The following is a 57,085-nucleotide window of genomic DNA, read 5'->3' as shown; positions in this document are numbered from 1 at the left end:
CGTCGTCGCCCATCCGGGCCATGAAGGCGTACAGGTGGTAGGTGGGCTTCTTGATCTGCCGGTGGGTGAGCAGCCCGAAACCGCCGTGGAAGAGGGCGGTGGGGATGCCGACCTCCTCGAACATGTCGCTGAAGGTCCAGTAGGAGAAGGAGTCCACCAGCTCGCCGCCGCCCGCCAGCACCGGCGCGAGGTACGCGGCGTGCAGCGCGGTGTCGTGCACCGGGTTGTCGGGGCGGTAGGAGGAGTTGAACTCCGTGATGTGCACGGGGAGTTCCGCGAGCCTGCTGCCCACGAGCTGCTCGCGCGGCGCCGCGAACTGCTCCAGCAGCATCGAGGCGGGGCCGAGTGTCTGGTGCACCCCGAAGGGGACGTGCTGCGCGGGGCCGGTGGAGTAGGCGTGCCGGCTGACGAAGTCGCAGGGCAGGTCGCGGGATTCGATGAATTCGGCGAAGTCGGTCATCCAGTGCGGCTGGTAGCCGGGCGCCAGCGAGGGCCCGCCGACCTGGAGTCCGGCGTCGACCTCCTTGACGGCGGCGGCGCTGACCTCGTAGAGGCGGTGGTAGGCGGCCTGGTCGGCACCTTCCCAGAAGTCGGGCAGGTTGGGCTCGTTCCACACCTCGATGGGCCAGGTGCGCACCTCGTCGAGGCCGTAGCGGTCGACGAGGTGCGCGACCGTGCCGCGTACCAGGTCCGCCCACTCGCGCCAGTCGCGCGGCGGGGTGACGTTGCCCTTCCACCAGAAGACCGTCTGCTCGCCGGACGCCAACCCCTGCGGCATGAAGCCGAGTTCGACGAAGGGCCTGATGCCCAGGTCCAGGTAGGCGTCGACGACCTGGTCGACGTAGGTGAAGGAGTGCCGTACGTGCCGCGCCCCGGCGTGCTCGTACGGGCGGTGGACGCCGGTCTGGTCGCTCAGCAGGCCGTGGCCCCTGATGTGCCGGAAGCCGATGTCCTGCTGGACGAGGGCGAGCGAGTCCTGGTAGTCGCGCCGCAGGGCGAGGTCGAACCGGCCGGTCCCGACGCAGAAGCGCCACGCGTCCGTCAGGTGTCCTGAAGGCTGGTCGGGTACTGAGATCCGCACAGTGGTGGTCCTTTACGAGGGTGCGATCGTGCGTCGGTGCCGGCCGGTCCGGTGGGAGAATCCCCGCCTGACGGCAAATCAGGGATGCGTCAGCTCTTGTCGGAGCCGTTCTTCTTGCTCTTGTAGCGGTCGTAGGCGCCGTTCACGAGGCTCAGGTACTGGTCGCCGTTCTTGCCCTTGAGCTCGGTCTTGAACTTGTCCCACTCGCTGAGCGGGCGCTCGCCGAGGATGAACTTGAGGGTCTGCTGCGTGACGTAGTCCTTCAGCGGCGCCTCGTAGAGCGAGAACTGCTCCTGCTCCTCGGAGTTGAGCGGGTGCGGCGGCGGCACGGGCAGCGTCTTGCGGGCGGTCATGATCTTCTGGAATTCCTTCTCCTCGTCGGAGAAGACGGACTCCAGCAGCTGGGTGCTGCCGCCGTAGGCGAAGTTGCCGTTGGCGAAGCCGAAGTCGACGTTCAGCTTCTTGGTCGCCGTCGGGTTCAGGCCGATGTAGTCGACGTCCTTGGTGAGCTTGAAGTTGCCGGCCGCGTCCCTGGTGTACGTGACGCCCTCGACGCCCCACTTGGAGAAGACCTGGCCCTCGTCGGAGTAGAACAGCCAGTCCACGAACTGCATGATCGCGACGAAGTCCTTGGAGTCGCGCGCCTTCTTGGAGATCATCAGGCCGTTCTCCAGGCGCAGGCCCACCTTCACGTCGCCCGCGGGGCCGGTCGGCACCGGCATCTTGGTGACCTTGGCGGCCGGTACCGCCTTGGCCAGGCCCGGACGGTAGGTGTTGACGAGCTCCTGCGCGTTGGTGGAGATCACGAACGACTTGCCGGAGGTGAACTTCGCGTTGGCCTGGTCGTCGGTCTGCGTGAAGCTCTCCGGGTCGAGCAGCTTCTCCTTCACCAGCTTCGCGGTGAACTCCAGCATCGCCTTGTACTGGTCCATCGCGCCGGTCAGCACGAACTTGTCCGAGGCGGTGTCGTACGTGACGTTCTGGTAGCCCCAGCCGCCGCCGTAACCGGCGCCGAAGGCCTGGCCGAAGGTCTGCAGCATGGCGCCGCCCGGGGTGGGCTGGCTCCAGCGGTCCGACATCGGGTAGCCGTCGGGGTGCGCGGCCTTCATGGCCTTCAGGACGTTGTAGAGGTCGTCGAGCGTCTTGGGCATCTGCAGGCCCAGCTCGTCCAGGATGTCGGTGCGGATAGCGAAGGTGTAGTCGATCCAGACGTCCTCGTGCAGGCCCGGCAGCACGTAGTACTTGCCGTCGTCCTGGACGACGGTGTCGACGTCGCCCTGGAGGTTCCACTTCTTGATCTTGTCCTGGTAGTTGGGCATCAGGTCGACGTAGTCGCTGACCGGCAGGATGGCGCCGGAGGAGACGAAGGTCGCCTCCTGGCCCGGGTAGGTCTTGGGGATCAGGAAGGGGGCGTCACCGGCGCCGATGATGACGCTGCGCTTGTTCTCGTAGTCGCTCAGCGGGACGACGGTCGGCTTGAGCGTGACGTTGGTGCGCTTGGCAAGTTCCGTCCAGAAGAGCCAGTTGCTCTTCTCGGGGTAGCCGGGGTTGTCGTTGAGCAGGGTGGTGAGGGTGAAGGGCTTGGTCGCCTTGAACTGGTCGCCGACGCCGAACTTGTCCATGGCGTCGGCTCTGTTCTTCGACAGGTCCGCGCCCTTCTTGTCGTCGCCGCCGTCGCTGCTGCAGGCGCTCAGGCCGAGCGTCGCCGCGCCGAGCGTGGCGCCCAGCGAGATGAGCATCGACCGCCGGGAGATGTTGTTCATGGGGGACTCCATTCCCGCGTGGCGCGGGAGTTCGGGGTAGGGGGTGGTACGGGACGGGTGGGGCACGGGATTTCCGGACGGGCCGCGGTCGCGGCCCGCGGCGGCGCTCCTCGGGGGTCAGCCCTTGACGGCGCCGAGCGTGACTCCGGAGACGAAGTAGCGCTGGACGAAGGGGTAGACGGCCAGGATCGGGAGGGTGGTCAGGACGATCGTCACGGCCTGGATGTTGGCGCCGATCGCGGTCGCGTCCGCCTCCGAGAAGCCCACGGAGGTGCCGCCCGTCGCACCGGCGATCATGTTGCGCAGGTAGACGGTGACCGGCATGAGGTCGGAGTGGTCCATGTAGAGGAAGGCCGTGAACCACGAGTTCCAGAAGGACACCGCGTAGAAGAGCACCATCGTGGCCAGTACCGCCTTGGACAGCGGGAGCACGACGCGCCACAGGATGCCGTACGTGTTCAGGCCGTCGATCGCGGCGGCCTCCTCCAACTCCACCGGCAGGCCCTCGAAGAAGGCCTTCATCACCAGCAGGTTGAACACGCTGATCGCGTTGGGCAGCGCGATCGCCCACACGCTGTTCTTCAGCCCGAGCGTGGTGACCAGGACGTAGTTCGGGATCAGGCCGCCGGTGAAGAACATCGTGAAGACCGCGATGCCGACCAGCACCCCGCGGCCGCGCAGGTCCTTCTTCGACAGCACGTACGCGTAGCAGGTGGTGAGCACCATCGCGACGACCGTTGCGGCGACGGTGTAGACGACCGTGTTGCGGTAGTCCGTCCAGAACAGCGAGTTGGTCATCACGGCCTTGTAGGTCGTGACGTTGAAGCCGCGCGGCCACAGGTTGACCTTGCCCGACCGGATGTAGCCGTCGTCGCTGAAGGAGCGGGCCACGATGTTGACCACCGGGTAGAGCGTCACCACGACGACCCCGAGCAGGATCAGCGTGTTGACCACCTGGAAGACCCGGTAGCCGCGGCTGGTGCGGATCCCGGCCGGCCGCATCGTCGGCCGGTCGTCGGTGGCGGTTGTGTCCAGGGCTACCACAGGCTCGTCCCCACTGTGCGACGCGAAATCCGGTTGGCCGTGACGATCAGCACCAGCCCGATCACGGACTCGAACAGCCCGATCGCGGCGGCGTAGCTGAAGTTGTTGGAGACGACGCCCATCCGGTACAGGTACGTGGAGATGACATCCGCCGTCGGGTACGTCAGCGGGTTGTAGAGGAGCAGGATCTTCTCGAAGCCGACCGCCATGAACGTGCCGATGTTGAGGATCAGCAGCGTGACCATCGTGGGCCGGATGCCCGGCAGCGTGACGTGCCAGGTCTGCTTCCAGCGGTTGGCGCCGTCGATCCGCGCGGCCTCGTAGAGGTTGTCGTCGATCGAGGTGAGCGCGGCCAGGTAGAGGATCGTGCCCCAGCCGACCGTCTGCCACAGCTCGGACGACACGTAGATCGAGCGGAACCAGCCGGGCTCCTGGATGAACAGGATCTGCTTGTGCCCGAAGTGCTTGATCGCCTGGTTGACCGGGCCGTCCGCGGCCAGGAACTGCATGACCACACCGGCCACGATGACCGTGGACAGGAAGTGCGGCAGGTAGGAGATCGACTGCACGAGCCTCTTGAACCTGCGGCTGCGCACCTCGTTCAGCAGCAGCGCCAGGATGATCGGCATCGGGAAGGCGAAGACCAGCGTCAGCACGCCCATGTACAGGGTGTTCCAGAAGACGTCCCAGAACTGCGGGTCGTGCCAGAAGAGCTTGAAGTAGCGCCAGCCGACCCACTCGTCGCCGAACATGCTGCCGCCGGGGTGATACCGCCGGAAGGCGATGACATTCCCGAGCATCGGCAGATACCGGAAGATCGCGAAGAACAGCAGCGGCAGTACCGCGAGTGAATACAGCTGCCAGTCGCGGCGCAGCGACTGCCGCCAGGACCGTTTTGCCCCCTTGGCAGGCTTACCGCCTTTGGGGCGGGTCCGGGCGGATTTCCGCCCGCCCGCGCCAGAGGCTTCGGACGGCAGGTCCACCGTCCCCATCGTGCTCATCGTCGGGCCTCCGTGCGGTGGATGGGCGACGCACGCCCACGTCGGCTGGCGCTGGTTCGGCCATGCGCAGGACCGGGCCGACCTCCAGGAGGCGGCAGGAAAAGAGCGGGCGGAGTCGAAACTTTCGAAATTCTTGCTTAATGTGTCGGGCAGCCTAAGGACGTGGCAGAACGGGTGTCAATAGGTGGGACAGCAGCTTTTGAGCCTGGTCTGACCCCACCCAGTGCCGTATATTCGCCATCTGCCCACCCCATGGGCACAGCTTGTTTCAGTAGATGTGTCGAAACTTTCGACACCCCGCAGCTAGGGCACCTCCGTGACCAGTACCGATCCAGCAGGCGGGCAGCGGGCCGCGACGATCGCCACCATCGCCGACGAGGTGGGCGTCTCGGTGGCGACCGTCTCCAAGGTCCTCAACGGACGCGCCGACGTCGCCAACGAGACCCGGGCGCGGGTGGAGGCCAGCCTCGAACGCCACCGCTACCGGCGCAGAACGCGCAGGACGAGCGACCCGACCAGCCAAGTCCACCTGGTCTTCCACGAGTTCGACTCGGCGTGGGCGATGGAGATCATCCGCGGCGTGGAGGAGGCGGTCGCCGCCGCCGGGGTCGAACTGGTGCTCACCCAGCTCGGCGGGGTGCACCGCCCGCAGGACACCTGGCTGGACCTGATCGTCGGCCGCCGGCCGCTCGGCGTCCTCCTCGTGCAGTGCGGGCTCAGCGAGGCCCAGCAGGAGAAGCTGCGCCGCCAGCGCGTCCCCTTCGTCGCCGTCGACACCGACAGCGCGACCCCCGCCGCCGTCCCCACCGTCGGCTCCAACAACTGGAACGGCGGCCTCATCGCCGCCCGCCACCTGCTCGAACTCGGCCACCGCCGGATCGCCGTCATCGCGGGTCCCGAGGACCTGCTGTGCAGCCGCGCCCGCGTCGCCGGCTTCGGCAGCGCCCACGACGAGGCAGGCCTCGCCATGGACCCCGGCCTCGTCCGGCACGGCAACTTCTACCTCGACGCCGGATACGAGCACGGCATGGAGCTGCTCCAGCTCCCCGACCCGCCCACCGCGATCTTCGCCGGATCCGACGCCCAGGCCATGGGAGTCCTGCGCGCCGCACGGCAGTTGGGGCTTCGGCTGCCCGGCGACCTGTCCGTCGTCGGCTACGACAACCTGCCGGTCGCCGCCTGGATGGAGCCCGCGCTCACCACCGTCCACCAGCCGCTGCACGACATGGCGGGCACGGCCACCCGCATGCTGCTGGACCTCGCGGCGGGCGTGGACGTCGCCACCAAGCGCATCGACCTGGGCACGGAGCTGGTCGTCCGGGAGAGCACGGCGCCGCCGAGACCCGCGCCCTGAGCGCCCCCTGCCCGCGCGGCGCCGCGCCGCCACCCCGACCCGTACCCCCGACCCCGCACGCTGGAGGACCCCGTGGCCCTGTTCGACCTACCGATCGCCGAGCTGCGGACGTACGCGCCCGACGTGCGCGAGCCCGACGACTTCGACGCGTTCTGGGCCGCCACCCTCAAGCAGTCCGACACCGCGCCCGTCCTCCTCGACGTCCGCCGCGAGGACACGAGCCTCAGCCTCGTCGAGACCTTCGACGTCACCTTCGCGGGCTTCGGCGGCCACCCCGTACGCGGCTGGTTCACCCGCCCCGCGGGCGTCTCCACGCCGCTGCCCGCGGTCGTCGAATACCTCGGGTACGGGCGCGGCCGCGGCCTCCCGCACGAGCGCCTGACCTGGGCGAACGCCGGATACGCGCATCTGCTCATGGACAGTCGCGGCCAGGGCGACCTCTACGGCAACGGCGGCGACACCCCCGACCCCGGCGCCGGCCCCCTCGGCGGCCCCGGCGTCGTCGTCCGCGGCATCCTCGACCCGCACGACTACTACTACCGCCGCCTCGTCACCGACGCGGTACGCGCGGTCGCGGCGGTACGGGCGCTGCCCGGCGTCGACCCGGCGCGCGTCGCCGCGGTCGGCAACAGCCAGGGCGGCGGCCTCGCCCTCGCGGTCGCCGGCCTCGTCCCCGACCTCGCGGCCGTCATGGTCGCCGCGCCCTTCCTCTGCCACGTCCAGCGCGCGATCGACATCACCGACGCGGAGCCGTACGGCGAGGTCGTCCGCTACCTCGCCGTCCACCGCGAGGCGGAGGAGCGCGTCCGGACGACGCTGTCCTACCTCGACGGCGTCAACTTCGCCCGCCGCGCGTCCGCGCCGCTGCACGTCGGCGTGGGCCTGCGGGACACGGTGTGCCCGCCGAGCACGGTGTTCGCGGCGTACAACCACTACGGCGCGGGTGCCGCCGCCGCGGGGGCCGCGGGGGTGGAACGGGAGGTCCACGTCTACCCGTTCAACCACCACGAAGGCGGTGAGGCGTTGCACGCCGCCCGCCAACTGGCGTGGCTCCGCGCCCGGATGGCGCCCTGACCTCGCTGCTGCGCAGGGCGCTGAGCGTTTTTAGGGGCGCGGGGAACTGCGCGAGCAACCACCCGCCGGCCGGTGGTCCGGATCGGACCGTACTGCCCCTTCGGATCGGTGACTACCCGCGCCCCGGTGGGGGCTGGCCGCGCAGTTCCCCGCGCCCCTGAAGAGGCGCCCCGCGCGGCAGCGCAAACGCCCACCCCCCGGGTGAAAATGGCCTCATGACGATGATCCACGGGGAAGCCGCCGCCCAATTCGGCGGCGTCAAGGCCGCGTTCGAGGAGAACTTCACCCAGCGCGGCGACACCGGCGCCGCCTTGTGCGTGTACGTGGACGGGAAGCCCGTCGTCGACGTGTGGGGCGGCCTCGCCGACCCCGCGGCGAACCGCCCGTGGGAGCGCGACACGCTCCAGCTCGTGTACTCCGCGACGAAGGGCGCGGTCGCGACCGCCGCCCATATGCTCGCCGAGCGGGGCGAGTTGGACCTCGACGCGCCCGTCGCCCGCTACTGGCCGGAGTTCGCCGCGCAGGGCAAGGGCGGGATCCCGGTGCGCTGGCTGCTCTCGCACCGCGCCGGGCTGGTCGCCCTGGACGAGCCCGTACCGCTCGCCGACGCGCTCGCCTGGACGCCGATGGTCGACGCGCTCGCCGCGCAGCGGCCGCAGTGGACGCCGGGGACGGCGCACGGCTACCACGGGCGGACGTTCGGATGGCTGGTCGGCGAGGTGATACGCCGGGTGTCGGGGCGTACCCCGGGGCGGTTCCTCGCCGAGGAGATCGCGGCCCCGCTCGGCGGCCTGGACCTCTTCATCGGCCTGCCGCCCGCCGAGCGCGCGCGGGTGAGCGTCATGTCGTACCCCGAACCGGAGGTCGACCTCGCGTCGCTGCCGCCCGAGTCGCTGCCCGCGGAGATCCGCGCCGCGGTGGCGCTGTGGTCGGATCCGCGGTCGCTGGCGAACCGGGCGTTCGCGGTGACGGACCCGGCGGACGTGGACTTCGGGTCGCCGCAGGTGCAGGCCGCCGAGGTCCCGTCGTCCAACGGCATCTGCACCGCCCGCGCGCTGGCGCGGATGTACGCGGCGCTGGTCGGCGAGGTCGACGGGGTACGGCTGCTGTCGCGGGAGACGGTGGCGGCGGCGACCGCGGAGCAGTCGGCGGGCCCCGACCTGGTCATGGGCCTCCCGAGCCGCTTCGGTTCCGGCTTCATGCTGCCGACCCTGCTCATGCCGCTGACCGGCCCCGCCGCCTTCGGCCACCAGGGGCGGGGCGGTTCGCTGGCCTTCGCCGACCCCGAGCGGGGGCTGGCGTTCTGCTACGTCGTGAACACCATCGTGGAGCGCGCCGACGACCGGCGCGCCGCGACACTCGTCAACGCGGTGCGGGCGGCGCTCACTTAGGCCCCGAGGCGCTCAGGATCCGAGGCGCTACGTCCTGCGTGCGGCCGTGGCCCACAGATCGGCGTTGCCGGCGATCAGGACACGGCCGCCCGCGAGGGTGACGGCGGTGGTCGGCGGGTTCTCGGAGCAGCCGAGGCCGCCGCGCCGCCACTTCGCGGTGTCGGGGGTGCCGTCGCCGATCCACACCGAACCGCAGTACACCGAGCGGGTGTCGGGGTCCGTCTTGCGCTGGGCCGCGGTGCCGACGAGCACCAGGCGGCCGTTGCCGTCGACGGTCGCGGTGACGATCTCGCCGTCGCCCATCGCCGCGCTGTCGACCCGCGTCCAGTGCAGGCCGTCGACGCTGGTGAGGACGAACGGGAGCGAGTCGTAGACCTCCCCCTTCGCCGCGCGGCCGCCCACCGCGTACCAACGGCCCTGCGAGCGCAGGACGTTGCGGATCACCGTGCCCGGCGGGGTGCCGGTGACCTGGCCGGCCGTCCAGTGCGTACCGGAGTCGGAGCTGTACCAGAACGGCAGCGTGCCGTCGGGCGTGTGGTAGTCGTACGCGTTGCTCGCCGTCAGGCCGACGGCGACGACCTGGGTGCCGTCCACGGCGAACCCGCCTACGGGCGTGGGCGGTTGCAGACCGTTCACCGTCGGCAGGTGGACCCGGTGGACGGTGCGGCCCGCGTCGTCGGACGCGAGGACGTACGGCGTCTCGACCTGGTCGACGTACTCCCCGCCGCCGATCAGCAGCCGGTCGCCCACCTTGGCGGCGGTGTTGACCGAGGCGTCGTCGGAGGTCTCCTCCTCGGGACGCAGGCGGAAGGTCAACGGCAGCTCGGCCAGCGACGTCTGCTCGCCGTCGGGCGTCTGGAGGGTGAGGCGGGCGCCGACGCCGAGGAGCGCGCCGCCGGTCCACGGCACGACGACGTCCGCGGCGAGTCCGCCGCCGATCCAGCCGGTGCGCATCGAGTACGGCTTGTCGTTCTCCTCGTCCTCGGCGGGCCGCGGGGTGATCGCGAAGGACGTACAGCCCTTGGAGCCTGCCCAGTTGACGTTCACATAGTGGTAGCCGTTGGCGTACGTGCCGATGCCGAGCGCGCAGTCGCCCAGCGGGACGAGCTGCCGCAGCCCCTCGCCGGGCGCGACGTACGCCTTGGTGGTGCCGTAGCCCTGCGCCGCGTACTCGACGGCGTTCGCGTACCGGGTGAAGCCGAGCTTCGTCGCGCTCGTGTCCCCGCCGCCCGCTCCGTGCTCGCTGCCGCAGCCCGCCAGCACCAGCACCGCGCACGCCGCGAGACCCGCGACGACCGCGAGCCGCCCCCCTCGTGGTGTCATACCGCCCACGCTAGCCGAGAGCTCCCGGGACGGCCCCCGGGTTAGCCTTCCTGTCATGATCAGCTCCTACACACCGGCCGCGGACGCCGAGATCGCGGCAGCCGCCGCCAAGGCCGGCGCGGACGTCGTACGCGCGATGTACGGGACACGGCTGGACCGGGTCGACAAGGGCGGCGGCGACTTCGCGACCTCCGCGGACATCGAGGCCGAGAAGACGATCCTGGGCGTCATCCGCGCCGCCCGCCCCGACGACGCGTTCCTCGGCGAGGAGGGCGGGCGGCAGGGCGGCGCGGCCGGCACGGGGCGCGAGTGGCTGGTCGACCCGCTGTGCGGCACCCTCAACTACGCGGCCGGCACGATGCTGGTGGGCGTCAACGTCGCGCTGCGCGGCGGCCCCGCGGCCGTCGCCGACCCCTTCTCCGGCGAGGTCCTGTGCACGGACGGCGCCACGGCCTGGCTCCGTGAGGAAGGCGCCGCGACCTCCCCCCTCTCCCCGTCCGCCGCGAACCGCCTGGTCGACGTCAACCTCGACCCGCTGGCCCGCGGCCCGTACGGCTTCCGCGCCCTCGACATGCTGGCCGCCCCCGCCTTCGACGAGCACTTCCGCACCCGGGTCGGCTCCACGTCCCTCGCCCTCGCCTGGGTCGCCGCGGGCCGCCGCGCCGCGTACGTCACGGACGGCGGCGACGTCGCGTCCAGCGTCCACTTCGCCGCGGGCATCGCCCTCTGCCGCGCCGCCGGCTGCACCGTCACCGCTCTCGACGGCTCGCCCCTCACCTCCACCACCCGCGGCCTCCTCGCGGCGGCGGACGCCTCCACGCACGCGCGGCTCCTGTCGATCATCGCCGCCACCCGCTGAACCCCGCGGCCGCGCGGGCCCGTCCGCCGGACGCCCCGCGCGGCCGCCACCTGCGACGACCGGCCGCGGACCGGCTGGCTAGGGTCGACGGTATGACGACACCCCTCGCCGGCAGCGCCTTCGACTCGCTCCGTCTCGACGCCGTGCCCGACCAGGAGGCGCTGCGCCGGGCGTACGCGCTCCCGAGCGACGCGGCCGTGCGCAAGCAGATGACCGAACTCACCGCGCAGACGCGGCGGTTGATCGGCTGCGCCTCCCTCGTCCTGGTCGCCAGCGCGGACGCCGACGGCAACTGCGACGTCTCGCCGCGCGGCGGCCCTCCCGGCTTCGTCTCCGTCCTGGACGACCGGACGCTGGCGATACCCGACGCGACGGGCAACAAGCGCCTGGACTCCCTCCAGAACGTCGTCGCCACCGGCCGCGCCGGCCTCCTCTTCGTCATCCCCGGCCGCACCACCACCCTGCGGGTGAACGGCCGCGCCGTCGTCTCCACCCGCCCCGACCTCCTCTCCCAACTCACCCCCGTGGGCAAGCCCCCGGCCAGCGCCCTCGTCCTCGGAATCGAGGAGGTCTACCCCCACTGCCCCAAGTCCCTCCTCCGCAGCGGCGCCTGGAAGCCCGACCAGTGGCTCCCCGCCGACGCCCAGCCCACCTCCGCCGAAGTGACCCTGGCCCAACTGCGCATGCCGGAGCTGACGATCGCCGACATCGAGCGCTCCGAGGCGGAGTCGCTCAAGTACCGCTACGAGTAGGGCACTCCACCCGGCCCGGCATCGTCCACGCCCCACCCGTGGACGGAGAAGGGCTCGCCCTTGAGCCAGTGCCCGATCCCGAGCGCGTTGTACGGGACGGTGTTCCCCGGCAGGTCATCGGCTTGGTGCCAGGACAGGCCCGCACACTTGTGCGGCTCCATGTTCCGTGGCTCGCCCCGCCATCCCCGGGCGGTGAAGAACCAGCCGACCCGGGGCTCCTCTTCGGGATTGCGGAAGTGCATGACGTGCACGACCCGCAACGCGTCCCGCCCGACGACGATGCCGATCTCCTCCCACGCCTCCCGGATTACGGCGGCGTACACGTCCTCCCCGTCGTCCACCTTCCCCGACGGAAGGTTGAGCATCCCGTCGGCGTAGCCGGTGCCCTGCCGTTCGGCAAGGCACACGGCACCGTCGCGCTCGCGCTGCAGGATGAGCATCACGTCGTTCACGGGGCGTTGCGGGGCCACTTCGTCCTCCGACCGATGAGGCGTTGCCGGCAGGGGACTCTAGCCGGATCAGGTGGCGAGCAGCCCCATGTCCCCAACGCGCTCCCCGGCCCACCGGACACGCTCGGCCAGCATCGGGCCGGCGCCCGAAAGCAGCGGGGCCTCACCCGTCCGAGCGAAACTGGGCCGGGTTTGCCGTGGTCAGTGGCGGGGGCGGGGCGGAGGGCGTGGTGGGGGCGGGGGTTGAGCGGCGATACTGAGAGTCGCAGGAGTATGACGGTCGGTGACGGACATGAGGGGGAGCGGTGGTCGAGGTGGGGGTGGTGGTCGCGGCGGTCGTCGCGGGGGTGGCGGCTGGGTTTTCGGAGGTGGTCCAGCGGGGGGTGCGGGTCGTGGGGCGCAGGGTGTTCGCCTGGGTGGGGCGGGGCACCGCAGCCGGCGCGGAGGAGTCGGCCACCGGTCCGGGGGTGGAGGGGGCCGGGCGCGGGGGGCAGCACACCGTTGTCGCGCACGAGATCAAGGGCGTCGTGCTGGGCGACAACGCCCGTCAGAGCAACCACTTCCACTGACCGGTGACGGACAAGGGCTCCGGCGGGGACGGCCCCCGCTACACGGTTCATGCCAGGACGATCAAGAACCCCGTGTTCGGGGACGACGCCGACCAGCGCAATCAGCTCCCGGCCAAGGCGAAGGGCAGCGCCGTCCTGGTGGCCGCGGCCGCGCTCGCCGTGCTCGCCGCCGCGGTGGTGGCGGCCGTCGTCCTCCTCGGCGGCAGCCACGCCTCCGTGGGCTCCGCTCCACCCGCCCCGTCCGGGCTCCCGGGGCCGCCGCCCGCGGTGTCGTCGAGCGCGCCGGCTCCCACGCCGAGCCACCCGGCGGGCCGTTCGCCGGACGCCGTGACGTCCGCGCCCCGGCCCACGGTGCGCGCGACAAGGCCCCCCGCCTCGTCCGTGCCGGGCACGGCCCCCGCGGCTCCCGCGCCCGAGCCGTCACCGCCCTGCCCGCCGCGGAAGGAGTACCGCGTGACGAACAAGGCCCAGCTCAAGAACGCCGCGGGGGAGCACATCGGCGACGTCGCCTCGGGCACCCTCTTCTTCCGGGAGGAGAGCGCGACGTACCCCACTCCCGTCTACGACCGCTACTACGGCACCGTCGATCAGGCCCTCTCCGGGAGCGCGACCGGCTACGTCCTGCGCAAGAAGCTCGACTACGTCGGCACCGTCGCGTACTGCGGCGGTGCCGACGGCTGACCGGCGCGGGCCCGAACCGCGGTGCCTCAAGGGGCCGTTGACACGTGCGGCGCCCGCGCCTGCGGGGAGGCGGCGGCGCGGATCGCCGGGTGGGCCGTGGTCAGGGCTGCCAGGGCGGCGAGCCACAGCGTGGAGACCCAGACGAGGGTGTGGGCGCCCAGCGCGGAGAGGAGGAAGCCGCCCGCCAGGGTGCCGGCGGAGAGGGCGCCGGTCGTCAGCGTCGAGACCGCGGCGGACGCGCGGCCGCGCAACGCGTCCGGGGTGACGGACAGTTGGTGGGTGGTCATGGCCACCAGGTAGACGGGGGCCGCCACGGACTCCGCCGCGGCGACGGCCGCGAGGGCGAGGGGGCCGGGCGCGAGGGCGTACAGGGGGAACATCAGCGCCTCGGACCACAGCATCACCGCCGCGATCCGGCCGAGCGGGAAGCGGCGGACGGCGTACCGGGAGACGAGCGCGCCGGCCATCGTGCCCGCCGCGGCGCCGCTGAAGATGACGCCGATCCACAGCGGTGAGGCGCCCGCCTGCCGGGCGAGGGTCACGATGAGCAGGTACCCGGCGCCGTAGCGGATCTTGTCCGCGGCGTTGACGAGGGTGAGGAAGCGGATGACGGGGCGGCCCCACAACCACCCGAGCCCCTCGTGGATTTCGCGGGCGAGCTGGCCAACCCCCGGGCGGGACACCTTGGTTGCGGGGCGGAAGTCCGCGCGCAGGAAGCGCAGGGAGAGCGCGGACGCGGCGAAGGAGAGCGCGTTGACGGCGAACGGCACGGTCCGGCCCGCCGCGTAGAGCGCGCCCGCGAGCGGCGCGCCGAGGACGCCGACCGCACCCGACGCGGACTGCGACCAGCCGAGCGCGTCGGCCAGCCGCTGCTGGCCGACGACACCGGGCAGCGCCGCCGTGCTCGCGGCCTGGAAGAGGGTGGTGAGGACGCCGGACAGCACGGCCGTGGCGTACAGCTGCGGCATGCCGAGCGCGTCCTGCCACAGCGCGACCGCGGCGCCCGCGGTGAGCAGCGCGCGGCCGGCGTCGCACCACACCATCAGCGCGCGCCGGTCGAAGCGGTCGGCCAGCGCTCCCGCGACGAGCCCGAAGACGAGGAAGGACAGGGTGCCGAGGCCCAGGACGAGCCCGGCGCGGGTGGCCGAACCGGTGAGGGCGAGCACGACGAGCGGCAGGGCCATGCCCTGCGCCTGGTCGCCGACGGACGAGACGACCTGGCCGCTCAGCAGCAGCGAGAAATTCCGGTCCCGCAACAGGCCGGACCGACGAGGGGTGTTCACGTGGATACGCTCCGTAGTAGCTCATGGGCACAAGGGCGGTGTCGCGCTTGGTGCCGGGCTACGAAACCCGGGGCGTGGTGAACACGCGCGGATCCTCCCGTGCCGAACCGGCCTCCCGCAACCGAATTCGCGCCGGAGGCGGAACCGCACGGAACCTCCCGGCGCGGCCGATGCGTCGCGGAATATGGCGCCCGCACCGGGGGATGCGGTTGACTCCGCTACGCAAACGGCGGGGAGGCCGGTTGGGGTGGGCGTGTCGGGGGTGATCCTGAATGCTGGACGAGATGGTCTTCCGCAGCGAGGACGTGGCGGTCGCCGACAGGTTCGACCTCTGGCACGACCTGATGAGCAGCACCCACGCCCCCATGGACCTCACGAGTGACTCCGCCGCCGACTTCCGCGGGACGCTGCGGCTGATGGACCTCGGCGGGATCACGCTGTGGCCGGCGTCCTTCCCCCAACTCACCTTCCACCGCACGCCGTCCCGCATCCGGCAGTCCGACCCGGAGACGGTGAACCTCTCGCTGGTCGTGCACGGCGACGCGCTGACCCACTGGCCGGACCGTCCCCAACGAGCCATCCGGGTAGGGGACTTTCACATGAACGTCTCGTCGGTCCCGATGGACGTCTGCGGCTTCGGGCCGTGGATCGAGATGATCGGTGTCGAGGTGCCCCGCTCCTCGCTGAGCCTGCCGTGGGACCGGGTACGGGACGTCCTCGGACGGGACCTGCAAGGACGTACGGGCATCGGCGCGCTGGTCGCGCAGTTCCTCACCCAGGTGACCTCGCACACCGGCGACTACCGGCAGGCCGACGCGCCCCGCCTCGGCCGGGTCCTCGCCGACCTGGTGAGCGCGCAGTTCGCACAGGTCCTGGACGCCGAGGACGGCCTCCCGCCGGAGACCCGCACCCGCTCCCTCACGCTGGAGCTGATGGCGTTCATCCGCCGCCACCTCGCCGACACCGACCTGACCCCGAGCAGCGTCGCCGCCGCCCGGCACATCTCCCGCAGCCACCTGCACCGGCTCTTCCAGGCGCAGGGCACGACCGTCGCCGCGTACATCCGCGAGCAGCGCCTCGAAGGCGCCCGCCGCGAACTCGCCGACGGCGCCGGGGAGATACCCGTCCACGCGATCGCCGCGCGCTGGGGCTTCAAGGACCACGCGACCTTCACCCGCAGCTTCCGCGCCGCGTACGGCGTCGCCCCGCGCGACTTCCGGCACGCCGCGCACCTCCTCCCGGACCCGGCCGGGAGGTAAGTCGGCGCGGCGGGCGCCCCACCCCGTGCGCAGCCCCCGTCAGCGCTCAGCTCTTGAGGGCGCGGTCCACCAGCGGCCCGGCCGCCCCCGTGTAGTTCGCCGGGTCCAGCAGGGCCGCCAACTCCCCCGCGTCCAGCAGGCCTTGCAAGCGGGGCTCGTCCGCCAGGATCTCGGCGAGGGGGCGGGCCTCCGCGGCGGCTCGCAGGGAGGCCGCGGCCAGCAGTTCCTTCGCCGCGGCCTTTCCGAGTGCCGGGGCGAGCACCGCCGAGACGCGTTCGGAGGCGATCTGGCCGCCGGTCGCGGCGAGGTTGGCGCGCATCCGCTCCGGGTGGACGGTGAGCCCGCGCACCAGCTCGACCGCGGTGTACGCGGCGCCGCCCGTCAGCCGCAGGCACTCGCGCAGCGGCTGCCACTCGGCGTGCCACACGCCCGCCGAGCGCTCGTCCTCGGTGACCAGGCAGGACGCCAGCACCCCTGCCAGCGCGGGTACTTGGATCGCGGCCGAGCGGATGAGCGTGGCCAGCACCGGATTGCGCTTGTGCGGCATCGCGGAGGACGCTCCGCGGCCCGCCCCGCCCGGCTCGGCGGCCTCGCCGACCTCCGTGCGGGCCAGCACCAGCACATCGGCGGCGATCTTGCCGAGCGCCCCCGCGGTGTGCGCGAGTGCGGCGCCGAGGTCCGCGAGCGGTGTGCGCAGCGCGTGCCAGGGCAGTACGGGTACGGCGAGGCCCGTCTCGGATGCGAAGGCGGCCACCAGGTCGAGTACGGCGGCGGGTTCGGCGTCCTCGCCCGCGTACTGGTGGTAGCCGGCCAGCGTGCCCGCGGCGCCGCCCAGCGACACCGGGAGTCCGCGGTCGGCGACGGCGCCGATCCGCTCGGCCGCTTCCAGTACCAACTGCCGCCAGCCCGCGACCTTCAGGCCGAAGGTGGTGGGCACGGCGTGCAGCGCGAGGGTGCGCCCGGCCATGACGGTGTCGCGGTGCTCGGCGGCTGCACCCGCGAGGGCGTCGGCGACGGTGTGCAGGTCGGCGCGGATGAGCCGCAGCGCCCGCGCGGCGACCAGCATCGCGCCGGTGTCCAGGATGTCCTGGCTGGTGGAGCCGCGGTGCACGAACTCGGCGGCCTCCGGGGCTCGTTCGGCGACGACGCGGGTGAGCGCCGCGACGAGTCCGACGACCGGGTTGGCGGTCTCCCGTGCGGCGAGCGCGAGGCCCCGTACGTCCAGGTGCTCGGCCCGCGCCGCCGCCGTGATCGCCTCGGCGGCGGCCGCGGGCACGGTGCCGCAGCGCACCTGCGCCCGTACCAGCGCGGCTTCGGCGTCCAGCATCGCCTGGAGCCAGGCGGCGTCGCCGACCGCGGCCTCGGCGGGGGTGCCGGCCCGCACCGGCGAGAGCAACCCCAGGTCGGCCCAGGCGGGTTGGTGCTCCCCGTAGCTCATGTGCGCTCTCCTCGCTCCGTCATCCGGGTGTCCCGGCGATCCTCACCGTACGGTCGCGCCCGGCGCTCGGCTCCGGCAACCGACCCTGCGGGAGGGCGGGTTCGGGCAGCGCGAGGACGGCCGCGGCGATGTCGTCGGACTCCTCCAGGGTGACCGAGCCGACGCCGGGGCGGATGCCCGCCGCCGTCACCCAGTGCACGGACTCCGTGGGGACGCCGTACGCGAAGCGCCGCGGGTGCGCGGTGCCGTGGGCGTCGAGCAGGCGGCAGGGGCGGCGCGAGACGGCGAGGCCGCCGGTCTCGTAGTCCGTGCCGTCCGTGCCGGGGACGCGGTAGGTGCGGCACTGGCCGGTCTCCAGCAGGTGCGTCATCAGCGGGTCGGCGGTGCGGCGCAGGTCGATGTCCGGCAGCCGGGCCTCGATCAGCGCGGTGGCCCGCACCCGCACGTCGGGGATCTCGGTGGAGGTCGCCACGAAGCACGGCCCGCCGTCCGCCGGGTCCGCGGCGATGCCGACCCGCATGCCGGGCCCGGTGACGTCCAGGATCCCGGCGTCGATCAGCGCGGCCATCTCCTCGATACGGGACGCGGGCGGGCCGATCGACAGGTAGGCGTTGAGCGGGGTGTACCAGCCGTCCAGCTCGTCGCGGTGCGAGGCGCCGTCGAGCCCGCCGTGGTCGACCGCGAGCCGCACCTCGTTGCGCAGGTCGCGCAGGATGTCCAGGGCGGCCTTGAACGGCCCGTCGACGTTGCCCTCGTGGGCCTTGCGCACGTCGTCGTCGAGGTAGCCGCGCAGCCAGCCGCGGAAGGCGGCCACGTCCCGCAACTGCGGTGCGCCGTAGGGGCGTTCGAGGCGCTTCCAGTCCCAGCGGTCGGCAGGTGCGATACCTGCCTCGTCCAGCAGCCGCTGCTGGTCCTCACCGGAGGCCGCGTTCAGGTAGCGGGCCGCGAAGTCCGCCGCCCTCGCAGGGGTTTCGCGGTGTGCGAGCAGCGTCTCGTAGTAGACGCACTGCACTTCCATCGCGATCAGCGCCCACAGCCCGGTGCCGAAGCGCACCGGCTCGCTCGCGGTGGCCGGGGTGCGCAGCGCCGCGACGTACTCGGCGGTGAGCAGCCGCGGGGTGTAACGCCCGTACGCACCCTTCTGGTTGTCGCCGCGCGCCTGGTACGGCACGCCGCGCCGCGACCCGGCCACCAGGTGCGGCTCCTTGCCCGAGGGCCGGTAGACCAGCCGCCCGCCGGTGCGCTCGAAGACCCCGCCGCGGGCGTGCGTGAAGAGCGCCATGTAGTCGAAGAAGCCGAGGCCCAGGCCGCGCAGCAGCACCGTCTCACCGGGCGCGACGGCCGACACGTCGGTGTCCGCCGGGTTCGCCGGCGGGATGTACGTGAGCTGGTGCCGGTCGGCGAAGGCCGTCAACTCCCGCTCGGTGCTGGTCGGGTGGACGGGCACATGGCCCTGCGCGAGCAGCACCGCGCCGAGGCCGGTCAGCCGGGTGCCGTCCTCCAGCGTGACGGTCTGCGGCCCCTGCGGGCCGAGCGTGCCGTCCCCGTCGTCCAGCGCGACGGCCCGCGACGCGTGCACCCTGACGCGTACGTGCGCGGGGGCGTCCGCGGCGACGTGGCGGAAGGCCCACGTCAGGTACTGCCCGTAGAGCGCGCGGGTCGGATACGTGTCGGGCCCGATCGCGCGGGCCTCGCGCAGCGCCGCGTCGTCCGGTCCCGGCGCGCCCGAGGCGTCCGCGATGTCGGCGAGCGCCTTCGCCCACTCGTACAGGCTCGGCCCGCGCTCCAGCGGGCCCTCGATGCTGACGCTCTCGTCCGTGAAGACGGTGACCTGGCTCGCGACGGTGTTCATGAGCAGGTGCCGCGACTGGTCCAGCCGCCACACCCGCCCCGCGCCGGGCGGGTCGGGGTCCACGACGTGCAGCGTGAGCCGCTGCCACCGCGGGTGCCGCCGCTCGCGGGCGACGAGCCGCTCCAGCAGCGAGAGCCCGCGCGGGCCCGCCCCCACGACGCACACCTCCAGCCCGCGCCCGGCCGCCTTGCCGAACGGCAGTTCGCCCCCGTTGTACGTCATCCGGCCCAGCCCTCTCCCAGGTGAGTACCCAACTCCACGACCTGCGCCCACCTTTGGCCCGCCGCCTTGCCGCCCACTATCCGCGCCCTTGGCGCGCTGGTGGGAGCCCGGGGGGGTCCCTCCCCCGCGCCGCGTGCGGAAGGGTCCCGCCACGCAGGACAGCGCCCCGAACCGAGCGTTCGTTTCGAGCCGTTGTCAAGCCGTCCCGAGGCCGCGGATTCGCGGCCCTGTCCGCGGAGCGACCTCCGTGTCATCTCACAACCTGCGCCTTGAGCCCCTTCGGGAATCCACCCGAGGCGGCATGCACTCTCTGTCACAAATCCAAAACGGTGAGTTCCGGACAGCGCCAGCAGGAACACGCTTGCTCCCCCAGCGGTGCCCATGGCAAGGTGCGGCGCCGCGGCACACATCGATTGCGTGTTCGCATCGTTCATCAGAATCCACACAGGGGAGGGTTCATGTCTGTTCGCGGAACCGTGGGCAAGGTGATCTTGGGGGGTGTAGCCGTGCTGGCCCTTTCGGGAGCTGGTCAGGCGTTCGCCTCGGGGGCCGGGGAGGAGCTGGATTCGAAGACCGATGGCGCCTATGCCTTCAGCCACGGCACCAACGGGCAGGTCCAGATCGACGACACCGCCCCGGACAGCCACTCCGTTTACACACTGTACGATCGCCGGCTCAACACGGGGCTCCGTTTGGACAATTCCGATGGGTACGGGAGCTACAGGCGCTCCGGCCTCGACGAGAACAACTACATCCGCAAGGTGACGGGCTGCGTCAACATCCAGCTGCGGCCCGACCGTTGCGGTCGGGACGACCGGCCGAACGACGTTTGGTAGGACGGGACACCTCACGGGGTGTCGCCGACGGCGGGGCGGTTTGCTGCCGCCCCGCCGTGCGCGCCTTCGGATACGAGCGGCAATGGGGGGATGGGCGATGGATTCAGCAGTGAATGTCGGGGCGGGCACCCCGCCGGTGCTGGAGGTCGCGGGGTTGCGGCTTGCCGTCGGCGGACGGGCTCTGTTCGACGGGCTGGACTTGTCGCTGCGGGCCGGCGAGTCGGTGGCCGTGACCGGGCCCAGCGGCTCCGGCAAGAGCACGCTGCTGTCCTGCGTCCTGGGGCTGGTCAAGCCCGATGCCGGGGCGATCCGCGTGGTGGGCACGGAGATCACCGGCTTGCGCGCGGCGCGGTTGGCCACGTTGCGCGCACGAAGCATGGGCATGGTTTTCCAGTTCGGCGAACTCCTGCCGGAGCTGAGCCCGTTGGACAACGTCGTGCTCGCCGCGCTGCTGGCTCGCAACCGGGGCGACGCGCGCAGGCGGGCCCAGCAGCTGCTCGACGACCTCGGCGTGCCGAAGGCCGAGTCGAGCCAGGAGCTCTCGGGGGGCGAGCGGCAGCGTACGGCGGTCGCCCGCGCCCTGATCAACGAGCCGGCCCTGCTCCTGGCGGACGAGCCGACCGGTGCGCTGGACGCGGCGGCCCGGGATCGCGCCGCCGACTTGCTGTTCGACCTGCCGCAGCGCTATTCCTGCGGGCTGCTCCTGGTCACGCACGACCCGGGCATCGCCGAACGCGCGGACCGGACTTTGCGGCTGTCCGCCGGTGTCCTCGGGATGGCGGGGCGATGACCGTCACCCGGCGCGGCCTCACCCGCCGGCTGCTGGCCGTCGGCCACACCGCCGGACGGCGGTCCGAGGCCGGTGGCGTGCGGTTCGCCGCGCTGCTCCTCGCCACTCTGTTCCTCGTCGTCGGGGTGGGCGGCACCGTGGCCGTCCACGCCGTGTACGCGGGGAAGGCGGATCGCCGTATCGCCAGGACCCCCGACATCACGGACGACCCCGCGCTGCGCGCCGGCAACTCCACCACGTGGCTGGTGGGATCCGACTCCCTCGCGGGCAAAAGGCGGTTCAGCGTCGTGTACCTGGCTCCCCACCACGGTGACGCCCCCCTGCCGCCCGGGGTGAAGGCCTGGCCGGCACCCGGCGAGGCCGTGCTGTCGCCTGCCTTGCGGAAGGCGGGCGCGGCCGAGGACATCGACCACCGCTACGGCCGGCTGTCGGGCACCGTGGAGATGGCCGGCCTCGACGATCCGACCGAGTGGCTGGCCTACGTTCGCCCCCGCAACGGCCTCGTCGCCAAACGGCCCGTGGACGTCGTCACCGGATTCGGCCCCTCGGCAGCGGTGGGCCGGTTCGCCCCTGGGCTCGAGCCCGGTTCCGGGCGGCAGGACGACAAGCCCGAGTGGATGTTCCAAGCAGCGGTGCTCGGCATGCTCGTCGCCCCCGGTCTCGCGCTGCTGTCCGTCGCCGCACGCACCGGTGCGCACGCCCGCGACCGCAGGACCGCGCTGGTTGCCGCGCTCGGGGGCCGGCGCCGGGACCGCGCACTGGTCGCGGTGGGCGAGGCGGCACGCCCGGCGCTGCTCGGCGCGCTGCTCGGCGGGGCAGCTGTCGCAGCGGCGCTACGGTACGACGTCCACGTCCCCAGCACCGGCTACGTCGTTCCCTCCGCCTATCTGCGCCGGTACGGCTGGGAGACCGGCTTCGTGCCGCTGACGGTGCTGCTCTGCGTTCTTGCGGCGGTGATCCTTTCCGACCTGGTCCAGCGTCAGGCCACCACCGGGACCCGGCCCCGCACCGCGGCCCGTACCGTTTGGATGACACGTCTGGCGGCCCTGTGCCCGGTCATGCTTCTGGTCGGAGTGCGCGGACCGGGGCTGGTGGGGCAGGAGTCCGCCATGGGCACCGTGGTCAGCTGGGCGGGGGTCGCGGGGACAGTCCTCACCCTCCCCGCGGCCCTGGCGTCCGTCACCGCCGCGGGAGGCCGGCTGCTCACCCGCTGGGGGCAACGCCATGCCCTGCCGGGAACGCTCGTCGCCGGCCGGCGTACCAGTGCGCACCCGGGTGCCACCGCCCGGCTGGTGACGGGCATCACCGTCGCTCTGATCATTTTCATGCAGGCGGTGGCCTGGCAGGGGCTGTTCGGCTCGCAGAGCACCGACGCGCGGCGAACGCTCGACCGCATAGGCCGCAGCGCGGTCGCCGTCGAGGCGCAGGGAAGGGTGACCCCTCAGGACACGACGGCTTTCCTCAACCGCCTGCCCGGGACCGAAGCCGTACTCCTCGTCCCGCCTGCCGACCCTTTCGGCACCGACGCCCCGATGACGCTGTACGGCAGCTGCGCCGCCCTTGCCACCCTCCGGCTTCCGTGCCCCGCCAACGAAGAGCGCGTCAGCGAAGCGCCGCAGGACCCCCGGCTGCAGGAGCTGATCCGGTGGACACCGCACGGTGCCCTGCTCCTGGACGTCCGCAAGGCCGACACCGCCGAGCTGGCGCTGCACATGGCCTCGCCGGACGAAGCAGGCATCCTGACCGTCGTGAGCCGGGACGGCGGGGATCTTCCCGTCCCCGCTCTCAAGCGCCTGGCGTACCAGGTGTTCCCCCTGGGCGCGGAGGTGGGCGCCCCGGGAGAGGACCAGTTGACCGCCGGGGTCCCCAATCGCGACCAGGGCCGCTGGAGCACTCTGCTCGGGGTGGCGGGCATTGCTGTGCTCGCGGTGGCGGCCGGGCTCAGCGGCATGGCCGAGTTCCTGCGCCACGGGCGGGCACTCGCGCCGCTCACCGTTCTCACCGGGGGCCTGCGCGTCTTCCGTACCCACTCCGCGTGGTCCGTGCTCGCTCCGATGGTGCTGGCCGGTGTGGTGGGAGAGGTGGTCGCCGTGGGCCTGGCGGCACCGGTCACCGCGGACGGCGAGTCCTCCCTCACGGCGGAGCTGCTGTGGTCGACGGTGGGGATCGTACTGCTCGTCAGCATCCTCATGTGGGCGTGGGCCAGTGCCGTCGCCGCACGGCAGGCCCGGCGCTGGCGTCCTCGCGGCGACTGACCGCACCCGGGACCCGCACCGCCGCTGCGCGAAGGAGGCGGCGGCGGTGCGGGCCCGCGCGGGGTCAGTCCGCGGCGACGCGGTCCAGTGCGGCGAGGCGCCGGCTCGCGTACCCGCGGATCCGCTTCGTGCGCCCGCGTTCGCCGAGCCGGCGGAGCACGGCCGGCTCGGCCGAGGACTCCGCGAGGCGCACCTGGAGCCAGTCGCTCCACGACTCCTGGACGTCGTCGTCCGCGAGCAGCGGGGTCAGCGCGGCGCTCTCCAGCAGCGCCACGTCCCGCGCGTACCGCCACGCGAACTCCCTGCTGTACTCCCAGCGCAACTGGGCGATCCAGCGCGGCCGTTCGGCCTCGGGCAGGCGCTCCAGCACCGGCATGAGCACGCTGAGGGCAACGTTCTGGTCGGGCTCGAACCAGATCACCTCGAAGAGCAGCCCGAAGTTCTCCGCCTGGCCGAGGGCCGCTTTGTACAGCCTCCACCGGTCGTGCTCGTTGTCCGCGTCCCCGGCCCGCAGGCCCGTTCGACTCGCCAGCTCGTCGAGGATGTCGACGAGCCGCCCGTCCTCGTCCCGTCTTCCGTCGTCCATCCGCATTCGCCCCCCTGTCGTGAGTCCCCCTCCATGGACGGGTGTGCGCGGCCTTCCCGTTGCACGGAATCGGCCGCTGCCGCCCCCCGACGTCCCATGGCCAAAACAGCCGGTACGCCCCCGCGCAGCCGACCGGACAAATGACCATACGCCCATCAGGGCTCGTCCGGCCCCAAGTGATTCAGCCATGAACGAGTCTCCGGAGGCACACGCGCCACCTGCGGTACCGGCGCGCGCTCCGGCGCGTAGCGCGGGACCGCGGGGCGCCGGGCGGAGCGTCCAGATCCGGTCGACGAGGGTCTGGACGCCGTCGAGGACGCTGGCGAGGCCGGAGCCGAGGGGCTCGTCACCGGCGCGGGGGGCGAACGCGCCGGCGGCGTCGGCCAGGGGGTGTCGGTCCGCGTCGGCACCGCCCCCGGCGTGAGCGCTCAGGCGGCCCCGGCGGCGATCTCCCGGATACGGGCCGCCCAGCCGCGCGGGTGCGAGGTGTTGCCGTTGTGGCCGCCGGGGAATTCGCGGACGGTGGTGCCGAGCAGCTCGGCGAGCGCGGTGGCGCAGCGGCGGTCGAAGACGTCCCGCGGGGTGGTGCGGCCGGCCGCGGGGACGACGCGGGTGCCGACGGCGGGCAGCCCGGCCAGCGCCGTGACGTCGAGGGTGTCGTGGACGACGGCGGCGAAGTCGTGCCGGATGAAGTAGTCGAAGTTGGCGGTGCGGCGGGCGTCCAACGGCTGTGGGGTCAGGCCGGGTTCGGCGTCCGGGCCGGCCGGGTCGATGCCCAGCACACGGGCGATCTCCGGCAGCGCGGCTGCGAGCCCGGCTCGCTCGTAGAGCCGCTGGAGCTGCACCAACTCCGCCTTGTGTCGAGCCCGTTCGGCGGGCGGCAGCAGCCACGGGGCGACCGGTTCGTGCGCGATCAGGGTGTCGATCCGGCCGGGGCCGCGCAGCACGGCGCGCAGGCCGATAACCGCACCGAGACTGCAACCGAGCACCGTCGCGGGTGCCTCGGTCACCTCGGCCAGCACCCGCAGGACGTCGTCGGCGTGCTCGGCGAGGGTGGCGCCGCGCGCCGGGTCGTCCAGGCGACTGCGGGACAGGCCGCGGCGGTCGTAGGTGACGACCGTGAAGTCGCCGACCAGATGCGGGACCAGGTCGACGGTGCGGCCGGCGTCCCCCTCACCGCTCTGCGAGATCAGCAGGACCGGGCCGCTGCCGCGGACCTGGTAGTGCAGGACCGCTCCCGGAACGGTCAGCAGCCCGCCGCGTAGCTCGCTCGTGGCGCAGGACATAGCGATCCCCCTCGTGACTCCCGCCCGGCGGACGGCCCGCCGCGCGATGCCCCCCACCTTAATTCATCCATCTCGATGCATCAATATGGATGCTTCTGTTTCGATGAATCCGAGCAGATGCATCGAGAGCGATGTACTGTGCCCGGCGTGAACGCAGTCGAGCTCTTCCTCCTGGGCCGCACGCTGATGAAGATCGGCGAGCAGGCCCTCCCCGAACCCCCCGGCGGCGCCGGCCGCTACGCGGGCAGCACGCGCACCGTGCTCATCGTGGCCGGCGACATCGCCGCCCACCCCGGCACGACGGTGAGCGAGGCCGCCGCCCGCACCGGGCTCCCGCAGAGCCAGGTGTCCACCGCGGTGGCCCGCCTGAAGGAAGCGGGCTCGGTGGAGACCGCCCGCGACCCCGCGGACGGCCGCCGCACCCTCGTCACCCCCGCCGCCGAGACCTCCCCCCGCGTCGCCGAGATCCGCGCGACCGACACCACCGCCGCACTGGCCGCCGCCCTCGGCGACGACGCCGATCCCGGGGCCGTACGGGAGGTCGCCACGGCACTGGACGTCCTCGCCCGGCACCTGCTGCCCGGCTGACGCCCGCGGGGGAAGCGGGCCTTCGTCGTGGGCAACCGCAGCCGATCCGCGCCTACTTGCCGTGGTAGATGTACGGCCCGTAGACCGGCATGCAGCCCTCCTCCGCGCCGTTGACCACCTGGGCGGAGTCCGGGATGCCGCCCGCCTTGGGGGCGGTCTTGGCGAAGTCGGTGCCGGTGCGCCAGTCCGCGCCGATCGTGAGGGTGATGTGCTGGACGTCCGCGGACGCCCTGACGTCGCTCACCGGGATCTTGAAGACGCCCGCGACCGCCGTCGCGTCGGCCTTCGCCTGGGCGCCGCCGCTCGACGGGTAGGTGACGGTCGTCGCGGGGCTGGGTGCGGCCTTCTTGTCGTAGTCGGCCTGGGTGTAGCCCGCGGCCTTGAGGGCGTCGGCGATGTCGCCCGCCCGGCCCGGGACGGCCTGCCCGCTCGTCGCGTTGCCCGCCGTGCCGTTGACGACGGTGACGGCGACGGTCGCCGGGGCGGCCGCGGGCGGGCCGGACGGCTTGGGCGAAGTCGTCGGTGACGCGGTGGACTTGGGCTTGCCGTTGGAGTCCATCGCGGTGTCGTTGCGCAGCAGCGACCAGACGGTGTCGGCGTCCTTGGACGGGATGTAGTGGGCCTTGGGGGCCTCGGGGTCCGCGTCGTGCGGCATCGTCGCCATGGTGATGCGGTCCGGCGGCACGGTCTTGAGCTGCATCCCCAGGTCGTACAGCTTCTTCGGGGTGCCGATCTCCTCGGAGACGACGAAGGCCGACATCGCCGCCGTGGCGATGTCGTTGAGCTTGGCCGGGCTGCTGAAGAGGTTCTCGGCGCGCAGCTTGCGGATGAGCGAACTCATGTACATGTGCTGGGCCTTGGCGCGACCCGCGTCGTCCATGAAGGGATGCCGGGCGCGCAGCCAGGCGAGCGCCATCTTCGGGTCGGTGATGGTCTGCTTGCCCGCCTTCTTCAGCAGCAGGTGGGAGGAGCCGGGCGCGTTCGGCGTCGGGTGGTCGTAGACGGGGTGCTCCACGCAGACGTCGACGCCGCCGACGACCCTGGCCATGTCCACCACGCCGTGGAAGCGGATCATCATCCAGTGGTCGATGTAGACCTTGGTGAGGTTCTGCACGGTCGCGAGCGTGCAGCCCGCACCGCCCCGGTTGAGCGAGGCGTTGATGATGTCCTCGGTCGGCGCGTAGACGTGGTGCGTCTTGGGGTCGGTGCACTCCGGTATCCGCACCCGGGTGTCGCGCGGGATGCTCACGACCGACATGTTGCTGCGGTCTGCGGACAGATGGGCGATCATGATGACGTCCGCGCGCTCGCCCTTGGCGTCCTTCGCGCCGCCGAGCTTGGCGTCCTCCGGGTCGTCGCGGTTGTCCGAGCCGATGATGAGGATGTTCATCGCGCTCGTGCCGTCGGCGTTGGCCTTCGCCTTCTGGACGGTGCTCTTGCCGCTGACGCGCTCGCCCTTCTGGATCTTGCTCGCGAGGTATTCGTAGTAGCCGAACGCCGCGCCCGCCGTGCCGAGTACGGCGACGCAGGTGCCGATGGCGGTCCACTTGAGGATCTTGCGGCGGCGGCTGACGGGTTTCTTCCGGCCGCGCGCACCGCCGCGGCGGTGGCCGCCGCCGTGCGAGGGGCTACCCCCGTGCGCGGGGCCGCTCCCGCGCGGAGGGTCGCCGCCGTGCGAGGCGGGTTCCGGGCGGCGCGGGCCGGGGACGCCGGAGGAGTCGGGGCCCTGGTCCGGGGCGGCACCCGTACCCGCACCCGTATCCCTGCCCGTTCCGCCGTCCGACCACGAACCGCCGTCTTCCGGCCAGGAGTTGCCGCCCTCCGCCATGCCCCCGCGCATCCGTAACCATCCTCCGTGTCATGGGCGTTCGCCCCCCTGGTCCGGCCGAGCGGTGCGGCTCGCCGACGTGCAGTCAGACGGTCCTGGGCGGCTGAAAGTTGTAGGCCGGTCGATCATGGGCGCCCAACTTCGGGCATTTCCGCACACGTTGGAGGGTGCACGCACCGCCGCACCCCTACCCGTAAACCCCCGGCACCGGTCCCGTCGCGGCCGTTGACAGAGAACTCAACAGGCGTAGAGTTCTGCACGGCACAAAGAACTCAACACGCGAGGAGTTAGTTATGTCCGCCGCAACTCCCGCTGCCGGAGGCGCAGTCACCGCCACCGGCGGCACGCTCGCCGCCCGGCGCGGCCACCGTGCGCTCGCGCTCGTGGTGGTCCTCTCGGCCGTCTTCATGCAGCTGCTCGACACCACGATCGTCACGGTCGCGATCCCGTCCATCCAGGACGACCTCGGCGCCGGCTTCGGCACCGTGCAGCTCGTCCTGGCCGGCTACAGCCTCACCTTCGCCTGCACCCTGATCACCGGCGGCCGGCTCGGCGACAGCCACGGCAGGCGCCGCCTCTTCCTCATCGGGATGCTCGGCTTCGTCCTCACCTCCGCACTGTGCGGCGCGGCGCCCGACGCCACCACCCTCGTCGTCGCGCGGCTCGTCCAGGGCATGTGCTCGGGCCTGATGTTCCCGCAGGTCCTGGCCATCATCCAGAGCCTGTACGACGAGCGGAGCCGCCCGAAGGCGCTCGGCGCGTACGGCGCCGCCATCGGCCTGGCGACCATCTCGGGACCCGTCCTCGGCGGCGCCCTCATCGCCGCCGACGTCCTCGGTACGGGCTGGCGCGCGATCTTCTACCTCAACCTGCCCATCGGCGCCCTCGCGCTCGCCGGGGCGCTGCGCGTCCTCCCCGAGACGTACGGCGACCGCGGGCGCCGCCTCGACCTGGCGGGCGCGCTGCTCGTGACCGGCGGGCTCTTCCTGCTGGTGCTGCCGCTCGTGGTGGGGCGCGACCAGGGCTGGCCGGTGTGGGCGTGGGTGCTGCTCGCGCTGAGCGTGCCCGTGCTCGGCGCCTTCGCGGCGCAGCAGCGGCGGCTCGGGCGGCGCGCGGATTCCGACCCGCTGATCCGGCCGGGCCTCTTCGCCCGCCGCTCCTTCAGCGTGGGCCTGGCCGTCAACCTGGTCTTCTTCGCCGGGATCCCGAGCTTCTTCTTCCTCTTCATCCTCACCCTCCAGGCGGGCTTCGGCTACAGCGCGGTCGGCGCGGGCACGGTCACGCTCGGCTTCGCCGTCTTCGTCGCCCTCGCCTCGGCCCGCTCCAGCGCGGTCGTCCGCCGCCTCGGCACCCGTACGCTCTCGCTCGGCACCGCGCTGCTGGTCGCCGGCATGACCGGCGTGCTGCTCACCCTGCACGCCGCCGGCACCGGCCTGCACGGCTACCAGCTGCTGCCCTCGCTGGCGGTCGCCGGCATCGGCGCGGGGCTCTTCCTCGCGCCCGTCACCGGCGTCGTCACCGCGGGGCTGCCGCGGCGCGACGCCGGATCGGCCTCGGGCGTACTGGCCACCGCGCAGCAGGTCGGCGCGGCGCTCGGCATCGCGGTGGCGGGCGTGATCTTCTTCGGCCTGCTCGGCGGCAACGCGCAGCGCTCGGTCGACGCCGTCACCCCGGAGCTGCACCAGCGGCTCACCGCGGCCCGCCTCACCGCGGACCAGCAGCGCGACGTGCTGGCCGGCTTCACCGCCTGCTTCGCCGACCGCGCCCACGCCACCGACCCCGCGGCCACCCCCGCGAGCTGCGCCCGGATGACCACCCGGGCGGCGGCCGCCCCCGCGGACGTACGGGCGGCGGTCCAGCGGGCCGTGGTCGCGGAGGCCCTCCCGCAGGCCCGGCGGCACGACTTCAGCCGCTCGCTGCAGCAGGCGCTGGGCTGGCAGGTGGGCGTCTTCGCCCTCTCCTTCCTGCTGGTGGCGGCGCTGCCGCGGGTGCGCGGCGGGGACGTCACGGCCCTCCCGGCGGCATGACCGGGGGACGACGGGGGTACGGGCCGCGCGCCCGTACCTCGCCCGCGGGGGGCGCGGGGCGCGCGGGGGCGCCGGAGGGGGCGGGGGCCTCGGGGAGCGAGCAGGCCCCGGAAGGCGCGGGGGCCTCGCGAGGCGAGCGGGCCCCGGAGGGCGCGGAGCCCCCGCCTATACTTCCGGCTGTGCCCACCTCCGCCCCGCAGCCCCCGGCCCGCCGCCGGGGCGGCCGCCGGGGCGGCGACGCCGACACCCGCGGGGACATCCTGCGGGCCGCGCGCGAGCACTTCGCGCGGGGCTACGAGGCGACGAGCGTACGGGCGGTCGCGCGCGCGGCGGACGTCGACCCGTCGCTGATCGTGCAGTATTTCGGCGGCAAGGACGGCCTGTTCAAGGCGGTGCTCGACGGAGCGGTGCAGCCGCACGAAGGCATGGGCGCCGTACTGGCCGCCGAGCAGGCCGGCATCGGCGGGGACGACCTCGGGCACACGCTCGCCGCGTACTTCTTCGGCATCTGGGAGGACCCGGCCCGCCGCCACCCCTTCCAGGCGATGCTCGTCTCGGCCGCCTCCAACGAGGCCGCCGCGACCGTGCTGCGCGACTTCGTACGGGGCGAGGTCATCGCCCGCGTCGGCGCGCTGCTCGACGGCGACGACGCGGAGTTGCGCGCCGAGCTCGCCGGTTCGCAGCTCATCGGCGCGGCGCTCGTGCGCTACGTCTACCGGATCCCGCCGCTGTGCGACGCCCCGTTGGACGACGTCGTCGCCCGCATCGGCCGCGCCGTCCAGGCCTACCTGGCCGGCTGACCCCGCACCCGCGGCCCGCCCCGCGCCCCTTGGCCCAACTCCCCTCCCACGAAGCCGATCGCACCCACCCCTCAGCCCAACGCCCGCCCCACGAAGGCGATCGCGTCCGCCGTCCGCGCCGCCGACTCGGGTCCGACGTGCCCCGCACCCGGCACCAGCCGGTAGGTGTGCTCCACCGCGAGGCCGTCCAGCACCCCGTGCAGGTATTCCGCCCCCTCGTACAGCCGGAATTCGTCCGCCCCGCCGCAGTCGACGAGGACGGGCAGCCGGGCGGCGCGGATGCGGTCCGCGTGGGCGCGCGCCCTGCCGTACACGCTGTTGGCCGCGTACGTGGCCGGGTCGCCGCTGCCCAGCGACATCGCCTCGTGCAGCTCACCGAGCAGCGACGGAAGGGCGCGGGCCGGAACGCCGTCCGGCGTCTCGCCGGGGAAGACGACGGGCGAGAGCGCGGCCACGGCCGCGTAGCGCTCCGGCTCCGCGAAGGCCAGCTTGAGCGCTCCGTAGCCGCCCATCGACGCGCCGATCAGCGCGGTCGGGCCCAACGGGCCGAAGCGCGCGGCGAGATGGGCGGGGAAGTCCGCCCCGACGACCGCCTCCCAGCGCCCGCCGGGCCCGTCGACGTAGAAGCCGCCGCGCGTCGGGGTGCTCGCGCACGCGACGACCGCGCGGGGGAAGGCGCCACGGGCGATCGCCTCGTCGTAGAGCGGACGCGCCTGCTCCAGGGACGCCGCCGAGGACATCGCCCCGTGCAGGTGCAGGACGAGCGGCAGCCGCTCGCCGGGGGCGCGGTCGGCGGGGGCGAGGACGCGGAAGTCCACGTCCCGGCTGGCCGACGCGGCGTGGAAGGAGCCTTCGACCAGCTCCGTCGTGAAAATTTCCATCATGATAATATTTCTACCATGGCAGGTTTGAGGGAGCGCAAGCACGCGGAGACCCGGCAGCGGATCTCGGACGAGGCCACCCGGCTCTTCGAGCGGCAGGGCTTCGAGAACGTCACGCTGGCCCAGGTCGCGGACGCCGCCGGGGTGTCCGTCAAGACGGTGACGAACTACTTCGGCGCGAAGGACGAGTTGTTCTTCGACGCCGAGCCCGCGGTCCTCGACCACCTCGTCACGACAGTGCGCGGCCTCCCCCCGGCCGCCGCCACCGCCGCCCTGCGCCCGCTCGCCCTCGACGGCCCGCTGCTCGCCGGCCCCTTCCGCTGGGACACGGTCGACGCGCGGACGTGGGAGGCGATGCGGGTGTGGGCGCGGTGCGAGCACGACTCGCCGACCCTGACCGTACGGCGGGCCGCCCTCACGCTGGCGTGGTGCCGCCCGCTCGCCGCGGCGGCCGGATCGACGGCGTGGGCGGCCCTGGCGACGGGCACGCTGGCGCTGCGGCACGACGTCGTCCAGTCCGGCCTGCTCGCGGACCACCCGCCGGGGCGCGTCGCGCACGACGTACGGGCGTCGGTCGGGGCGGCGCTGGACGCGCTCGAACGGGGCTTCGCCTGACGGGTGTTCGGGCGGCGGACGGATCCGGCTCAGCCGCGCCCGCGGCGCAACCGGCGCCGGGCCGGCTCGTCGCCGAACGCGTCGATGAGCAGGTCGTACCGCTTGCCGCGGGCCGGCCGCCCGGCGGCGGGATGACCTCAGCCGTGCCGTCCGCCGGTGAAACGCCGATGTCCGGCACCGTACTGGAACAGCCGGGACGCGACGGGCGCGCGGCGCTCAGTCGTCAGCCGTCGTGGGCGCCCACGACTCGCCGTTGTAGAAGTAGGCCGGGTCGCCCTTGAGGCCGACGGTGCGGAAGGGGTGGCCGTGGTCGTCGACGGTGAGCTTGCCGGAGTGGCCGCCGCTGTTCCACGCCAGCTCCAGGTACCAGCTGACGTCCCGGTCGGCGGTGGTCGCGTCCACGTCCAGGACCTGGGGGTCGGTCGCGGAGATCCGGAAGGGGAATTTGCTGAGGGTCACCGTCGTACCGTCGGCGGCCAGCCCCCGGACCGGGGTCGTACGCGGGGTCGGCGCGTCGAGGTCCACGGCGAAGTTCGCCGGGGCGAGGGGGCCGCCGCAGCCGGAGCCGGGGGTGTAGACGTTGCCCTTCTGCGCCGGTTTGCTGCTCACGACGTGGATGTAGAGGGCGTGCAGCACGATCGGCTCCGTCACCCCGGTCTGCGCGGTCAGCTCCAGCCGCAGGTGCCCCGCCGGGACGCCGCCCAGCGCGGCCGCCCACGCGTTCGTCTGCTCCAGCGACGGCGGCGGGGGCACCTTGCCGGGCTGCTGCGGCATCCGGAACCACGCCCCGCACTGCGCGCTCCAGTTGTCGGCCATCACGTCGACCGTGAAGGGCGCCGGGCCCGTGTAGGGGGCGGGCGAGGTGGGCGGCGCCGTCGTGGGGGTCGCGGACGCGGTCGCCGGGGACGCCGGGGTCGTGGTGGCCGGTGCTGACGTCGGCGGCGGTGGCGGGGCGGACGCGGTACGGCTGTGCGTCGCCGGGGACGGGGAGGCCGAGTCGGCGTCGCGGGCGCCGCCGCCGTGCCCGTGCAGCGCGACCGGCAGCGTGGCGACGGCGGCGATCGCCGCGACCGCGCCCAGGACGAGCAGCGTACGGCGGGCCCGCTGCGGTGACCTGCCCGCCGGGGCGGCGGGCTCGGCGGTGACGTCGGGCTCGGGCGCCTTGGCGGGTGGCGCGGCATCGGGTACGGGCTCGGGCTCGGGTGCGGATTCGCGTACGGGCACGGGCTCGGGCTCGGGCTCGGGCTCGGGCTCGGCTATGGGTACGGCCGCCGCCACCGCCGCCTCCCCCGGCTCCGGCTCCGGTTCCGGTTCCGTCAAGGCCGCGGCCCGCGCCTCCCCCGGTCGGTCGGTTTCGCGGCGTGTTGCGTCCGCGAGCACCCAGCAGCGGTGGAGTGTGAGCACTTCCTCGGGCGTCGCACCGCAAAGCCGGGCAAAGCGCTCGACGGGGGCGTAGTCGACGGGTACGGCCGCGCCGTTGCAGTAGCGGTGCAGAGTGGAGGTGCTGAGGTGCAGCCGGGTGGCGAGCTGGCCGTAACTGCGCCCCGAGCGTTCCTTCAGCTCGCGCAGCCGCCCCGCGAATTCCTCGACGTGCGTGGTCATTCCCCAGCCCCTCCCCGTCCCGGAACGGCGTTCCAGGTGAGGACATCATCGCAGCTCAGGGGGGCTGGAACGTCCCAGCGTCCCGGACTGTCGCGAGATTGTGGCGTACGGGACGGGCCACGCCCGACGGTGGTGACGCAACCCGGTCAGCGATCCACACGAAGGGCGGCCACCATGCCGAAGAAGCCCGCTTTCCTGTCCTCTGTCTCTCTCACGTCGCTCGCGTCCGCCGCGGCCCTCGGCCTCGGCGCGCTCACGCTCACGGCGTGCCAGTCGGACGACACCGGCGCGGCCCCGTCCGCGACGGCGTCGAGCCCCGCGGCGCCCGCCGCGGACACCGCGTCCACGGCCCCGGACGCCCCGAAGTCCGCCGCCCCCGGCGACGACGACGGCAAGGCCGCCACGTCGAAGGGCGACGGGGCGAAGAGCAGCAGCGCGAAGGGCGGCGACTCCAAGAGCGGCACCTCGAAGGGCAGCGGCTCCAAGGGCGGCGGCGACGCGACCAGCGACAGCTACGCGTTCACGCACCCCTGCACGCCGCAGCAGCTCTCGGTGCATGTGACGGGCCGCTCGGGGGCGCCGTCCCAGCGCGTCATCGCGGTGCGCAACACCGGGTCGCGCTCCTGCGGCCTCAGCTACTACCCGCTCGTCTACCTCGACAACGCGAAGGCCCCGAACGGCGAGAAGGCCGTCCACCCGATGATCCCCAGCGGCCTCGGCGGCGCCCCGGCGTACCCCGTGTACGCGGGCACCACCACCTACGCCGTCATCGACCTCGACCCGAGCGGCGCGACCACCGGCACCGTCCCCGGCATCGACGAGCTGAACGTCCTCCCGGACGGCGACCACATGCCCAACGCCGCCACCCTCAACTTCCCCCTCCCCGCCACCACCTCCGTCCTCCACCCCAAGCTCGGCCTCTACCGCACCACCGTCGCCGACGCCGTCACCTCCATGCAGTCCGCCGACTACCAGTCCTGACCCCGGCTCCCCCGCACCGAAGTCGTAGCGCCCCGAAGCCCCGAGGCCCAGGTCGGAAACCATCCGGCAGGGGCCTTCCGGGCTGCCACCCGGTCCCTTTATCAAGAAGTTTGTTAATCTGGCGCCATGGCCACCACCCCCGAGCCCGCCCCCGGCGAAGGCCCCGTCCGCCCGGTCTCCGTCTCCCTTCACGAAGGCACCATTGCCGCGTTGAAGGCACGTACCGGCAAGCGCGGCATGTCCGCCTACGTCGAAGCGCTCATCCAGCGCCAGCTCGAACGGGACCGCCTGCGCGAGCTCATCGAGGACGCCGAGGCGGAGCACGGTCCGGTGGACCAGGCATCGGTCGAGGCCAAACGGGCCCTCCTGCGCGCGGACGACGCGGGCTCGGCCGACGCCGCGTGAGCGGCACCCTCGTCCTCGACTGCGAGGCCCTGTCCCGACTCGTACGCCGCACACCCGACCTCACGGAATGGCTGGCGGCGGCAGAGGCCGAGGACGTCCGGGTCGTCACCAGCTCCGTCACCCTCGTCGAAGCCCGCGACCCGAGAACCCACCAGGCCCGCTTCGACTACGCCGTCTCCCGCGTCAACGTCGTCCCGCCCACCGAGGCCGTCGCCCGCCACGCGAGCAAGCTGCTCGCCGCGGCCGGTCTGCACGGCCACAAGTACGCCCTCGACGCCCTCGTGGCCGCCACCGCCCTGTCCTCCCCCTCCCCGGTCACCGTTCTCACCTCGGACCCCGAGGACCTCTCGACGCTCTGCGGCCGGGCCGTCCGCGTACTCAAGATCTGACGCCCGCGGCAGCCCAGCCCCGCAGGGAGGGACACCTTTGGGGTGGGGTTTTCTGTAGGGCGGGATGCGGATACTGGCTGCATGTCGCGCCCCGCGGGGGATCCGTAGCGTCGTCGGTGTCGGATAACGGACGGACGGCGGAAGGGCGGGGCAGTGGACGGGACGCGGGGTGGCGCCGGGGAGGCGCTGCGGATGGTGGGGGTCGGCAAGGTGTACGGGGGTGGGGAGGACGTCGTCGCGCTGGACGGGGTGTCGCTCGCGCTCGGGGCGGGGACGTTCACGGCGGTGATGGGGCCGTCGGGGTCGGGGAAGAGCACGCTGCTCCAGTGCGCGGCGGGGCTGGACCGGCCGACGGCGGGGCGGGTGCTGGTCGGCGGCGTGGAGCTGCCCGGGGGCGGGGAGTCGGAGCTGACGCGCTTCCGGCGGTCGCGGATCGGGTTCGTCTTCCAGCACTACAACCTCGTGCCGTACCTCACCGTGCGGCAGAACGTGCTGCTGCCGCAGGCGCTCGCCGGGCGGCGCGGCCGCCGGGCCGGAGCGGAGGCGGCGGCGGTGCTGGAACGGCTGGGCATCGCGGACCTGGCCGAGCGGCGGCCCGCGGAGCTGTCCGGCGGGCAGCAGCAGCGGGTGGCGATCGCGCGGGCGCTGGTCACCCGGCCCGCGGTGCTGTTCGCGGACGAGCCGACCGGCGCGCTGGACACGGTGAGCAGCCGGCAGGTGCTGGCGCTGCTGCGCGAGAGCGCGGACGCCTTCGGGCAGACGGTCGTCATGGTCACGCACGACCCGGTGGCGGCGGCCTTCGCCGACACCGTCCTCTTCCTCGCCGACGGCCGGCTCGTCGACGAGCTGCGCGCCCCGGACGCGGCCGAGACCGCGCGCCGGATGGCCGCGCTGGACACCGTGGCTCTCCGGAAGGAGGCCGCGTGATGGCCGCCGGACTCGCCCGCGCGTCGGTACGCCACCGGCGCGGCAGCTTCCTCGCCGCCTTCCTCGCGGTCTTCCTGGGCGCGGCGATCCTGATGTCCTTCGCCGCACTGCTGGACACCGCGGGCGGCCCGCACGTCACGGGCACGGACCGGAACACCCTCACGATCATGGCCTCGGTCGTCGGCGGCTGGGGCGTGCTCGTGGTCGCCTCCGCCGTGGCCACGACGCTCGCGGTGGCGGCCCGGCAGCGGGCAGGCGAGCTGGCGCTGCTGCGCTCGCTGGGCGCCACACCCGCGCAGACCGTACGGCTGGTCGTCGGCGAGACGGCCCTGGTCGGGCTGGCCGGGGTGTTGCTCGCGCTGCCGGTCGGCTACGGCGGCGGCTGGACGCTGCTGCACCTGCTCCAGGACACCGGCCAGGTCGGCGACGCGGTGGGCTTCCGGTTCGGCGCGTCGGCGCTCGCGGTCGGGGCGGGCGGCAGCCTGCTGGCGGCGCTCGCGGCGTCGTTCGGCACGGCGCGGCGGGCGGCCCGCCGCAGGGCCGTGGAGGCGCACCGGCAGGCGGCCGCGGGCGGGCGCCGCACCAGCCGCTTCCGGCTGGTCGCGGGCGCGCTGCTGGTGGTCGGCGGGGCGAGCTGCGCGGTGGTCACGGCGACCGCGCTGGACGGCTCGAAGATCGAGTCGCAGTCGGTCGCGGGCGAGGGCGCGGTGCTGTCCGCGCTGGGCTTCGCGCTGCTCGCGCCCGTCCTGCTGCGCGCGGTGACGGCGGCCCTGGCCCCGCTGCTGGGCGCGTTCGGGGCCTCGGGGCGGCTGGGCGTGCTGGCGGTGCGGCAGCGCTTCCAGCGGGCGGCGACCGCGGTGATGCCGATCGTGCTGTGCACGGCGATCTCCACGGGCACGCTCGCGATGCAGTCGGTGTGGAATTCCGCGCACCCGCACCTGTCCGCGGACGACAAGGGCACGGCGACGCTCAACTACGTCGTCGTCGGCATGCTCGCGGTCTTCGCCGCGGTGATGCTGGTGAATCTGGTGGTGGCCGAAACGGCCGCCCGGCAGGGCGAGTTCGCGCAGCTGAGGCTGGCGGGCGCGACGCAGCCGCAGGTGCTGCGGCAGGTAGCCGCCGAGACGGCGCTGACGCTGGTGACGGGACTGCTGTTCGGGACGGTCGCGGCGGCGGCGTCCGCGGTGCCGTACAGCCTGGCCGTGACGGGCGACGTCCTGCCGGGCGCGGCGCTCGGCATCCACGCGGCGGTGATCGCCGCGGTGGCCCTGCTCGCGCTGGGCGCGGCCCTCGCCGCCACCCGCCGCGCGGGCCGGGCGCCCGCAACGGTGGCCCTGCGGACGGCGGTTGCGGCGTGAGCGCGGCGATCCGCGCCGCGGGGTGCGGGACGAGCGGCCCGGCGGTTCGTACGGCGAACCGGCGGACGGCGGCGGTTCGTACGGCGGCACCGCGCGTAACGACTGTTCGTACGGCGGCCCTGCGCGTAACGGCTGTTCGTGCGGCGGCCCCGCGCACGGCGGCAGCCCGCACGGCGACCCCACGGACAGCGGCAGCCCGCACAGCCGCCCCGCGCACGGCGGTGGGCGCGTGAGCGCGGGGGCTCAACTTCCCCGGCCGGGGCGGCGGTTGCGCTGGCCCGGCTGGGGCGTGTTCCTGAGGTGGCAGGCCGTCGCCTCCGTCGTCCTCGGGGTCGTCGACACGCTGGTGTGGGTGCAGCTGCGGCCGATGTACTTCTGGCCGCGGTGGGTGTGGTTCGGGCTCGGCGTCAACCTGGCGCTGCAGTACGGGCTGCGCTGGGCGCTGCGCAAGCCGCGCGGGCGGCGGCGGGCGTTCGCGCTCCAACTGGCCCTGAGCGCCGTGTGGGTGGGCGTCGACATCGTGTCGTGGGCGCTGTCCGGCGGGGGCTTCTTCTGGCCCGTCTTCAGCACGCCGGTGGTGGCCGTCGCGCTCGTGGTGCACGCGTGGTGGCTGCAGCGGCTGCCGCCGGCGCGGGAGCAGGAGCTGACCGAGCGGGTGGCGGCCCTGCACCGTACGCGCAGCGGGGTACTCGACGTCCAGGCAGCGGAGTTGAAGCGGATCGAGCGGGACCTGCACGACGGGGCGCAGGCCCGCATGGTGTCGCTGGCGATGAATCTGGGGCTCGCGAGCGAGCTGCTGCGCCGCGACCCGGACGCGGTCGCCGCGCTGCTCGAAGAGGCGCGGGCGACGACGCTGACCGCGCTGGCGGAGCTGCGGACGGTCATGGAGGGCATCCAGCCGCCCGTGCTGGCCGATCGCGGGCTGGTCGGCGCGGTGGAGGCGGTCGCGCTGGACCTGGCGCTGCCGGTCGCGGTCGAGGCGGACGTGCCGGGGCGGCTGGAGGCGCCGGTGGAGTCCGCGGTGTATTTCGCGACGGCCGAGTGCCTGGCCAACGTCGTCCGGCACGCGGGCGCGACCCGCGCGCGGGTGGGCCTGGTCCACCGCGCCGGTACGCTGACGGTCGTCGTCGGCGACGACGGCCGCGGCGGCGCGGCCGTGGGGGCCGGGAGCGGGCTGAGCGGGGTGGCGCGCCGACTGGAGGTCTTCGACGGCACGCTCGCTGTGGACAGCCCGCCCGGGGGTCCGACCCGGGTCACGATGGAGGTGCCGTGCGCGTTGTCATCGCCGAAGACCTCGCCCTCTTGCGGGACGGCCTGACCCGGCTGCTGGAGGCGCACGACTTCGAGGTGGTGGCCGCGGTCGGCGACCCGGAGGCCCTGTCGGAGGCGCTGGCCCGCGCGGAGGTGGACGTCGCGGTCGTGGACGTCCGGATGCCGCCGACGTACAGCAACGAGGGCCTGGTCGCGGCCCTCGCCGCGCGCGAACGCCGCCCGGGGCTGCCGGTGGTGGTGCTCAGCCAGTACGTCGAGCAGCTCTACGCACGGGAGTTGCTCAGCTCGGGCGAGGGCGCGATCGGCTACCTGCTCAAGGACCGGGTGGGCAACGTCCCGGACTTCGTGGACACGGTGCGGCAGGTGGCCAGGGGCGCGACCGTGCTCGACCCGAAGGTCGTCTCGGCGATGGTCTCCCGGCTGGGGGGCACGGGCCCGATGTCCCGGCTCACCCCGCGCGAGCGCGAGGTGCTGTCGCTGATGGCGCAGGGCCGCTCCAACGCGGGCGTCGCCGCGGCCCTGGTCGTCACCGAGAACGCCGTGAGCAAGCACATCAACAGCATCTTCGCGAAGCTGGATCTGCCGACCGCGCCGGACGACAACCGCCGGGTGCTCGCGGTGCTCGAATACCTGCGGACGGAGGGCGGGGGCCCGGGGACCCCGTCCTGAGCGGGGCCGTACGAGCCGTCCTGAGCGGGGCCGTACGAGCCGTCCTGAGCGGGGCCGTACGAGCCGTCCTGAGCGGGACCGTACGGGTCCCGTCCTGAGCGGGACCGCGGCGACGGTCGGCGCGGGGCTCAGCTCACCCCGGCCAACTCCCCCCGCGTCTCACGCGCTTCGAGCGGGAAGGCCAGCTCCTTGGCCTCGCCCAGCAGCCCCACCACCCGGGCGTGCTCCTCGAAGGCGGCGGCGCCCGGCCCCCCGGCGGCGAAGTCGGCGTAGGCGCGCAGCATGAACTCCGTCAGCGCGTCGTCGTGGAAGACCGCGCGCGGCTCGGGCGGCACGTCCCGGATCAGCAGGCGCAGTTGGGCGTAGTGGTCGGAGGCCTCGGCGGGGTAGTGGCCGATCGCGGTGCCGTGGTCGAAGCGCAGCGTGATCCGGCGCTCGCGCACGGGCGAGGTGAGGTCGGAGCGAATGACGCTGCGGACTCCCCCGTGGTGCGCCAGGCGCAGGGTCGCGCCGCCGAGCCGGGGCAGCCGCCGCCCGTTGACGTCCAGGTCGGTGCAGATGGCGCCCGCCACGTCGGCGTCCCCGGCGAGTTGCAGCAGCACGCCCACCGCGTGCGGGATCTCGACGTCGAAGGCGGTCGGGTGCCCGGAGGTGGCCAGCGAGCGCCGGAAGCGCGGCTTGTTCTGGACGACGGAGATCTGCCGCAGCGTGCCCAGCGCGGACCGCTCCCGGGCGAGCACGGTCAGCCGGTCGGTGAGCGTACTGGCCAACCACGGTGCGACGACGTCCACTTGCACGCCCGGCCCGCGCAGCAGCTCCCGCAGCCGGGCGAGGTCGCGCGGCCCGGAGGCGAGCGGCTTTTCCACCAGCAGCCTGCGGAAGCCCAGCGCGAGCAGCTCCTCGATCAGCTCGACCCGCGCGACCGGCGGCGTGCAGACGTGCACGACCGTACGCCCGGGGTCCAGCACCCGCCCGGCCTGCGCGAGTGAGTCCACCGTGCGCACGCCCTCCGCGGTGTGCCGGGCGCGGGCCGCGGCGTCGTGGTCGAAGACGACCGCGGGTTCGGGCGCGAACCACCGCGGCTGCCGCTCCCGGGCCTTGGCGAGGACCGGCAGGTGCAGGCCCGCCCCCGCCCGGCCCAGGCCGACGACCAACGTGTGCAGCATCTCCGGCATGTCCGGCAACAACCTTCCGTAGCGTTCCGCCACCGCGGGGACGGTGTTCCGTCGAACCCGGCGGTGGCGCGGCCCCAGGCGATCCGGGGCAACGCGGGCCAGCCTGCGCGCCCGAAGCGGACGAAGTCAACGAAACGCGCCGGTCGCTATTTTTTCGCATGAAATACGGCACGGCGCCTGCCGCGGTCCGTCGCGGTGGTCACGACTTGGACACTCCGCTGCCCCCGGGTGCGAAACGTGGTGGAGTGCTGCTCCCCGGGGGTGGGGACGGGGAGTGCTGCTCCCCGGGGGTTGGGACGAAGGACCGCAGGACGGGAAACAGGGGGAGTGGGGCTGTGCCGCTTTCGGCGTTGGTGGACTCCGCGGAGCTGGCGCGCGAGTTGAGGTCCTTGGCCGATCAGCCGCAACTGGAGGGCCGCAAGCGGGAGTTACAGGCACTCGCCGACGACCTCCAGCACGGCAGGGATCTGGAGGTCTGGGCCGAGCTGGATCTCCTCCAGGCGTTCGTCCGCCCGGAGCTGCTGGAGCCGGTGCCCGCCGCGGCCCCCCGGCCGCGCGCGTCCGGCGCCGCCGGGAAGCGCGTGTGGGGGTGGGTCCGCAAGGTGCGGGAGGCCCCGCTGGAGGCGGCGCTCGGCGTGATGGTCTTCGTGCCGCTGCTGGTCACCTGGGCAGGACTGCGGCTCGCCAGCGGGGCCTACGGCGAGCTGGCGAAGGACGATCCGAAGGAGGCGTCCCGGCCGTTCCTCCAGCTGTGGCAGTCCGGCTTCGACGGCCACCTGTCGTCGTACGAGCGGTTCGACAGCGTCGCGCTCACGGCGGTCGGCTTCATCGGCGTCCTGCTGCTGCTCGCGGTGTGGCACGCCTGGGCGCGGACCCGCGCGGAGAACGAGCAGGCCGCGCAAGAGGCCGAGGGCGTTCTGGTCGTCGGCCGCCTGACGTCCGTGCTCACCCGTACCCAACTCGTGCTGGCGGCGCACCGGACCGCCTCTCCTCAGCGCTTCACCGCCGAACTCGGCAAGGCGGCGGGGCAGTTGAGGTCGCTGACGGACCGGGCGAACAAGACACACGCCAAGCTGGTGCAGGCCGCCGAGTCCACCGAGCTGGCGGCGCAGGGCATGACGGCCGCAACCGACCGGCTGGCAACGGAGGTTCCGGCACTCGGCGCCGTGGCCGGCCGGATCGAGCAGGCGGTGACGAACGGCGCCGACGCCGTCCGCACCGCACAGGAGCACACCACCCGCACCGGGCAGGACAACGTCACGGCGGTACGCGAGGTCGCCGACCGCATCGAGCGGGCGGCCCTCGTCGTCGACACCGCCCTCAAGGACCTGTCCGCGGCGCAGCAGCAGCTGGTCGGGCTGTCGGACCAGGCGCTCAAGGCGTCCCAGCAGGCGTCGCAGTCCATGGTCCGCAGCGCGGACCGCACCGGCGAGGCCGTCGAGGACATGCGCAAGGCGTCCGAGCAGTGGGACGCGGCGGCAGCGCACTGGCTGGACGCCGCGGCCCGGCTCGACGCCGGGATCCGGGTGCTGTCCGGCTCGGCGCAGCCCTCCGACGCCGCGCCCCACGGCGCGGGGGCGAACGGGTGACCCGGCTGCCCGCACCGCGCCGGCGCAGCGCCCGTCGGGCGCGGCTGGGCCCGCTCGCCCTCGCCGGCTGGCTCTTCGCGGACTTCCTGCTCGTCCTCGCCCTGGTCGCGATGGGCGACCAGGCCGACCCGCTGGCCGACCGGCGCCCGATACCGCACCCCTCGCCGACGCACACCGCGACGCCGAAGCCGACCGGCACGCCCGCCGGCCCGCGCTCGGTGATGAAGGGCCGCTTCGAATTCCGGGTCTCCGGCACGGACAACGCCGCGCTGGTCCGCCAGATCAAGAACGCGACCGCCGCGCACGCCACCCAACAGGCCGCCTTCGTCCTCACGTTCGGCGGCACCCAGAACGGCACGGCGTACGCGCGCCGCGTCAACGGCCTCCTCCACACCGCCCGCCCGCACATGTTCGACCGCAACACGGCGACCGAGGACTTCCTCAACCTCCAGGCCGCGTCGAACACCGCGAAGGTGTGGGTCTACTTCTACACAACGCCCCGATGAGCGCGGCGGAGAGCGGACCGGACGGGCCGGACACCACCGCCGCGACCTCGCCCGCGGGCGCGCCGCCGTCCGGGCCGCGGATGCCCGCGTTCCCCGCGCTGGCCGGGTTCGGCAGCCTCGGGCAGCGGCTCGGTGCGCTGGGGTTCCGGCACGCGGTCGACCCGATGCTGCGGGCCCCGCAGGTGGGGCAGTTGCCGCCGATGGCCGGTGCGGCCGCGCAGGGGCCGACCTTCCGGGTGCTCGACGGGCTGTGGATCTCCGGGCGCGGCGGGCACTGGCTGCGGGTCGACGCGGCCTTCGTCAACGACTGCCGCAAGCGCTGGGAGGCCAGTGCGGAGCCGCGGGCCGACGCGATCAGGTCGGTGCTGGCGTGGCTGCGCCGCCACACCGCGGGCGACGCCATGCACCTGCGCCGGGTGGTGCTCTACCAGCTGTCCTGCCTGCTCGCGGACGAACCCGGCGGCCCGACCGCCGCGGCGGCCGAGCAACTCGGCGTGGATCCCGCGGAGTCGGCGCTGCTGGCCGCGACGGTCGCGGCCGGCTTCCCGGCGCCCGGACCGGTCCGGGAGGCGGCCGAGACGTTCCCCGACGTCGTACGGGAGCGCCGGCTGCACCGGGCCGCGGAGCTGGCGAGGGTGCTGCGCGACGGCGACGCGGGCGCGGACACCGACCCGGTGCTCGCCGACGCGCTGGCCGACCTGCGCCGCCGTACGGCCGAGGTGGACGCGCTGGTCGGCGCGGCGGCGGAGCGCGGGCGGGCGGGCGCGCTGGAGTCGGCGGGCACCGCCTGGCTGGGCGCCGCGCGGCTCTCGGTGGACGACCCGCGGGCCCGCGCCGGACTGCTCGGCCTGGCCGCGGCGAGGGCCGACGCGGCGCCGGACGACGCGACGGAACACGCCGACGGCCCGCTGACCGCGCGCCTGGACGAGGACGAGGTGGCGCTCGACTGGCAGCCCGTCCGCACCGCTGCGCGGCGCCGCGGCCCGGTCCGCTACGCCGCCTTCCGCTTCCCCGAGGGCGCCCCGGAGCAGGCCGTCGAGGTGCCCGCGACCGGCGACGGCGCGACCGCGCGGGACACGGACGTGCCCACCGGAGTGCTGCTGCGCTACGCGGTGCTGGCGCTGAACGGCGACCGGGTGGTCGAACTCCCTTACGTCTGCTCGGTGTTGCTGTGCACTCCGGAGGTGGCGCGGCTGTCCTGGAAGGCCGTGCCGGACGGCGTCGCGCTGAGCTGGCGCGCGCACCCGCGGGCCGCCGCCGTCCAGGTGGTGCGCGGCACGGAACCGCCCGTGCCCGGCGGGCAGTCCGGCCTGCTCGACCGCCCGCTGCCGCCCGGCGACCACTGGTACCGCGTCAGCACCGGCTACCGCGCCCCGGACGGCGCGCTGGTGTGGTCGCGGGGCCGTACGGTGTCCGCGCGCGCCGAGGAGTGGCCGACACCGGTGCCGGACGTCCGCGTACGCCGTGTTCTCGACGACGGCCGGGTGGAGATCGCGTGGTCGCCGCCCGCCCGGGGTGCGGACCGGCTGGTGGCCTGGCGGACGTGGCGGGCCGCGCCCGGCGAGGACGTGTCGGCGCTGCTGGACCGGCTGCCGCGGGCCGAGGCGGACGTGGCCGTCGAGGACGGCCCCGACGCCGCCCGGCGCGTGATGCTGCGGCCCGCCGAGGGCGAGGTGAACCGGATGACGGTGGTCAGCGTGCTGGGCGGACTCGCGGTGGCCGGCCCGACCGTGCTGATCGAGGTGCCGCGCCCGGTGACCGGCCTGACCGTGCGCCGCACCGGGCCCGGTGCCGCCCGGGTGCGGTTCGGCTGGCCGGAGCCCGCCGTGCTGGCGCTGGTCCGCTGGGAGCAGGGGGGCAGGGTGCGCGAACAGCGGGTGGCCCGCAGCCGGATGGGCGCCGACGGGGTGGAGATCGCGCTGGACGGCCGCGCGGCCACGGTGACGGTCAACGCCCTGCCGCGCCCCGACGCGGCCGCGGTGGCGGGCGGTTCGGCCCGGGAGAGCGTCCCGGCCGTGCCTGTCGCGGTGGCCGCGCCGCCCGTACCGCCGCCGCCGGGCCACCCGCCGGAGGCGGTGCCGCACGCTGTCGACGCCGCCCCGGCCGAGCCCGCCGCGTGGTGGCGCCGGGCGCCGCGGCGGCTGCGGGAGTGGGTACGGGCCCGGCGCGGGCACCGCTGACCGGGCGCGGACGCGGCCCGTACCGCCGTACGGGCCGCCACGTCCGTCAGGCCTTGACGACGCCCTCCGTCCCGGCGCCGAAATCGATGGTCGTCCCGGCCCGCAGCCCCACCGTCCGGCCGGCTTCGACGGGTTGGCCGGTGCCGTCCGGGCGGCGCGAGTGCCAGGCGCTCGACGAGCGGTTGGTGAGGCCGAACCGCCCCGGATTCTTGGGGTGTTCGGTGACCTCCCCGACAATGGCGGTGAAGTCGTGCCGGTCGACGTCGCCCACGACGTGGTGCCGGTAGACGCGGCTGCCGGGTACCAGGCTGATGGTGCGGCTGCGGCGCACCACCCCCACACCGGTGAGGATCTCCAACTGGGCCGGCAGGACGAGCCGTTGCCCGCACTTCCAGCAGTCCGGCGCCGGTCCGCCGGCCTGGGTGAGGTTGAGCTTGCCGCATTGCCCGCACGGCAGGACGTTGTCCAGCACGGTGCTCAGCGCGCTGCGCCACTCGCTCTCGCGGGCCCGCTCGGTCGGGTCGCCCAGACCGCGGGTGAAGGTCTGCACGAACAGGTCCCGCAGCACCGCCGGAATGGTGCGCCACGTCGCGATGACGGTGTCCTGCTCGCCGGGCACCGGCCGGTTGGTGTCGTTCGCCGGGTCGTAGACGAAGACCGGCCGGGTGCCGTAGAGGCGCCGCTGGGCGGGCTCGTCCAGGCACCTGATGTCCAGGGCGAGTTTGCCCTGGAAGGGGTGGTGGTTCATGAACAGCATGAACAGCAGCACCGCGAGGGAGTGCAGGTCGCTCTGCGTGCCGGGCTTCGCCCCCGGGTCGCCGCGCACCAGTTCCGGCGCCATGAAGTCCATCGTCCCCGCGACCGCCGCGTTGGAGCCCTCGAAGACGGCGTTGTCGTTGTCGCAGACCAGGACGTCGCCGGTGACGGGGTTGAAGAAGACGTTGCCCCAGTTGATGTCGCGGTAGGCGATCCCCCGGGCGTGCAGGGCGTGGTAGGCCTCCACGATGTTCAGCGCGGTCATCACCTGGACGCGCCGGTCGACCTTGGCGACGGAGGGGTCGCGGCGGAAGAGGGCCTGGAGGTCCTGGAAGGCGGCGGGCCGTACGTCCATCAGGTAGCCGAAACCGCCGCTGAGCGCTTTGGGATCCACGACCAGGGACTGCGGCCAGAGGAACCGGTCGTCCCGCCAGGCGAGTTGGACCAGGCCCTCCAGGATGTGGCGCTGCATCTCGGTGGCCTGCGCGGGGTAATACCACTTGACCGCGCGGTCGCCCTGCGCCGTCCTGGCCAGATACACCTCGCCCTGGCCGCCGGCTCCGAAGAGCGGGCCCACCGTGACGGTCTCGCCCTTTTCGGAGATCAGTTGGTGCCCGTCCGGGAGCATGCCGTTCATCTCGGGGATCCTTTCGTGTCCTACGGGACGTCTGCGGTCGGTGGGGGAGGCGCGGTCGGAGGCGCGGTCGCGTCCGGCGGGGGCGGTACGACCGGCGGTCCGGCGGCGTACCGCGCTGCGGGGAAGGCGCCGACGAGCGTCGAGTCGTCCCCCGAGAAACTCGCCGCCCTGCCCAGCCAGTCCGCCAACTGCCCCTGGACAGTGGCCACTCCGTTGTCCCGCGCCCGGTCCCGCAGCCCCTCGGCGAAGGCGACGAAACCGGCGTGGTCGGTGAAGCTCTTGGACAGCCCGTCCGTCGAGATCAGCACGGCGGTACGGCCGTCCGCCGGGAGCCGCCGCCAGAAGAAGCGCATCTGCCGCCACGCCTCGGGCTGGCACAGCGACTCCGCCTCGTCCCCGTACTCCGGCCCGTCGTACAGCGGGACGAACGCGTCCCCGTGGTCGTCGACCAGCACGATGTCGCCGTCGCCGAGCTTCCAGCACAGCAGCAGCGGCCCGACCAGCAGCGCGCCGATCAGCGTGCTGCCGTACGGGATCGGGTCCGGATGGGCGTCCGGCGCCCGCGAAGCCGAACCGGACGCCGGGAAGTTGGCTTCGTACAGCGCCATCCGGCGCAGCCAGCGGTGCGTGATCTGCTGCGGCAGCGTGCGGGCGGCGGCGAGCACGGCAGGCCAGCGGGCCTCGTCGACCCCCCGGCTCGCGACGTCCTCGGCGAGCGCCTGCACACAGGCCGCGAACTCCTCGACCGCCCAGCGCGATCCGAGGTGGCTACGGTGGTGCGCCTTCGCCCCGTGCCCGTCCGCCACCGCCAGCAGCGCGCCGCCACCGTCCGCGACCGGCCGGGCGAGCGAACTGTCCTGCGAGAAGCTCTTGTTGCGGCCCTTGACCGTGTCGTGCAGCAGGCTCCAGGCGGGGGCAGGCCCGACCGGCGTCACCAGACCTCGTCGTCGTCGTCGGCCACCGACACCGGCGGCTGGGTGGCCAGCGGCTGCTTGACCAGGGTGGCCTGCGTGGCGTCCCCGCCGCCGATCGGCGTGGACGAGGCACGCACCGCCATGGTGGAGGCCCAGCGGATGGCCCGCGACAACTGCGCGGCGTTGTTCGCCTCGATGGGGTCCAGTTCGGGGTTGGCGAGGAATTCCTTCAGCATGCTCTTCTCGGCGTCCCGCCCGATGGCGATGGCGACCCGGACGGCGCGCTTGCCCCACGGCGTGGCGTCGACGGCCCGCAGACCGGCCCGCCAGTCGTCGGTCGGCTGGCCGTCCGAGACCAGCGCCAGCACCGGGCGCAGCGCGCGTTCCGGCATCGGCGGCGTGCTGAGCGCGGTGGCCGCGAGCTTCAGCGCCTCCCCCAGGCTGGTCCACCCGGAGGTCCCCACGTCCTTCCAGTTGAACTCGTCCACCGGCGTGGGGTCTTCGACGTGCCAGGTGGCGTACTGGGCGAAGGTGATGGCCCGGACCAGCAGGCTGGCCGCCGGGTTCTCCGCGGCGGCCTTGCGCATCTCCGGAATCGCGTCGCGGATGGCGAAGTTCAGCTCTCCGATCTTCCCCATGATGCTCATCGAGTCGGAGCAGTCGAGGATCCAGATGAAGTGGACGGGACGGCTGGCCATGGGGCCGCCAGGGATGTCGCTCACGCGTGTCCTCCTCGCGGCCGGACGTCGGTGCGTCCGGTGCCGCGCGTGTCGTGCTGCCGTGGGTCGGGAATTGCGGGACGGAAGGGAGGGGCCGGGCGGGGCCCGGGGAAGGGGACGGGGCGAGCGGCCCCGGAAGCGGGGTCAGGGGTGGCCGGCATCGGGACCCTCCGCGCGCCTGGGGAGAGTTGGCGGCGCCGCGCCGAAGGCGCCGCCGCGCGGGTCGGGCAGCGACCTGATCAACTCCCACCATTTGCCGACCCACTTCGGGTCGGGGCGTTCGTCCAGGCACCGCGCGACCTGCTCCCGCTCGTCGTCGCGCAGCCGTTTGACGACGTCGCCGAATATCTCCGTGACGAGCCGCGGCGCGAGGTCGGTCCACTCCGAACCGCACCACGGGTAGTGCTCGCTCCACGCCACGAAGAGCAGCGCGGCCGACTCGTGGTCCGCCAGCAGCTCGGAGACCAGCCGTTGCCTGTTCTCCGGCGCCAACTGCGCGGTGACGTACTGGCGCAGCAGATCCTCGTGCATGGCCCTGCCGAGGCGTTCCAGCACCGCCCGCTCGCTCAGCTCAGCCGGGCCGGCCGCGGCCAGCCCCGCCGCGAGTCGCTCGTCGAACCACCCCCACAGGTCCTGCCGGATGGACCCGGAGGTCTTCAGGCGGTCCATCTGCGCCACGGCCGTCGTCGGCGTGATCCGGCCCTGCGCCAACCGCCAGCCCGCGTCGAGGACGTACGCGATCGACCGCTGCTGGTCGGTGAGTTGGGCGCCCATCGCCAGCAGGGCGTGAGCCAGTTCGCCGAGCCGGTCGGCGACCGGTCCCGGCGCGGTCAGCGGCTTGGCCAACTCCCGGTCCAGCTCAGCGAGCCTGAGCGCCCCGGCCGGGAAGTCGCCGACCACGTCGGCCGCTTCGGCCGCCGTCGGCGCGGTGTCCCGCCACGCCAGCCACCACGCCAGCTCGTGCAGCGACGGCTCGCAGTCCGCCGGGTCGGGGAGCAGCGCCGCGAGCGCCCGGAACACCGCCAGCCGCAGGGTGCCGGCCGCACCGAAGCGGTGCGCCGCGACGACCAGTTGCAGCCGCAGCGGCGCCCGGTCCGCCACCTGGTCGAGCCAGCCGCCCAGCGGTGACGCGGCCAGGGCCAGCAGCCGGACCGGCCGCGGACCGGAGTCGGACTTCGCCGTCTGCTCCAGGAGCAGCCCCACGAACGGCGTCGACAGCCGTTCGAGCAGGGCGCGTGTGGCGGGGCTGTCCCGGCGGCTCTCCCGGTCCAGCACGCTCCGGGACAGCCGGGCCGCGACCTTGATGTCGAACCGCTCCCGCGCGGTCAGCGGCTCGGCCCCGGGCGACGCGCCCGCGACCCTGCCGGTGGGCGGCGACAACGCGTGCAGCACCTCCAGCAACCCGCCCCATTCGGCGGGCGGTTCGGCCTGGAGACCGTCGATCGCACCGCACAGCCGGACGACGGCCTGCTCCCGTACGAGCTGCCGCGGGTCCGCCCCGGGCTCGCCGTCCGGATCCGCCGACCGGGGCGCGAGCCCCACGAGCGCCTCCATCAGACGCTGCGCGCTGCCCGCGGGCATGCCCACGCCCAGCCACGTCAGCAGATTCGCGAGCGCGCGCGAGCTGACCTCGGTGCCACGGGGGCGCGGGTCGGCGGCATAGGGCCGCACCCGGTTCGCCGCGTCGGCGACGCGGGAGGCCGCCCATGCGGCGTCGGCGTCGCGGGGGCCCTCCCGGCGGGCGGCGTCAGCGTCGGCGTCGCGGGGAACCTCCCGGCGGGCCGCGTCGATGTCGGTGTCGCGGGCGATCTCCCGTGCGGCGTACGGGTCGGCGTACGGGTCGGCGTACCGCTCCGGCGCGGCGGCATCCGTACCCAGCACGGCGGCCTCCGTACCCGGCGGGGCGGGCTCCGTACCCGGCGGGGAGGCGGGGAGGGTGGCCATGGCGGAGCCGGGGAGGCCGCTGTCCTCGTCCCGCTGCCGGGGCGCGGAGTGGTCGAGGAGGGCGTGGCCCGCCTCGCCGAACTCGTTTTCGTTGCCCGGCTGGGCCGCCCATGCCGCGACGCCGTGCAGCGCGGGGCCCTGCGGCAGCAGCACCCGCTCCAGCGGGCCGATGGCGAACAGCCCGTGCGCCTGCTGCGAACCGGCCAGCGCGGTGCGCGGCGCGATCCCCCGGCGCCATGCCTGGGCGGCCACCTGCGCCCACCCGTCGACGCCCCGCTCCGGCGGGCTGCCGGGCCCGCCGAGCCCGTCGTGCACCCGGTAGAGGTGGCGCAGCGCGACCTCGTCGCCGCGGTCGAAATCGGCCCCGGGCCCGATGCCGACGATGTGGTGCGGTGCGTCGGCCGGAGCGTGCGTGCGCAGCAGGAAGGTCAGCGACCGGGCGGCGGCGTACGGCAGGGACGCGCCCGCGAGCGCGATCCACCGGGCGACGTCCCCCGGGTCCTGCTCGGCGATCACGATCTGCCGACCGGCCGGGGAGGCGAACAGCCGCTGCACGTCGGCAAGGAAGGGTTCGAGGCGGTCGGCGTGCGCGGCGGCGAATTCCACCAGGTGCGCGTCGTCGCACCATTCGGGGTGCTCGTCCGCTTCCGGCGCCGCGGGCGCCTGCCCCTCCTCCCAGGGCGGATCGCGCCACAGCTCGACCGGCAGCCGGCCGCGCAGGTCCGCCGCGCCGCCCGGCAGGTAGCGGGCGGTGACCTGCCACGGCGTACGGTCGCCGCCCTCCCCGGCTCGCGCCTCGGTGCGGCACAGCAGCGCCCCGCCGCCCGGCAGCCGGGTGTGCCCCAGCGTGGCGGCGGAGCCGGGCTCTCCCGGCGCGGCCGCGGCATCGGCCACGAAGAGGTTGATCCGGTCCAGGACCTCAGCCGCCGGAAGCTCCTGCCCCGGCAGCGGCGCGGCCCGTAAGTCGACGGGCCGCGGGACGGACGGCAGTTCGTAGCGGAGCACGTACGGCGTCACGGTGCCGTCCCCGTCTCCGTCCCCGTTCACGGGCGGGTCACCGTCCACCCGCGCGTCTGCCTCCGCCTGTGCGTCCGAGCGCCGCGCGCCGAACATCCCCCGAACCCCTGGCAGCCGCACGGCCGTTCAGCCGCCCATCGCATGGACGATCCCCTCGACCAGGGCGAGCGCCCCGCTCCCGGCCGCCACCCCGGAGGTGATCAGGTCCAGCCGCTGCCGGATGCGGCCGGTGTCCGGGGCGGCCGCGCCCTGCTGACCGCCGCGCTCCAGCTCCGTGCGCACCGCCTCCGCCTGCGGCAGCAACCGCGGTTCCTCCCGGGCGAGTACGTCGACGAGGCGCTCCGCCAGCGCCACGACGGCCTCGACCGCCCGGGCGTCCCCGCTCCGGAACGCATCCGCCCCGACGCCCGGGGCGTTGACGTTCATGGTGGTGTGATCGCCCGCCTGGACCGGCCCGTTGACGGGTGCGTTGAAGTGGAAGCTGCTCATCCTCGTCCTGTTCGCGAAGTCGCCGACGCGCGCGCGGCGATCGGGAGGGGGTCGGGCCACCGGGGAGCCCGGAGGCGCGCGTCGTTCAGGTGAGACCGGCCGGTGCGACCACTCCGGCCGGACCGCCGGGAGCCCCCGCTCCGGCACCCCCGCCGGGAGGCGCCAGCGGCTGACCGCCCTGGTTGACGTTCAACTGGTTCTGGTTGCCCGCCTGGACCTGGCCGATCGCCCCGTTGAACGTGTACGTCTGGAGGCTGACGATCTGCTGCTGCTGATGGGTGAGGTCGGCCGTGTCGATGTTCCGGCTCTCCAGGAATTCCGCCGTGCAGGCGAGGACGCCCTGCACCATCAGCTTGAAGTACTTCTGGGCGTCGCGGCGTTCGGTGTAGCCCATCTCGTCCCAGCGCGCGGCCCGTTCCCGCAGGCTGTTGACCGACCCGTAGTCGTGGCCGCGGTAGCCCTTGAGGATCTCGCGGCGCACCCGCTCGTCGGTCCGGGCCCGCTCCGCCGCGCGGGCGCGCCGCCGCAGCATCCGTGAGGCGGCGCCGAGCACCCCGCGCCAGGTGAGCCGGACGGCGGCGAGCACCGCGCCCCACCGCAGCCGGCTCGCCGAAGTGGCGTACTCGGCAGGCAGTTTGAAGCGCGGGCCGAGCGGCGGCAGCACGTAGGCCGCCACCTCCCAGGACAGCATGGGCAGGTGCAGCAGCGCCTTGAGGTGCATCGACACCAGGACCTGGCCGCCGTCGCCGGAGACCCACAGGCACAGGTAGGTCTCCATACCGGCGCCGGAGTGCACGGCGCCGGACTTCACCAGGCTGGACGGGATGGACGCCAGCGGCCTGCGCGTGGGGTCGGGCAGCGCGTCCGTCCCGAGCGAGACGACGTTGGGCCCGCGCACGTACAGCCGGTTGCGGGCCCTCAGGTCGTCCAGGCCCGTCGCCCGCGGCATCGTCTTGGCCAGGTGGTGGTGCAGGTCGGCCGCGGTGAACGGCACCGGCGTCAGCGTCCCGCCCCCCGGCGCCTGCGCGGGCTTGCTGACGTCGAACGGGCTCCACACGGATTCCGTGATGCGCCAGCCGCTGCCGACGAACGGGTTCTGCGCCTCCGCTTCGAGCCCGTAGACGACCATGTTCGCCGAACGCAGGCTCTTGAGGTCCTGCTCCAGCGCCGGATCCGCGGCGGGCGCGAGCCGCTGCGCCGACGTCCCGCTGTCCTTGAGGTCCAGCACCGCCCGCCGTACCGCCCACTCGGCGCGGTAGACGACGACCGTCCCGACCGGCAGGACCGCCAGCGCCGCCACCCCCAGCCCGCCCGCGACCCCCGACGACCCCTGCCCCAGAGCCCCGAGCGCCGCCAACACCAGCAGCACGAACAGGCCCTGTAACGCCAGCAGTTGCCGATCCCGCTCGTCCCTGCGCCGCGCCGACACCAGCGCGTGCCGCACCAGCGCCACCAGGTTGACCCCGAAGGGCAGCCCGACCGACCGGACGCGGTCGACCGTGTACTCCTCCAGCACTTCCCGGGCGAATTCCGCGTCCATGTGCGCCGTGGCACACAACTGCCGCGTGATCAGATCTGTCTTGTACTGCGGTAACACCGGCATCGGTGCGTTCACCAGGCGCCTCCCCTGTCCCCCCGGAGACCGCCCCACTCGCTTCCCCCCACCTACCGGTGGCCGGTGTGCCGATCGCCTGGAGGAGCACTGTAGAAGAACCGCGTCCGTATGGGGGCCCGTTTCCGGATTGTGTTCGCTGTCCCGTCATCGAAGTCGCCGGCGGGAAGCGGTCGTTCAGGCCTGCACCGCGTAGAGGTGGTGGTCTCTGCTGGCGGCGTAGACGATCCCGTTCGCGAGGGCCGGCATCCAGATGACGGAGTCGTGGGCGGTGAAGGCCCAGCGCTGGTGACCGGTGGCGGTGTCGACCGCGTACAGCTTGTTGTCGCTGCTGCCGACGTACACGGCGTCGCCGGACACCACCGGGGAGCCGAAAGCGCCGTCGGGGCTGGCAAAGGCCCAGCGCTGCAAGCCGGTTGCCGCGTCCAACGCGTACAGGTGGTGGTCGTCGAAGCCGTTGTACACGACGCCGCCGACGACCGTGGGCGAGGAGTAGACACCGTCGGCGCTGTCGAAAGCCCAGTGCTGCTTGCCGGTTGCCGCGTCCAGCGCGTACAGGTGACGGTCGGCGCTCCCGACGTAGACGACGCCGTGGACGACGGCCGGCGACGAGTGGACACCGGCGCCGGTGGTGAAGGCCCAGCGCCGCTCGCCCGTAGCGGCGTCGACCGCGTAGACCTGCCCGTCCTCGCAACCGACGTAGACCACACCACCGTTGACGGTCGGCGTCGAGTTGATCACGTCGCCGGTCCTGAAGGACCAGCGCTGCTCGCCCGTGGCAGCGTCGCACGCGTACAGGTAGTGGTCGCTGCTGCCGACGTAGACCATGCCGTCGACGACGGTCGGCGACGAGTCCACCGCGTCCGTGGTGTTGAAACCCCAGCGCCTTTTTCCGGTGGCGGCGTCGAGCGCGTAGAAGTTGTGGTCGTGGCAGCCGACATAGACCATCCCGCCGGCCGCCGCGGGTGTGGAGTAGACGGGCCCCTCGGTGGTGAAGGCCCAGCGCTGCTCGCCGGTGGCCGCGTCCAGCGCGTAGACGTTCCGGTCCGCGCTGCCGACGTAGACCACGCCGTCGGCCACGGCCGGCGCGTACACCTCTCCCCCGGCCTGGAAGGCCCAGCGCTGCCGGCCGGGACCGGGTCGCACACTCGGGGAGTTGGCCTTCCCCGCCGTGGACGGCTTGTCGGTGGAGGCGGAGTCCTGGTCGGTGAGCTGCCAGGTGGCGACGGCGGCACCGCCGGCGAGGGCGGTGGCGGTGAGGGCGAGCAGCACGCGGCGCCTGGAGACAAGGGCCCGCGGGGCCGCGGGGTGCCGCTCCGGTCGAGGATCCGCGGCGTCGGCGGGGGCGTCCGCCGGACGGGCGGGGAGCGACAGGTTGGTGGCGTCCGCGGTGGGCTGGTCCGCGCGCGCGGCCGCGTCCTCGTCCTCCGCCGAAGGCTCCGCCGGTTCCGGGTCCGTACCCGGGTACTCAGGGCCGGGTGCTGCCGGCGGGAGGGGAGGTTCGACGGCGGTGGGGGCCGGCTCGTACGGGAGGGTGGGGGCGGGTTCACGGGGGACGGTGAGCGCCTCCGGCGGCGGTGCGGGCTGCTCCGGCAGCGGTGTCGGCTCCTCCGGCGGCGAGGCGGGGGCGTCGGGTGCGGTGGCCGCGGGCGGGACGCGGGGCAGCCCAGTGGCGGTCCGCTCCTGGACGAGGTGGGCCACCTGCTCGGGCATCCAGTGGGGCTGCGTCAGCAGGAGCGTGGTGTGATCCCCCTCCGCCCCGTCCTGGACGGCCAGTTGTTCGAGCAGGTCGCCGACGGTGGGGCGCGCTCCGGGCTCCTTGGCCAGGCAGGACGCCACCAACTCCCGTAGCCCGGACGGCAGGGCATCGAGGTCGGGCTGCTCGTAGACCGCGCGGAAGTGCAGGGCGTGCGGAGTGCCGGTGCCGAACGGGCCCGTACCGCTGGCGGTGTACGCCAGTACGGCGCCCAGGGAGAAGACATCGCTGGCGGGTCCGACCGGTCGGCCCGTGAGCTGCTCGGGCGACATGAACCCGGGCGTGCCGATCGTCATGCCGGTATGGGTGAGGGCGCTGGCCTCACTCGCCGTCGAGATGCCGAAGTCGATCACGCGGGGGCCATCGGCGGCCAACAGGATGTTGGACGGCTTGAGATCCCGGTGCACCACTCCGGCCGCATGGATCACCTCCAGGGCTTCGGCGAGCCCCGCCCCGAGCGCCATGACCGGCTGCGCCTGCCAGGGCCCGTGCCGGGATATCGCCTCGCCCAGCGACACACCGGACACGTAGACGGTCGCCAGCCACGCCAGGGCCCCGTCGGGATCGGCGTCGACGACCCCCGCGGTGAACGCCCCGTTCACGCGCCGAGCCGCCAGCACCTCCCGGGCGAAGCGACGCCGGAATTCCCCGTCCTCCGCCAGTTCGGGCCGCACCACCTTCACCGCGACCGAACGCCCTCCGGGCGAGCGGCCCAGGTACACCCGTCCCATACCGCCTGAGCCAAGCCGGGCCACGATCCGGTACCGCCCGACCTGACGCGGGTCCCCCGGCTCCAGAGCCTCGAACACAGCCCGCACCCCCTGCAACCGCCCCTGCGGCATTCATATGTCCGCCGCAAGCGCAGTTTGCCAGACCGGCCCATCGTGCGACGGCGTTTCCCAAGGTCCGTCGAGAGCAGCGGAGTCCGGCAGAACCTGCTGCTCAGCCGGTACGCGCAGCGGCCCCGCGGGCGTTGAACCGCACGCCCGGGACCCGGCTGCGTCATACGGCCGGCACGCCCCCGGCGCCGGTGGCGGGACTGCTCTCGACCCGCGTCCAAGGCTCCGGAAGCCGCCGCTCCGAGCCGCCGACTCGCCGTGGCCGCGGCCCTCGGCGGCTACGCGTCGGTGGACATGCCGGCGCGGAGCTTGGCCAGGATGCGGGCGAGCAGCCGGGACACGTGCATCTGCGACAGGCCGAGCCGCCCGCCGATCTCGGACTGCGTGAGCTCCTGGCCGAAGCGCATCCGGAGGATCCGGCGCTCGCGGTCGTCCAGCGTGTCGAGCAGGGGGCCGAGCGTGTGGAGGTTCTCGAAGAGGCCCAGGGCGGGGTCGGCGGCGCCGATGGTCTCGGCGTAGGAGAGGAAGCCGCCTTCCCCGCCGTCGTCGCCGGTCGGCAGGTCGAGGGAGCCGGCGGTGTAGCCGTTGGCGGCCAGCATGCCACCGACGACCTCGTCCTCGCCGATCCCCAGGCTCGTGGCGACCTGCCCCACGGTGGGCGGCGCGTCCAGCACCATGGTCAGGTGGTCGCGCGTCTTGGCCAGTTCGAGCCGCAGCTCCTGCAGGCGGCGCGGTACGTGCACGGCCCAGGAGGTGTCGCGGAAGAAGCGCTTGGTCTCGCCGACGATGTACGGAATGGCGAAGGTGGTGAACTCCGTCTCACGGGACAGGTCGAAGCGGTCTATCGCCTTGATCAGCCCGACCGTGCCGACCTGGATGATGTCCTCCCACTCCTGCGGGCCGCGGCTGCGGAAGCGCCGGGCGGCGAAGCGCACCAGCGACATGTTCATCTCGATCAGCGTGCCGCGCACGCGGCTGAACTCCGCGGTCCCCTCCTCCAGGGTCCGGAGGCGGTCGAAGAACAGCTTCGACAGCTCCCGGGCGTCCTTCGGCGTGACCTTCCCCGGGTCCGGGACGTGCGGGAGGCCACCCGCGGCCGGAACGTCCTGGCCCACCCGCGTCGGCCCTGTGGTCGTCCCCGTTGCGTGCGCGGCTACCGTCATGTGGAGTCCCAACGTTGTCAGTCGTGTCGCGGGTCGGTGGCCTGCTGCCAGGCGTGCCGCGCGTGTCGCGTTCCCGGCCGCAGACACCGGCACCGGCACCGTTGTCCCGCACCGTCGACGATGACGACCGGGACGGTCCGCAGCTGTCATGTCCGTGCGCCGGTCGGACGGCGGGGGGCCCGGCCTCCCTCGGAGTCCCAAACGGCACGCTGCGCCGATTCTCCGGCGGCGGTGCGGTCCGCCTCGTGCCGAGCGCCTGCTTCGTCCACCAGGTCGCTGGGGGCGGAGGTCCGCAGCGG

49 protein-coding genes (2 of these 49 cut by a window edge) are annotated in these 57,085 nt (G+C 73.7%); 25 read left to right on the top strand and 24 right to left on the bottom strand.

Annotated elements, in window-relative coordinates; all coding sequences use genetic code 11:
* From ACH4SL_RS02040 to ACH4SL_RS02025, 4 genes are all read right to left on the bottom strand, one after another.
* Positions 1–1,081 carry the 5' portion of a xylan 1,4-beta-xylosidase gene (locus ACH4SL_RS02040; RefSeq protein ID WP_398441370.1) on the bottom strand. It extends 467 nt beyond the left edge of the window, so 1,081 of the gene's 1,548 nt are visible here — the first part of the coding sequence; it begins with the start codon at positions 1,079–1,081; its stop codon lies off the left edge, out of view.
* Positions 1,082–1,170: 89 nt separating this feature from the next.
* Positions 1,171–2,844 (bottom strand): extracellular solute-binding protein, encoded by a 1,674-nt coding sequence (locus ACH4SL_RS02035; protein WP_398441369.1) that lies wholly within the window; start codon positions 2,842–2,844, stop codon positions 1,171–1,173.
* 117 nt (positions 2,845–2,961) lie between these two features.
* The gene (locus ACH4SL_RS02030; RefSeq protein ID WP_398441878.1) at positions 2,962–3,846 is read right to left on the bottom strand and encodes a carbohydrate ABC transporter permease; all 885 of its coding nucleotides are present in this window, start codon (positions 3,844–3,846) and stop codon (positions 2,962–2,964) included.
* Between the two features lie 35 nt (positions 3,847–3,881).
* The gene (locus tag ACH4SL_RS02025; RefSeq protein WP_398441368.1) at positions 3,882–4,889 is read right to left on the bottom strand and encodes an ABC transporter permease; all 1,008 of its coding nucleotides are present in this window, start codon (positions 4,887–4,889) and stop codon (positions 3,882–3,884) included.
* Positions 4,890–5,205: 316 nt separating this feature from the next.
* Here ACH4SL_RS02025 and ACH4SL_RS02020 point away from each other — a divergent pair, with 316 nt between their 5' ends.
* From ACH4SL_RS02020 to ACH4SL_RS02010, 3 genes are all read left to right on the top strand, one after another.
* Positions 5,206–6,243, top strand: coding sequence for a LacI family DNA-binding transcriptional regulator (locus tag ACH4SL_RS02020; RefSeq protein ID WP_398441367.1), 1,038 nt, complete (start codon positions 5,206–5,208; stop codon positions 6,241–6,243).
* A 72-nt stretch (positions 6,244–6,315) separates the two neighbouring features.
* Positions 6,316–7,317, top strand: a complete 1,002-nt coding sequence (locus ACH4SL_RS02015) for an acetylxylan esterase (RefSeq protein ID WP_398441365.1) — start codon at positions 6,316–6,318, stop codon at positions 7,315–7,317.
* A 215-nt stretch (positions 7,318–7,532) separates the two neighbouring features.
* Positions 7,533–8,708: a serine hydrolase domain-containing protein gene (locus ACH4SL_RS02010; RefSeq protein ID WP_398441364.1), complete on the top strand. Its 1,176-nt coding sequence runs from the start codon at positions 7,533–7,535 to the stop codon at positions 8,706–8,708.
* Between the two features lie 27 nt (positions 8,709–8,735).
* On the opposite strand, the gene ACH4SL_RS02005 is transcribed toward ACH4SL_RS02010, so the two are convergent.
* The gene (locus tag ACH4SL_RS02005; RefSeq protein WP_398441363.1) at positions 8,736–10,031 is read right to left on the bottom strand and encodes a WD40/YVTN/BNR-like repeat-containing protein; all 1,296 of its coding nucleotides are present in this window, start codon (positions 10,029–10,031) and stop codon (positions 8,736–8,738) included.
* A gap of 55 nt (positions 10,032–10,086) precedes the next feature.
* Here ACH4SL_RS02005 and ACH4SL_RS02000 point away from each other — a divergent pair, with 55 nt between their 5' ends.
* Positions 10,087–10,890: an inositol monophosphatase family protein gene (locus ACH4SL_RS02000; RefSeq protein ID WP_398441362.1), complete on the top strand. Its 804-nt coding sequence runs from the start codon at positions 10,087–10,089 to the stop codon at positions 10,888–10,890.
* Positions 10,891–10,982: 92 nt separating this feature from the next.
* The gene (locus ACH4SL_RS01995) at positions 10,983–11,642 is read left to right on the top strand and encodes an MSMEG_1061 family FMN-dependent PPOX-type flavoprotein (RefSeq protein WP_398441361.1); all 660 of its coding nucleotides are present in this window, start codon (positions 10,983–10,985) and stop codon (positions 11,640–11,642) included.
* Here ACH4SL_RS01995 and ACH4SL_RS01990 read toward each other — a convergent pair.
* On the bottom strand, positions 11,633–12,094 hold the full coding sequence (locus ACH4SL_RS01990) for an NUDIX domain-containing protein (protein WP_398441360.1): 462 nt from the start codon (positions 12,092–12,094) through the stop codon (positions 11,633–11,635). The genes ACH4SL_RS01995 and ACH4SL_RS01990 overlap by 10 nt on opposite strands.
* 302 nt (positions 12,095–12,396) lie before the next feature.
* Between ACH4SL_RS01990 and ACH4SL_RS01985 the strand changes: the two genes are divergently transcribed.
* Together ACH4SL_RS01985 and ACH4SL_RS01980 are read left to right on the top strand one after the other, a co-directional pair.
* Positions 12,397–12,660 (top strand): hypothetical protein, encoded by a 264-nt coding sequence (locus tag ACH4SL_RS01985; RefSeq protein WP_398441359.1) that lies wholly within the window; start codon positions 12,397–12,399, stop codon positions 12,658–12,660.
* A gap of 3 nt (positions 12,661–12,663) precedes the next feature.
* A complete protein-coding gene (locus ACH4SL_RS01980; RefSeq protein ID WP_398441357.1) occupies positions 12,664–13,341 on the top strand; it encodes a hypothetical protein in 678 nt (225 codons plus the stop codon).
* A gap of 26 nt (positions 13,342–13,367) precedes the next feature.
* On the opposite strand, the gene ACH4SL_RS01975 is transcribed toward ACH4SL_RS01980, so the two are convergent.
* The gene (locus tag ACH4SL_RS01975; protein ID WP_398441356.1) at positions 13,368–14,624 is read right to left on the bottom strand and encodes an MFS transporter; all 1,257 of its coding nucleotides are present in this window, start codon (positions 14,622–14,624) and stop codon (positions 13,368–13,370) included.
* Between the two features lie 272 nt (positions 14,625–14,896).
* Here ACH4SL_RS01975 and ACH4SL_RS01970 point away from each other — a divergent pair, with 272 nt between their 5' ends.
* Positions 14,897–15,883, top strand: a complete 987-nt coding sequence (locus tag ACH4SL_RS01970) for an AraC family transcriptional regulator (RefSeq protein ID WP_398441355.1) — start codon at positions 14,897–14,899, stop codon at positions 15,881–15,883.
* 46 nt (positions 15,884–15,929) lie between these two features.
* Here the strand turns inward: ACH4SL_RS01970 and pcaB are convergent, their stop codons facing one another.
* The gene (pcaB, locus tag ACH4SL_RS01965) at positions 15,930–17,321 is read right to left on the bottom strand and encodes a 3-carboxy-cis,cis-muconate cycloisomerase (protein WP_398441354.1); all 1,392 of its coding nucleotides are present in this window, start codon (positions 17,319–17,321) and stop codon (positions 15,930–15,932) included.
* Between the two features lie 19 nt (positions 17,322–17,340).
* Positions 17,341–19,395, bottom strand: coding sequence for an FAD/NAD(P)-binding protein (locus tag ACH4SL_RS01960; RefSeq protein ID WP_398441353.1), 2,055 nt, complete (start codon positions 19,393–19,395; stop codon positions 17,341–17,343).
* Positions 19,396–19,871: 476 nt separating this feature from the next.
* Here ACH4SL_RS01960 and ACH4SL_RS01955 point away from each other — a divergent pair, with 476 nt between their 5' ends.
* The 3 genes from ACH4SL_RS01955 (at position 19,872) to ACH4SL_RS01945 (ending at position 23,276) form a co-directional block, all read left to right on the top strand.
* Positions 19,872–20,231, top strand: coding sequence for a hypothetical protein (locus ACH4SL_RS01955; protein WP_398441352.1), 360 nt, complete (start codon positions 19,872–19,874; stop codon positions 20,229–20,231).
* A 97-nt stretch (positions 20,232–20,328) separates the two neighbouring features.
* A complete protein-coding gene (locus tag ACH4SL_RS01950) occupies positions 20,329–21,021 on the top strand; it encodes an ABC transporter ATP-binding protein (RefSeq protein ID WP_398441351.1) in 693 nt (230 codons plus the stop codon).
* Positions 21,018–23,276: an ABC transporter permease gene (locus ACH4SL_RS01945; protein ID WP_398441350.1), complete on the top strand. Its 2,259-nt coding sequence runs from the start codon at positions 21,018–21,020 to the stop codon at positions 23,274–23,276. The genes ACH4SL_RS01950 and ACH4SL_RS01945 overlap by 4 nt, the downstream gene beginning before the upstream one ends.
* Before the next feature lie 64 nt (positions 23,277–23,340).
* Here ACH4SL_RS01945 and ACH4SL_RS01940 read toward each other — a convergent pair whose 3' ends face one another.
* Positions 23,341–23,862: a hypothetical protein gene (locus tag ACH4SL_RS01940; protein WP_398441349.1), complete on the bottom strand. Its 522-nt coding sequence runs from the start codon at positions 23,860–23,862 to the stop codon at positions 23,341–23,343.
* Between the two features lie 428 nt (positions 23,863–24,290).
* A complete protein-coding gene (locus ACH4SL_RS01935; RefSeq protein ID WP_398441348.1) occupies positions 24,291–25,148 on the bottom strand; it encodes an alpha/beta fold hydrolase in 858 nt (285 codons plus the stop codon).
* Between the two features lie 147 nt (positions 25,149–25,295).
* Between ACH4SL_RS01935 and ACH4SL_RS01930 the strand changes: the two genes are divergently transcribed.
* Positions 25,296–25,736 carry a MarR family transcriptional regulator gene (locus tag ACH4SL_RS01930; RefSeq protein WP_398441347.1) on the top strand — a complete coding sequence of 147 codons (441 nt, stop codon included), beginning with the start codon at positions 25,296–25,298 and terminating at the stop codon, positions 25,734–25,736.
* Positions 25,737–25,788: 52 nt separating this feature from the next.
* Here the strand turns inward: ACH4SL_RS01930 and ACH4SL_RS01925 are convergent, their stop codons facing one another.
* On the bottom strand, positions 25,789–27,576 hold the full coding sequence (locus tag ACH4SL_RS01925) for an LCP family protein (RefSeq protein WP_398441346.1): 1,788 nt from the start codon (positions 27,574–27,576) through the stop codon (positions 25,789–25,791).
* Between the two features lie 281 nt (positions 27,577–27,857).
* On the opposite strand from ACH4SL_RS01925, the gene ACH4SL_RS01920 reads away from it, so the two are divergent.
* Both ACH4SL_RS01920 and ACH4SL_RS01915 read left to right on the top strand, forming a co-directional pair.
* On the top strand, positions 27,858–29,591 hold the full coding sequence (locus ACH4SL_RS01920; RefSeq protein ID WP_398441344.1) for an MFS transporter: 1,734 nt from the start codon (positions 27,858–27,860) through the stop codon (positions 29,589–29,591).
* Between the two features lie 179 nt (positions 29,592–29,770).
* Positions 29,771–30,391 carry a TetR family transcriptional regulator gene (locus ACH4SL_RS01915; RefSeq protein WP_398441343.1) on the top strand — a complete coding sequence of 207 codons (621 nt, stop codon included), beginning with the start codon at positions 29,771–29,773 and terminating at the stop codon, positions 30,389–30,391.
* A gap of 71 nt (positions 30,392–30,462) precedes the next feature.
* Here ACH4SL_RS01915 and ACH4SL_RS01910 read toward each other — a convergent pair whose 3' ends face one another.
* A complete protein-coding gene (locus tag ACH4SL_RS01910; protein WP_398441342.1) occupies positions 30,463–31,275 on the bottom strand; it encodes an alpha/beta hydrolase in 813 nt (270 codons plus the stop codon).
* Between the two features lie 15 nt (positions 31,276–31,290).
* Here ACH4SL_RS01910 and ACH4SL_RS01905 point away from each other — a divergent pair, with 15 nt between their 5' ends.
* Positions 31,291–31,887, top strand: a complete 597-nt coding sequence (locus tag ACH4SL_RS01905; RefSeq protein WP_398441341.1) for a TetR/AcrR family transcriptional regulator — start codon at positions 31,291–31,293, stop codon at positions 31,885–31,887.
* Positions 31,888–32,103: 216 nt separating this feature from the next.
* On the opposite strand, the gene ACH4SL_RS01900 is transcribed toward ACH4SL_RS01905, so the two are convergent.
* Positions 32,104–33,489 carry a helix-turn-helix domain-containing protein gene (locus tag ACH4SL_RS01900; RefSeq protein ID WP_398441340.1) on the bottom strand — a complete coding sequence of 462 codons (1,386 nt, stop codon included), beginning with the start codon at positions 33,487–33,489 and terminating at the stop codon, positions 32,104–32,106.
* A 174-nt stretch (positions 33,490–33,663) separates the two neighbouring features.
* Here ACH4SL_RS01900 and ACH4SL_RS01895 point away from each other — a divergent pair, with 174 nt between their 5' ends.
* From ACH4SL_RS01895 to ACH4SL_RS01865, 7 genes are all read left to right on the top strand, one after another.
* Positions 33,664–34,470 (top strand): DUF4232 domain-containing protein, encoded by an 807-nt coding sequence (locus tag ACH4SL_RS01895; RefSeq protein ID WP_398441339.1) that lies wholly within the window; start codon positions 33,664–33,666, stop codon positions 34,468–34,470.
* 126 nt (positions 34,471–34,596) lie between these two features.
* Positions 34,597–34,875 (top strand): hypothetical protein, encoded by a 279-nt coding sequence (locus ACH4SL_RS01890; RefSeq protein WP_398441338.1) that lies wholly within the window; start codon positions 34,597–34,599, stop codon positions 34,873–34,875.
* A complete protein-coding gene (locus ACH4SL_RS01885; protein ID WP_398441337.1) occupies positions 34,872–35,264 on the top strand; it encodes a type II toxin-antitoxin system VapC family toxin in 393 nt (130 codons plus the stop codon). Before ACH4SL_RS01890 ends, ACH4SL_RS01885 begins: the two co-directional genes overlap by 4 nt.
* Before the next feature lie 192 nt (positions 35,265–35,456).
* Positions 35,457–36,191, top strand: coding sequence for an ABC transporter ATP-binding protein (locus tag ACH4SL_RS01880; protein WP_398441877.1), 735 nt, complete (start codon positions 35,457–35,459; stop codon positions 36,189–36,191).
* Positions 36,191–37,549: an FtsX-like permease family protein gene (locus tag ACH4SL_RS01875; RefSeq protein ID WP_398441336.1), complete on the top strand. Its 1,359-nt coding sequence runs from the start codon at positions 36,191–36,193 to the stop codon at positions 37,547–37,549. Before ACH4SL_RS01880 ends, ACH4SL_RS01875 begins: the two co-directional genes overlap by 1 nt.
* A 229-nt stretch (positions 37,550–37,778) precedes the next feature.
* Complete coding sequence (locus tag ACH4SL_RS01870; RefSeq protein WP_398441335.1) at positions 37,779–38,867, top strand: sensor histidine kinase; 1,089 nt, start codon at positions 37,779–37,781, stop codon at positions 38,865–38,867.
* Positions 38,819–39,490 (top strand): response regulator, encoded by a 672-nt coding sequence (locus ACH4SL_RS01865; RefSeq protein ID WP_398441334.1) that lies wholly within the window; start codon positions 38,819–38,821, stop codon positions 39,488–39,490. Before ACH4SL_RS01870 ends, ACH4SL_RS01865 begins: the two co-directional genes overlap by 49 nt.
* 128 nt (positions 39,491–39,618) lie before the next feature.
* On the opposite strand, the gene ACH4SL_RS01860 is transcribed toward ACH4SL_RS01865, so the two are convergent.
* Positions 39,619–40,665, bottom strand: coding sequence for a Gfo/Idh/MocA family oxidoreductase (locus tag ACH4SL_RS01860; protein ID WP_398441333.1), 1,047 nt, complete (start codon positions 40,663–40,665; stop codon positions 39,619–39,621).
* A gap of 335 nt (positions 40,666–41,000) precedes the next feature.
* Between ACH4SL_RS01860 and ACH4SL_RS01855 the strand changes: the two genes are divergently transcribed.
* From ACH4SL_RS01855 to ACH4SL_RS01845, 3 genes are read left to right on the top strand one after another with little or no spacing between them, the layout of a single operon-like run.
* Complete coding sequence (locus ACH4SL_RS01855) at positions 41,001–42,254, top strand: hypothetical protein (protein WP_398441332.1); 1,254 nt, start codon at positions 41,001–41,003, stop codon at positions 42,252–42,254.
* Complete coding sequence (locus ACH4SL_RS01850) at positions 42,251–42,760, top strand: hypothetical protein (RefSeq protein WP_398441331.1); 510 nt, start codon at positions 42,251–42,253, stop codon at positions 42,758–42,760. The genes ACH4SL_RS01855 and ACH4SL_RS01850 overlap by 4 nt, the downstream gene beginning before the upstream one ends.
* A complete protein-coding gene (locus ACH4SL_RS01845) occupies positions 42,757–44,940 on the top strand; it encodes a hypothetical protein (RefSeq protein WP_398441330.1) in 2,184 nt (727 codons plus the stop codon). Before ACH4SL_RS01850 ends, ACH4SL_RS01845 begins: the two co-directional genes overlap by 4 nt.
* A 46-nt stretch (positions 44,941–44,986) precedes the next feature.
* On the opposite strand, the gene ACH4SL_RS01840 is transcribed toward ACH4SL_RS01845, so the two are convergent.
* From ACH4SL_RS01840 to ACH4SL_RS01800, 9 genes are all read right to left on the bottom strand, one after another.
* On the bottom strand, positions 44,987–46,333 hold the full coding sequence (locus tag ACH4SL_RS01840) for a protein kinase (protein WP_398441329.1): 1,347 nt from the start codon (positions 46,331–46,333) through the stop codon (positions 44,987–44,989).
* A gap of 20 nt (positions 46,334–46,353) precedes the next feature.
* Complete coding sequence (locus ACH4SL_RS01835; RefSeq protein WP_398441328.1) at positions 46,354–47,268, bottom strand: protein phosphatase 2C domain-containing protein; 915 nt, start codon at positions 47,266–47,268, stop codon at positions 46,354–46,356.
* Entirely contained in the window at positions 47,265–47,945 is a 681-nt protein-coding gene (locus ACH4SL_RS01830) for a tellurium resistance protein (protein ID WP_398441876.1), read from the bottom strand. Before ACH4SL_RS01830 ends, ACH4SL_RS01835 begins: the two co-directional genes overlap by 4 nt.
* Positions 47,946–48,110: 165 nt before the next feature.
* Complete coding sequence (locus tag ACH4SL_RS01825) at positions 48,111–50,957, bottom strand: GTPase-associated protein 1-related protein (protein ID WP_398441327.1); 2,847 nt, start codon at positions 50,955–50,957, stop codon at positions 48,111–48,113.
* A 96-nt stretch (positions 50,958–51,053) separates the two neighbouring features.
* Complete coding sequence (locus ACH4SL_RS01820) at positions 51,054–51,416, bottom strand: hypothetical protein (RefSeq protein WP_398441325.1); 363 nt, start codon at positions 51,414–51,416, stop codon at positions 51,054–51,056.
* 85 nt (positions 51,417–51,501) lie between these two features.
* Positions 51,502–53,031: a hypothetical protein gene (locus ACH4SL_RS01815; RefSeq protein WP_398441324.1), complete on the bottom strand. Its 1,530-nt coding sequence runs from the start codon at positions 53,029–53,031 to the stop codon at positions 51,502–51,504.
* Between the two features lie 174 nt (positions 53,032–53,205).
* Positions 53,206–55,626 (bottom strand): PQQ-binding-like beta-propeller repeat protein, encoded by a 2,421-nt coding sequence (locus ACH4SL_RS01810; protein WP_398441323.1) that lies wholly within the window; start codon positions 55,624–55,626, stop codon positions 53,206–53,208.
* Positions 55,627–55,901: 275 nt separating this feature from the next.
* Entirely contained in the window at positions 55,902–56,786 is an 885-nt protein-coding gene (locus ACH4SL_RS01805) for a SigB/SigF/SigG family RNA polymerase sigma factor (RefSeq protein WP_398441322.1), read from the bottom strand.
* A gap of 146 nt (positions 56,787–56,932) precedes the next feature.
* A protein-coding gene (locus tag ACH4SL_RS01800) for a DUF5994 family protein (protein ID WP_398441321.1) crosses the window boundary here: on the bottom strand, positions 56,933–57,085 show its end. 336 nt of this gene lie beyond the right edge of the window; the window shows 153 of its 489 coding nt (coding positions 337–489); the start codon falls outside the window, past its right edge; its stop codon occupies positions 56,933–56,935.

This window comes from Streptomyces sp. NPDC021020 (genome assembly GCF_044333285.1).
Taxonomy (GTDB): Bacteria; Actinomycetota; Actinomycetes; order Streptomycetales; family Streptomycetaceae; genus Actinacidiphila.
This window is presented reverse-complemented; position numbering and strand designations above follow the sequence as displayed.

Coding starts and splice junctions, on each gene's coding strand:
- ACH4SL_RS02035 (WP_398441369.1), bottom strand. CDS start 2,844: ATGAACAACATCTCCCGGCGGTCGATGCTCATCTCGCTGGGCGCCACG.
- ACH4SL_RS02030 (WP_398441878.1), bottom strand. CDS start 3,846: ATGCGGCCGGCCGGGATCCGCACCAGCCGCGGCTACCGGGTCTTCCAG.
- ACH4SL_RS02025 (WP_398441368.1), bottom strand. CDS start 4,889: ATGAGCACGATGGGGACGGTGGACCTGCCGTCCGAAGCCTCTGGCGCG.
- ACH4SL_RS02010 (WP_398441364.1), top strand. CDS start 7,533: ATGACGATGATCCACGGGGAAGCCGCCGCCCAATTCGGCGGCGTCAAG.
- ACH4SL_RS02005 (WP_398441363.1), bottom strand. CDS start 10,031: ATGACACCACGAGGGGGGCGGCTCGCGGTCGTCGCGGGTCTCGCGGCG.
- ACH4SL_RS02000 (WP_398441362.1), top strand. CDS start 10,087: ATGATCAGCTCCTACACACCGGCCGCGGACGCCGAGATCGCGGCAGCC.
- ACH4SL_RS01995 (WP_398441361.1), top strand. CDS start 10,983: ATGACGACACCCCTCGCCGGCAGCGCCTTCGACTCGCTCCGTCTCGAC.
- ACH4SL_RS01970 (WP_398441355.1), top strand. CDS start 14,897: ATGCTGGACGAGATGGTCTTCCGCAGCGAGGACGTGGCGGTCGCCGAC.
- pcaB (WP_398441354.1), bottom strand. CDS start 17,321: ATGAGCTACGGGGAGCACCAACCCGCCTGGGCCGACCTGGGGTTGCTC.
- ACH4SL_RS01960 (WP_398441353.1), bottom strand. CDS start 19,395: ATGACGTACAACGGGGGCGAACTGCCGTTCGGCAAGGCGGCCGGGCGC.
- ACH4SL_RS01950 (WP_398441351.1), top strand. CDS start 20,329: ATGGATTCAGCAGTGAATGTCGGGGCGGGCACCCCGCCGGTGCTGGAG.
- ACH4SL_RS01945 (WP_398441350.1), top strand. CDS start 21,018: ATGACCGTCACCCGGCGCGGCCTCACCCGCCGGCTGCTGGCCGTCGGC.
- ACH4SL_RS01940 (WP_398441349.1), bottom strand. CDS start 23,862: ATGGACGACGGAAGACGGGACGAGGACGGGCGGCTCGTCGACATCCTC.
- ACH4SL_RS01935 (WP_398441348.1), bottom strand. CDS start 25,148: ATGTCCTGCGCCACGAGCGAGCTACGCGGCGGGCTGCTGACCGTTCCG.
- ACH4SL_RS01925 (WP_398441346.1), bottom strand. CDS start 27,576: ATGCGCGGGGGCATGGCGGAGGGCGGCAACTCCTGGCCGGAAGACGGC.
- ACH4SL_RS01920 (WP_398441344.1), top strand. CDS start 27,858: ATGTCCGCCGCAACTCCCGCTGCCGGAGGCGCAGTCACCGCCACCGGC.
- ACH4SL_RS01910 (WP_398441342.1), bottom strand. CDS start 31,275: ATGATGGAAATTTTCACGACGGAGCTGGTCGAAGGCTCCTTCCACGCC.
- ACH4SL_RS01905 (WP_398441341.1), top strand. CDS start 31,291: ATGGCAGGTTTGAGGGAGCGCAAGCACGCGGAGACCCGGCAGCGGATC.
- ACH4SL_RS01900 (WP_398441340.1), bottom strand. CDS start 33,489: ATGACCACGCACGTCGAGGAATTCGCGGGGCGGCTGCGCGAGCTGAAG.
- ACH4SL_RS01895 (WP_398441339.1), top strand. CDS start 33,664: ATGCCGAAGAAGCCCGCTTTCCTGTCCTCTGTCTCTCTCACGTCGCTC.
- ACH4SL_RS01890 (WP_398441338.1), top strand. CDS start 34,597: ATGGCCACCACCCCCGAGCCCGCCCCCGGCGAAGGCCCCGTCCGCCCG.
- ACH4SL_RS01880 (WP_398441877.1), top strand. CDS start 35,457: ATGGTGGGGGTCGGCAAGGTGTACGGGGGTGGGGAGGACGTCGTCGCG.
- ACH4SL_RS01875 (WP_398441336.1), top strand. CDS start 36,191: ATGGCCGCCGGACTCGCCCGCGCGTCGGTACGCCACCGGCGCGGCAGC.
- ACH4SL_RS01860 (WP_398441333.1), bottom strand. CDS start 40,665: ATGCCGGAGATGCTGCACACGTTGGTCGTCGGCCTGGGCCGGGCGGGG.
- ACH4SL_RS01845 (WP_398441330.1), top strand. CDS start 42,757: ATGAGCGCGGCGGAGAGCGGACCGGACGGGCCGGACACCACCGCCGCG.
- ACH4SL_RS01840 (WP_398441329.1), bottom strand. CDS start 46,333: ATGAACGGCATGCTCCCGGACGGGCACCAACTGATCTCCGAAAAGGGC.
- ACH4SL_RS01830 (WP_398441876.1), bottom strand. CDS start 47,945: ATGGCCAGCCGTCCCGTCCACTTCATCTGGATCCTCGACTGCTCCGAC.
- ACH4SL_RS01820 (WP_398441325.1), bottom strand. CDS start 51,416: ATGAGCAGCTTCCACTTCAACGCACCCGTCAACGGGCCGGTCCAGGCG.
- ACH4SL_RS01810 (WP_398441323.1), bottom strand. CDS start 55,626: ATGCCGCAGGGGCGGTTGCAGGGGGTGCGGGCTGTGTTCGAGGCTCTG.
- ACH4SL_RS01805 (WP_398441322.1), bottom strand. CDS start 56,786: ATGACGGTAGCCGCGCACGCAACGGGGACGACCACAGGGCCGACGCGG.